Annotated in this window: 59 protein-coding genes (1 of these 59 running past the window's edge); 20 read left to right on the forward strand and 39 right to left on the reverse strand. The window is 71.2% G+C overall.

The features are described 5' to 3' along the window. Nucleotides 1-548: 548 nt before the first annotated feature. Together BM333_RS10155 and BM333_RS10160 are read right to left on the reverse strand one after the other, a co-directional pair. Nucleotides 549-977: a CBS domain-containing protein gene (locus BM333_RS10155; protein WP_092310781.1), complete on the reverse strand. Its 429-nt coding sequence runs from the start codon at nt 975-977 to the stop codon at nt 549-551. 51 nt (nt 978-1,028) lie between these two features. Beyond that, on the reverse strand, nt 1,029-1,679 hold the full coding sequence (locus BM333_RS10160) for a rhomboid family intramembrane serine protease (protein ID WP_092310785.1): 651 nt from the start codon (nt 1,677-1,679) through the stop codon (nt 1,029-1,031). Nucleotides 1,680-1,843: 164 nt separating this feature from the next. Between BM333_RS10160 and hfaA the strand changes: the two genes are divergently transcribed. The 4 genes from hfaA to BM333_RS10180 all read left to right on the forward strand — a co-directional run bounded on the left by hfaA (nt 1,844) and on the right by BM333_RS10180 (nt 7,443). After that, complete coding sequence (gene hfaA / locus BM333_RS10165; RefSeq protein ID WP_092310788.1) at nt 1,844-2,272, forward strand: holdfast anchoring protein HfaA; 429 nt, start codon at nt 1,844-1,846, stop codon at nt 2,270-2,272. Then, nucleotides 2,269-3,285 carry a holdfast anchoring protein HfaB gene (gene hfaB / locus BM333_RS10170; RefSeq protein WP_092310791.1) on the forward strand — a complete coding sequence of 339 codons (1,017 nt, stop codon included), beginning with the start codon at nt 2,269-2,271 and terminating at the stop codon, nt 3,283-3,285. The genes hfaA and hfaB overlap by 4 nt, the downstream gene beginning before the upstream one ends. After that, entirely contained in the window at nt 3,212-4,465 is a 1,254-nt protein-coding gene (gene hfaD / locus BM333_RS10175) for a holdfast anchor protein HfaD (protein ID WP_092310794.1), read from the forward strand. Before hfaB ends, hfaD begins: the two co-directional genes overlap by 74 nt. Before the next feature lie 131 nt (nt 4,466-4,596). Further along, entirely contained in the window at nt 4,597-7,443 is a 2,847-nt protein-coding gene (locus tag BM333_RS10180; RefSeq protein WP_092310797.1) for a M16 family metallopeptidase, read from the forward strand. A 125-nt stretch (nt 7,444-7,568) separates the two neighbouring features. Here the strand turns inward: BM333_RS10180 and BM333_RS10185 are convergent, their stop codons facing one another. Further along, nucleotides 7,569-8,450: a hypothetical protein gene (locus BM333_RS10185; protein ID WP_177221865.1), complete on the reverse strand. Its 882-nt coding sequence runs from the start codon at nt 8,448-8,450 to the stop codon at nt 7,569-7,571. Nucleotides 8,451-8,587: 137 nt separating this feature from the next. Here BM333_RS10185 and BM333_RS10190 point away from each other — a divergent pair, with 137 nt between their 5' ends. Beyond that, entirely contained in the window at nt 8,588-9,121 is a 534-nt protein-coding gene (locus BM333_RS10190) for a PAS domain-containing protein (RefSeq protein WP_092310800.1), read from the forward strand. 5 nt (nt 9,122-9,126) lie between these two features. Here BM333_RS10190 and BM333_RS10195 read toward each other — a convergent pair whose 3' ends face one another. Then, nucleotides 9,127-9,660, reverse strand: coding sequence for a gamma carbonic anhydrase family protein (locus tag BM333_RS10195; protein WP_092310803.1), 534 nt, complete (start codon nt 9,658-9,660; stop codon nt 9,127-9,129). A 287-nt stretch (nt 9,661-9,947) separates the two neighbouring features. Here BM333_RS10195 and BM333_RS10200 point away from each other — a divergent pair, with 287 nt between their 5' ends. Then, nucleotides 9,948-10,739, forward strand: coding sequence for a PhoH family protein (locus BM333_RS10200; RefSeq protein WP_092311528.1), 792 nt, complete (start codon nt 9,948-9,950; stop codon nt 10,737-10,739). A 3-nt stretch (nt 10,740-10,742) separates the two neighbouring features. Here BM333_RS10200 and BM333_RS10205 read toward each other — a convergent pair whose 3' ends face one another. Further along, nucleotides 10,743-11,972, reverse strand: a complete 1,230-nt coding sequence (locus BM333_RS10205) for a cation:proton antiporter domain-containing protein (protein WP_092310807.1) — start codon at nt 11,970-11,972, stop codon at nt 10,743-10,745. A 163-nt stretch (nt 11,973-12,135) separates the two neighbouring features. On the opposite strand from BM333_RS10205, the gene lspA reads away from it, so the two are divergent. Beyond that, nucleotides 12,136-12,654 carry a signal peptidase II gene (gene lspA / locus BM333_RS10210; RefSeq protein WP_092310810.1) on the forward strand — a complete coding sequence of 173 codons (519 nt, stop codon included), beginning with the start codon at nt 12,136-12,138 and terminating at the stop codon, nt 12,652-12,654. Between the two features lie 96 nt (nt 12,655-12,750). Beyond that, the gene (locus tag BM333_RS10215) at nt 12,751-13,314 is read left to right on the forward strand and encodes a DUF3035 domain-containing protein (RefSeq protein WP_092311531.1); all 564 of its coding nucleotides are present in this window, start codon (nt 12,751-12,753) and stop codon (nt 13,312-13,314) included. A gap of 56 nt (nt 13,315-13,370) precedes the next feature. Here BM333_RS10215 and BM333_RS10220 read toward each other — a convergent pair whose 3' ends face one another. From BM333_RS10220 to BM333_RS10290, 16 genes are all read right to left on the reverse strand, one after another. After that, entirely contained in the window at nt 13,371-14,276 is a 906-nt protein-coding gene (locus tag BM333_RS10220; protein ID WP_092310814.1) for a DMT family transporter, read from the reverse strand. Between the two features lie 73 nt (nt 14,277-14,349). Next, the gene (locus tag BM333_RS10225; RefSeq protein WP_245777229.1) at nt 14,350-14,823 is read right to left on the reverse strand and encodes a DUF2269 family protein; all 474 of its coding nucleotides are present in this window, start codon (nt 14,821-14,823) and stop codon (nt 14,350-14,352) included. Continuing rightward, nucleotides 14,820-16,127, reverse strand: coding sequence for an SDR family oxidoreductase (locus tag BM333_RS10230; protein WP_092310817.1), 1,308 nt, complete (start codon nt 16,125-16,127; stop codon nt 14,820-14,822). Before BM333_RS10230 ends, BM333_RS10225 begins: the two co-directional genes overlap by 4 nt. Nucleotides 16,128-16,143: 16 nt before the next feature. Continuing rightward, nucleotides 16,144-16,623 (reverse strand): single-stranded DNA-binding protein, encoded by a 480-nt coding sequence (gene ssb, locus BM333_RS10235; RefSeq protein ID WP_092310820.1) that lies wholly within the window; start codon nt 16,621-16,623, stop codon nt 16,144-16,146. Nucleotides 16,624-16,771: 148 nt separating this feature from the next. Next, entirely contained in the window at nt 16,772-17,197 is a 426-nt protein-coding gene (locus tag BM333_RS10240; RefSeq protein WP_092310824.1) for a hypothetical protein, read from the reverse strand. After that, nucleotides 17,197-17,871, reverse strand: coding sequence for a hypothetical protein (locus BM333_RS10245; protein ID WP_092310827.1), 675 nt, complete (start codon nt 17,869-17,871; stop codon nt 17,197-17,199). Before BM333_RS10245 ends, BM333_RS10240 begins: the two co-directional genes overlap by 1 nt. Before the next feature lie 64 nt (nt 17,872-17,935). Beyond that, nucleotides 17,936-20,659, reverse strand: coding sequence for an NHL repeat-containing protein (locus tag BM333_RS10250; protein ID WP_092310831.1), 2,724 nt, complete (start codon nt 20,657-20,659; stop codon nt 17,936-17,938). Between the two features lie 267 nt (nt 20,660-20,926). Continuing rightward, nucleotides 20,927-21,766 carry a flagellin gene (locus BM333_RS10255; protein ID WP_092310833.1) on the reverse strand — a complete coding sequence of 280 codons (840 nt, stop codon included), beginning with the start codon at nt 21,764-21,766 and terminating at the stop codon, nt 20,927-20,929. Between the two features lie 129 nt (nt 21,767-21,895). After that, nucleotides 21,896-22,186: a flagellar protein FlaG gene (locus BM333_RS16150; RefSeq protein WP_092310835.1), complete on the reverse strand. Its 291-nt coding sequence runs from the start codon at nt 22,184-22,186 to the stop codon at nt 21,896-21,898. Nucleotides 22,187-22,272: 86 nt separating this feature from the next. Continuing rightward, the gene (locus BM333_RS10265) at nt 22,273-23,097 is read right to left on the reverse strand and encodes a flagellin (RefSeq protein ID WP_092310837.1); all 825 of its coding nucleotides are present in this window, start codon (nt 23,095-23,097) and stop codon (nt 22,273-22,275) included. Between the two features lie 306 nt (nt 23,098-23,403). Further along, the gene (locus BM333_RS16260) at nt 23,404-23,532 is read right to left on the reverse strand and encodes a hypothetical protein (protein ID WP_281246049.1); all 129 of its coding nucleotides are present in this window, start codon (nt 23,530-23,532) and stop codon (nt 23,404-23,406) included. Nucleotides 23,533-23,542: 10 nt separating this feature from the next. Continuing rightward, complete coding sequence (locus BM333_RS15965) at nt 23,543-24,028, reverse strand: hypothetical protein (RefSeq protein WP_177221862.1); 486 nt, start codon at nt 24,026-24,028, stop codon at nt 23,543-23,545. Beyond that, nucleotides 24,025-24,408 (reverse strand): M15 family metallopeptidase, encoded by a 384-nt coding sequence (locus BM333_RS10275; RefSeq protein WP_092310841.1) that lies wholly within the window; start codon nt 24,406-24,408, stop codon nt 24,025-24,027. The genes BM333_RS15965 and BM333_RS10275 overlap by 4 nt, the downstream gene beginning before the upstream one ends. After that, the gene (locus BM333_RS10280) at nt 24,408-24,677 is read right to left on the reverse strand and encodes a hypothetical protein (RefSeq protein ID WP_092310843.1); all 270 of its coding nucleotides are present in this window, start codon (nt 24,675-24,677) and stop codon (nt 24,408-24,410) included. The genes BM333_RS10275 and BM333_RS10280 overlap by 1 nt, the downstream gene beginning before the upstream one ends. Nucleotides 24,678-24,722: 45 nt before the next feature. After that, on the reverse strand, nt 24,723-26,189 hold the full coding sequence (locus BM333_RS10285) for a DUF2793 domain-containing protein (RefSeq protein WP_092310845.1): 1,467 nt from the start codon (nt 26,187-26,189) through the stop codon (nt 24,723-24,725). A 150-nt stretch (nt 26,190-26,339) separates the two neighbouring features. Next, a complete protein-coding gene (locus BM333_RS10290; protein WP_092310847.1) occupies nt 26,340-26,819 on the reverse strand; it encodes a DUF4112 domain-containing protein in 480 nt (159 codons plus the stop codon). 31 nt (nt 26,820-26,850) lie between these two features. Here BM333_RS10290 and BM333_RS10295 point away from each other — a divergent pair, with 31 nt between their 5' ends. Continuing rightward, a complete protein-coding gene (locus BM333_RS10295) occupies nt 26,851-27,834 on the forward strand; it encodes an endonuclease/exonuclease/phosphatase family protein (RefSeq protein WP_092310849.1) in 984 nt (327 codons plus the stop codon). Here the strand turns inward: BM333_RS10295 and BM333_RS10300 are convergent. From BM333_RS10300 to BM333_RS10325, 6 genes are read right to left on the reverse strand one after another with little or no spacing between them, the layout of a single operon-like run. Then, a complete protein-coding gene (locus BM333_RS10300) occupies nt 27,815-29,029 on the reverse strand; it encodes a CCA tRNA nucleotidyltransferase (protein ID WP_425425126.1) in 1,215 nt (404 codons plus the stop codon). The genes BM333_RS10295 and BM333_RS10300 overlap by 20 nt on opposite strands. After that, complete coding sequence (locus BM333_RS10305; RefSeq protein WP_092310852.1) at nt 29,026-29,688, reverse strand: CoA pyrophosphatase; 663 nt, start codon at nt 29,686-29,688, stop codon at nt 29,026-29,028. The genes BM333_RS10300 and BM333_RS10305 overlap by 4 nt, the downstream gene beginning before the upstream one ends. Then, on the reverse strand, nt 29,685-30,251 hold the full coding sequence (locus BM333_RS10310) for a DUF1285 domain-containing protein (protein WP_177221866.1): 567 nt from the start codon (nt 30,249-30,251) through the stop codon (nt 29,685-29,687). Before BM333_RS10310 ends, BM333_RS10305 begins: the two co-directional genes overlap by 4 nt. A gap of 39 nt (nt 30,252-30,290) precedes the next feature. Beyond that, on the reverse strand, nt 30,291-30,776 hold the full coding sequence (locus tag BM333_RS10315; RefSeq protein WP_092310855.1) for a GNAT family N-acetyltransferase: 486 nt from the start codon (nt 30,774-30,776) through the stop codon (nt 30,291-30,293). 35 nt (nt 30,777-30,811) lie between these two features. Beyond that, nucleotides 30,812-31,585, reverse strand: a complete 774-nt coding sequence (locus BM333_RS10320) for an enoyl-CoA hydratase-related protein (protein ID WP_092310858.1) — start codon at nt 31,583-31,585, stop codon at nt 30,812-30,814. Continuing rightward, nucleotides 31,582-32,664, reverse strand: coding sequence for an MBL fold metallo-hydrolase (locus BM333_RS10325; protein WP_177221867.1), 1,083 nt, complete (start codon nt 32,662-32,664; stop codon nt 31,582-31,584). The genes BM333_RS10320 and BM333_RS10325 overlap by 4 nt, the downstream gene beginning before the upstream one ends. Nucleotides 32,665-32,798: 134 nt before the next feature. Here BM333_RS10325 and BM333_RS10330 point away from each other — a divergent pair, with 134 nt between their 5' ends. The 4 genes from BM333_RS10330 (at nt 32,799) to BM333_RS10345 (ending at nt 36,165) form a co-directional block, all read left to right on the forward strand. Continuing rightward, nucleotides 32,799-33,761 carry a hypothetical protein gene (locus tag BM333_RS10330; RefSeq protein ID WP_245777230.1) on the forward strand — a complete coding sequence of 321 codons (963 nt, stop codon included), beginning with the start codon at nt 32,799-32,801 and terminating at the stop codon, nt 33,759-33,761. Between the two features lie 106 nt (nt 33,762-33,867). After that, nucleotides 33,868-34,665, forward strand: a complete 798-nt coding sequence (gene xth, locus BM333_RS10335; RefSeq protein ID WP_092310861.1) for an exodeoxyribonuclease III — start codon at nt 33,868-33,870, stop codon at nt 34,663-34,665. 2 nt (nt 34,666-34,667) lie between these two features. After that, nucleotides 34,668-35,183 carry a hypothetical protein gene (locus BM333_RS10340; RefSeq protein ID WP_092310864.1) on the forward strand — a complete coding sequence of 172 codons (516 nt, stop codon included), beginning with the start codon at nt 34,668-34,670 and terminating at the stop codon, nt 35,181-35,183. Nucleotides 35,184-35,259: 76 nt separating this feature from the next. Further along, entirely contained in the window at nt 35,260-36,165 is a 906-nt protein-coding gene (locus tag BM333_RS10345) for a cobalamin biosynthesis protein CbiG (protein ID WP_092310867.1), read from the forward strand. A 1-nt stretch (nt 36,166) separates the two neighbouring features. Here BM333_RS10345 and BM333_RS10350 read toward each other — a convergent pair whose 3' ends face one another. From BM333_RS10350 to BM333_RS10365, 4 genes are all read right to left on the reverse strand, one after another. Next, nucleotides 36,167-36,628 (reverse strand): DUF3592 domain-containing protein, encoded by a 462-nt coding sequence (locus BM333_RS10350; RefSeq protein WP_092310870.1) that lies wholly within the window; start codon nt 36,626-36,628, stop codon nt 36,167-36,169. A gap of 80 nt (nt 36,629-36,708) precedes the next feature. Further along, nucleotides 36,709-38,889 carry a glycine--tRNA ligase subunit beta gene (glyS, locus tag BM333_RS10355; RefSeq protein WP_092310873.1) on the reverse strand — a complete coding sequence of 727 codons (2,181 nt, stop codon included), beginning with the start codon at nt 38,887-38,889 and terminating at the stop codon, nt 36,709-36,711. Then, a complete protein-coding gene (locus BM333_RS10360) occupies nt 38,889-39,161 on the reverse strand; it encodes a hypothetical protein (protein WP_092310876.1) in 273 nt (90 codons plus the stop codon). The genes glyS and BM333_RS10360 overlap by 1 nt, the downstream gene beginning before the upstream one ends. Next, entirely contained in the window at nt 39,158-40,054 is an 897-nt protein-coding gene (locus tag BM333_RS10365) for a glycine--tRNA ligase subunit alpha (protein WP_092310878.1), read from the reverse strand. The genes BM333_RS10360 and BM333_RS10365 overlap by 4 nt, the downstream gene beginning before the upstream one ends. 223 nt (nt 40,055-40,277) lie before the next feature. Here BM333_RS10365 and BM333_RS10370 point away from each other — a divergent pair, with 223 nt between their 5' ends. Further along, entirely contained in the window at nt 40,278-41,015 is a 738-nt protein-coding gene (locus tag BM333_RS10370; protein ID WP_092310881.1) for a polysaccharide deacetylase family protein, read from the forward strand. Nucleotides 41,016-41,165: 150 nt separating this feature from the next. Here the strand turns inward: BM333_RS10370 and BM333_RS10375 are convergent, their stop codons facing one another. The 5 genes from BM333_RS10375 to BM333_RS10395 form a co-directional block, all read right to left on the reverse strand. After that, complete coding sequence (locus tag BM333_RS10375) at nt 41,166-42,095, reverse strand: hypothetical protein (protein WP_092310884.1); 930 nt, start codon at nt 42,093-42,095, stop codon at nt 41,166-41,168. A 96-nt stretch (nt 42,096-42,191) separates the two neighbouring features. Next, nucleotides 42,192-43,214: a fasciclin domain-containing protein gene (locus BM333_RS10380; RefSeq protein ID WP_092310887.1), complete on the reverse strand. Its 1,023-nt coding sequence runs from the start codon at nt 43,212-43,214 to the stop codon at nt 42,192-42,194. A gap of 139 nt (nt 43,215-43,353) precedes the next feature. Continuing rightward, nucleotides 43,354-44,220 (reverse strand): 4-(cytidine 5'-diphospho)-2-C-methyl-D-erythritol kinase, encoded by an 867-nt coding sequence (locus BM333_RS10385; protein WP_092311550.1) that lies wholly within the window; start codon nt 44,218-44,220, stop codon nt 43,354-43,356. A 4-nt stretch (nt 44,221-44,224) separates the two neighbouring features. Continuing rightward, nucleotides 44,225-46,078 (reverse strand): tetratricopeptide repeat protein, encoded by a 1,854-nt coding sequence (locus BM333_RS10390; protein ID WP_092310890.1) that lies wholly within the window; start codon nt 46,076-46,078, stop codon nt 44,225-44,227. Between the two features lie 56 nt (nt 46,079-46,134). Next, nucleotides 46,135-47,790, reverse strand: a complete 1,656-nt coding sequence (locus tag BM333_RS10395; protein WP_245777250.1) for an electron transfer flavoprotein-ubiquinone oxidoreductase — start codon at nt 47,788-47,790, stop codon at nt 46,135-46,137. A 198-nt stretch (nt 47,791-47,988) separates the two neighbouring features. On the opposite strand from BM333_RS10395, the gene BM333_RS10400 reads away from it, so the two are divergent. After that, on the forward strand, nt 47,989-48,777 hold the full coding sequence (locus tag BM333_RS10400) for a uracil-DNA glycosylase (RefSeq protein WP_092310896.1): 789 nt from the start codon (nt 47,989-47,991) through the stop codon (nt 48,775-48,777). An 18-nt stretch (nt 48,778-48,795) separates the two neighbouring features. On the opposite strand, the gene BM333_RS16155 is transcribed toward BM333_RS10400, so the two are convergent. Next, nucleotides 48,796-49,212, reverse strand: a complete 417-nt coding sequence (locus BM333_RS16155) for a hypothetical protein (protein WP_245777231.1) — start codon at nt 49,210-49,212, stop codon at nt 48,796-48,798. A gap of 162 nt (nt 49,213-49,374) precedes the next feature. On the opposite strand from BM333_RS16155, the gene BM333_RS10405 reads away from it, so the two are divergent. Then, complete coding sequence (locus tag BM333_RS10405) at nt 49,375-50,622, forward strand: lytic transglycosylase domain-containing protein (protein WP_245777232.1); 1,248 nt, start codon at nt 49,375-49,377, stop codon at nt 50,620-50,622. A 185-nt stretch (nt 50,623-50,807) separates the two neighbouring features. Here the strand turns inward: BM333_RS10405 and BM333_RS10410 are convergent, their stop codons facing one another. After that, on the reverse strand, nt 50,808-51,452 hold the full coding sequence (locus tag BM333_RS10410; protein WP_092310899.1) for a glutathione S-transferase: 645 nt from the start codon (nt 51,450-51,452) through the stop codon (nt 50,808-50,810). A gap of 131 nt (nt 51,453-51,583) precedes the next feature. Here BM333_RS10410 and purB point away from each other — a divergent pair, with 131 nt between their 5' ends. The 3 genes from purB to BM333_RS10425 are packed head-to-tail and all read left to right on the forward strand — an operon-like array spanning nt 51,584 to nt 53,745. After that, nucleotides 51,584-52,882: an adenylosuccinate lyase gene (gene purB, locus BM333_RS10415; RefSeq protein ID WP_092310902.1), complete on the forward strand. Its 1,299-nt coding sequence runs from the start codon at nt 51,584-51,586 to the stop codon at nt 52,880-52,882. Nucleotides 52,883-52,886: 4 nt separating this feature from the next. Further along, nucleotides 52,887-53,252 (forward strand): hypothetical protein, encoded by a 366-nt coding sequence (locus BM333_RS10420; protein WP_143105808.1) that lies wholly within the window; start codon nt 52,887-52,889, stop codon nt 53,250-53,252. 4 nt (nt 53,253-53,256) lie between these two features. Next, nucleotides 53,257-53,745, forward strand: a complete 489-nt coding sequence (locus tag BM333_RS10425; RefSeq protein ID WP_342741667.1) for a DNA-deoxyinosine glycosylase — start codon at nt 53,257-53,259, stop codon at nt 53,743-53,745. Between the two features lie 97 nt (nt 53,746-53,842). Here BM333_RS10425 and BM333_RS16300 read toward each other — a convergent pair whose 3' ends face one another. After that, nucleotides 53,843-53,977, reverse strand: a complete 135-nt coding sequence (locus BM333_RS16300; protein ID WP_342741664.1) for a hypothetical protein — start codon at nt 53,975-53,977, stop codon at nt 53,843-53,845. Between the two features lie 10 nt (nt 53,978-53,987). On the opposite strand from BM333_RS16300, the gene BM333_RS10430 reads away from it, so the two are divergent. Beyond that, nucleotides 53,988-54,291, forward strand: the 5' portion of a protein-coding gene (locus BM333_RS10430) for a fasciclin domain-containing protein (protein WP_342741665.1). It continues 128 nt past the right edge of the window; the window shows 304 of its 432 coding nt (coding positions 1-304); its start codon is at nt 53,988-53,990; its stop codon lies beyond the right edge, outside the window.

Here is a 54,291-nt window from a genome sequence, read left to right on the forward strand (position 1 = left end):
GCGGGTGTTTACCGCCTCATTTTCCTGCGTCAAGCGGTTCTTTTTGAAGAAGAACCTTTCTCTGCAGGCCCGGCCCGGAGGACCAGGGAGGCGGGTGTTTACCGCCTCATTTCTCCGCGTCAAGTGGTTCTTTTTGAAGAAGAACCTTTCTCTGCGGATCCGCCCCGGAGGGCGGCGGAGGCGGCTCTCTAGGGAGGGCCGTTCTCCGTGTCAACCGGGCTTTTCAGCCTTTCTGCGGAGCGGAAGATCGAGACCTTCCAGACCGCAGAAAACCGCCGAGTGAAGCCGGAGGGGCTTCCCTCTGTTTCGTTTCCGACGATTCGATTGGAGCGCGGAACCTAACCAAACCGCTTCCGGAAATCAAGAGGCTTTCGCTTCTTTCTTCCGTTGGGATCGGGAGGCTTTCGTCTCCGCGGCCCCGGCGGCCGGCCCGTTTCCGAGCGAGGCGGCGATATACGCAGCGCCCATTTCGTCCGCAACCCGATTCTGATGGTTTTCCGAACTTTCTCGCGGACTCCCGGTCGGCCGGCGCCGGCGCCGGCGTCGCCTCACCCCGCCGCAATATAGGTGCGCAGGGAATCCGCCTCGCGCGTGGCCTCGTCGATCTGGCACTTCACCACGTCGCCGATCGAGATGACTCCGTTCAGCCGGCCGTCCGCGAGCACCGGAAGGTGCCGGATCCGGCGATCGGTCATGCGCTGCATCAGGACGCCGACCGTCTCGCCCGGCGCGGCGAACACCACGTCCGCCGTCATATAGTCGGAAACGGGCCGCGACAGGACGGCCTCGCCGCCTCGAGCGATGGCGCGGACCACGTCCCGCTCCGACAGGACGCCCACGACCCGGTCGCCGTCGCAAACGATCACGGCCCCGACGCTGCGGCGTTCCAGCTCCGCGCAGGCCTCAGCCAGCGGCAGATCCGGAGCGACCGACCAGACCGCATGTCCCTTGCCCTTGAGAATCTCGGTGACCAGCATGGCGGCTCCTCTTCCGTCTGACGGATGCGGCCGCGGACAGGGCCGCTCTCTTCAGACGCGAGGGTCGCGCAGATCGGCGGACGAATCAAATGGCTGCGCCGTTGATCCCCACAGCCGGACCCACGGACCGATCGCCAGCAGTCCGAAGAGGTAGCCGAAGGCGTGAGCCTCCCAGGCGATCGTTGCGCCTTCCATACCGGGCGCGAAACCGATGAGGCCCGCGCCGGCGTTCACCAGCATCAGGGCCGCCGACGTGGTGAGGACGCGCCGGTCGGTCAGGGGCCGGAGGCGGCCGTTGCGCCGTCCCAGAAGCCGGATCGCGGCGCCCATCAGGCCAAACACAGCTCCGGAGGCCCCGCCCAAAGGAGCGTCGCTGCCGAGGTGAACCAGGCCGTAGCCGAGAGCGGCGACGACGCCACACGCAATATACAGGAGGAGAAAGCCGGCGGCCCCGCGCACGCCGGGCATGAGTCGGGCCACAGGCGGGCCGAAGGCGAGGGCGCTGACGGCGTTCATCGCGGCGTGGGCCCAGTTGGCATGGAGGAACATCGCCGTCAGCAGTCCCGGCCACCAGCCTCCCGAGACGAGCGAGGCCGGGCGGAAGGCGAACCCATGCCCTCCCCCGGGCAGCCAGCCCTGCAGCAGATAGAGCAAGGGAATCGACGCCGCGACCAGCACCGAGACCGCCGGCGCGTTGAACATTCTCTCGTCGGCGGCTTGGGTCAGCTGGAGGTCCCGGAAACGACGCAGGTCATTGATCTGGCGAGCGACCCGGCCTCTGGCAAGCGCTTCTTAATAACCATGATCCAGATTGGCACGCAGGGTCCTTAGCGGGCCGTAAACCGTATTGAACGGGGGAGACGCGCATGTCCGTCACGAGACTGGCCGGGACCGCGACGGCGATCGCCGCGCTCGTCATGCCGACCGCCGTCGCCGCCCAGTCGGCCGGCTCGTCAGGGATGGCCGCCTACCAGGCCGGGTACGGCGGCTCCCGCTACGCCACGGCCCGTCCCCAGACCGGCTCGACGCGCGACCAGAACGGCAACCGGCTCATCGTCAACGGTCTCATCCAGTCCGGCGCCAGCGCTTACTCGAGCGCTTCCGGCGGGGTATCCTCCAGCTTCAGCGGAGCCGGCGGCCACGGAACGACGATCGGCGGCTCCACCGCCATCGGCAACAACCTGAACGTGGTCGTCCAGGGCAACCACAACACGGTCATCGTCAATTCCCGCCAGACCAACAATGGCGAGGTCACGGCCGGAACGAACCTCAACGCCAGTCCGAGGCGCCCATGATCTCCGGCCAGTTCCCGCGTCGCCTGAAGAGCGCCGTCGCCGTCTGCGGCGCGGCCGCCCTGCTGGCCGGCTGCATTTCCTCGTCGGCCAGCCCGCGGGGCACCTATGCGACGCCCATCGGCAATGCGCCGGTGATCGCCAACCCGACGCCCTACTCCGCCGCCCTCTATTGCATGGCGGACTACGCCCGACGCTACAACCTGCCCTCCCCGCGCATCGCCGTCGGCCGGATCAGCGACTACACCGGCACGGTGTCGGCCGACGGTGGACGCCAGATCACCGGCGGCGCCTCCTTGATGGCCATGACCGCCCTGGCCAAGTCCGGCGCGCGCATCGTCGAACGCTACGACACCTCGGTCTCCGAGATGGAGCTGCGCTACGCCAACAACCGACTGATCGGCGACGAGGGCGCGGGCGGCGCGGACGACGTCCAGTACCGCCGCATCCTGGCGGGTTCGGTGCCCGGCACGGACTTCTACATCATCGGCGGCATCACCGAGGTGAACTACAACATCCGTTCAGGCGGCTTCGACATGGCCGCCGGGCAGGTCGAGACCGACACGCCGCTGTCGACGGCCTTCTCGGGCAAGGCCTTCGTCATGAACGTGGCCATCGATCTGAGGCTTGTGCAGACCACCACGCTCGAGGTGGTCGACGTCATCTCCTACCAGAAGCAGATCATCGGTCGGGAAATCTCGGCGGGGGTGTTCGACTTCCTGAACGGCAATGTCTTCGACATCTCCGCCGGCGAAGGCGGACTGGAGCCGGTGCAACTGGCGGTGCGGGCCCTGATCGAGCGGGCCACCGTCGAGTTCATGGCCAACCTCTACGGCGCGCCGGGGCCCGAGATTTGCCTCTCGGCCGGTCCTGACCCGCTGGGCGGCACGGTCGGCGCGACCGGCGGCTACTACCCGGCCTACCCCAACACGGACACGAACAATGGCGACACCCGCGCGGATCCGTCTCGCTGGCACGATGGCCGCGACGGCGCTGTGCGCCGCAGCCGCTACTGAGGCCGCCGCCCAGACGCCCCCCCAGGACTCCCTGGTCCTGAACCAGCAGCTCCAGCTGGGCGACGTCTTCTCGCACCAGACGATCAATGTCGTCGACGCCCAGGACCAGGTGACCGCGGAAACCTCGGCCCAGGGCAACGCCGCCTCGGGCGCCGTCGAGAACGGCTCGATCACCGTGCAGTCCGGGCAGGACATGCGCGGCGACGCCACGGCCCGAACCGATGTCGCGCTCGGGGGCGACACATGGGGCGAGGTCAACGTCACCACCCAGGCCGGCGGCAACTATCTCGCCGTCAGCGCCTATGACGCCGACCTGACCACCGACGCGGTCCAGTCGAACACCGGCGGCCTCGTCGGCGCGGTGACCGAGATCGGGGACTCGTCGGCGCGACTGCACGCCGGCGGAAGCGTGGCCGCTTCAGCCATCTCGAACACAGTTGCGCTCTACGGCGAGGGCTCCCTGCTCCAGGGCGACATCGATCAGACCAACGCGGCCACCGTCCGCTCCTTCAGCCGGATCCAGAGCCAGTACATCCCGGCCGCCGCGACGGTCACGGCGGATGCCGTCGGCAATGCCGTCGCCGCGACCGGCGTGCAGACCTCCGGCCAGGACCTGTCGATCATCCAGTCCTCCACGGGCGATTTTCTCGAGGCCGACGCCAGCGCCAACGCCGGCAACGCCTGGGACCTGGCCGCCCGTGCCCGCGCGACCGCCAACCAGGCGGTACTGAACAACCAGGGCGGCTCGGTCGTGGTCGCTTCCGCCCAGGACAACAGTTCGTTCGTCCGCGCCGCCGCCCTGACCACCGCCTATGACTACGGCCGCGCCGAGGCCTACGCCCGGGGCGCCGCCAACGAACTGTCGGTCGGCAACAACGACGTCTACGTCGAGATCGACAACAACCAGTTCAATGCGGGCGGCGTCGACGTCAGCGCGACCTTCTCGGGGACCAACGGCTACGACGTCTATGTCGGCGCGGAGGCCGTCGGGAACGCGGTGACGGGCTATGCCTGTTCCGAGTGCCCGGGCTATCTGGAAGCCAACAACGTCCAGACCAACAATGGCAGCGTCTCGGCCCAGACCTCGACCACCGTCGCCGGCTCGAACCGCGCCGTGATCACGGGGGCCAATGCGGTCGGCAACTCGGCCACCTTCTACGTCTCCCGGCCCACACATTAATCTTCTGTAACTTGAGCCCGCTCGCCGCTCGCAGAAGGGTTGTGCGGGGCGTCGGCGGATCTGGTTGAATTCGCGGTCCTTCCTTTTCTTCGCGTTCGCGTCCCTGCGCGCGCCCATCGGAGTGACCGCTGATGCGATCCGCCCGCCTTCTGCTTCTCGCCGCCGCCTCGTTCTCCGTGCTCGTAGCGGCCGCGCCGGCCCTCGCCCAGGCGCAGCCCTCCGACCCGTGGGCCCAGGCGAGCAGCGACATTCCAGCGGATTCGAACGTGCGTTTCGGCGTGCTGCCGAACGGCATGCAGTATGCGGTCCTGCGCAACGCCACGCCGCCGGGCCAGGCCTCGTTCCGCCTGCGCATCGACGCCGGTTCGCTGATGGAGAACGAGAACCAGCTCGGCCTGGCTCACTTCATGGAGCACATGGCCTTCAACGGGACGACCAACGTCCCCGAGAATGACCTGCTGCGCATCCTGGAGCGTCTGGGCCTGGCGTTCGGCGCCGACACCAACGCCTTCACCAGCTTCGACCAGACGGTCTACATGCTGGAGCTGCCGCGCACGAACGACGAGACCGTCGACACCAGCCTGCACATCATGCGCGAGCAGGTGTCCGAAGCCCTGATGGCCGCAGAGGCCGTCGACGCCGAGCGCGGCGTAATCGAAGGCGAGGAGCGGCTGCGCAATACGCCGGGCCTGCGCTCGATCAAGGCCCAGCTGGCCCTTCTGGCGCCGGGCCAACGCATCTCCCAGCGTCTCCCGATCGGCGACCTGACCATCATCCGCACCGCCCCGCGCGAGCGTTTTGTCGAATTCTACGACGCCTATTACCGGCCGTCCCGCGCGACCTTCGTCGCTGTCGGCGATTTCGATGTGGACGTCATGGAGGCCAAGATCCGTCGCGCCTTCGAGAGCTGGGAGCCTCGCGCCGCCGACGGCCCGGAACCGGACCTCGGCGCCGTCACGCCGCGCGAGCCGGAAACCCGCATCCTGGTCGAGCCCGGAATCCAGTCGTCGATCGCGCTCAACTGGACGCGCAATCCCGAACGGGATCCCGACACCGTGGCCGAGCGCCGCGAGGACCTGATCCGCAACCTCGGCGTTGCGGTCCTGAACCGCCGTCTCGGCGAGATCGCCCGGACCGACAATCCGCCGTTTTCTTCCGCCAGCGGCGGCGAGGCCGGACTCGCCGAAAGCCTCGACATCGCCACCGTCTCGGCGGAGTTCGCGCCCGGAGAGTGGAAGCGCGCGCTGGAGGCGATCGAGCAGGAACAGCGCCGGCTGGTCCAGTACGGCGTGTCGGAAGCCGAACTGCAACGCGAGGTCACAGCTATCCGGACCGCGCTGGAGAACGCCGTCGCGGGAGCCGCAACCCGGCGAACGCCGCAGCTCGCCAGCCAGCTCATCAACGCCGTCAACGAGAAGGACGTCTTCAGCGCGCCCCAAACCAACCTTGAGCTGTTCAACGCCGCGGTGGCCGGCGTGACGGCCGCGGAGGTCAGCGAGGCTGTGAAGGGCGTGTTCCGGGGCGAAGGCCCGCTCGCGCTGGTGGTCACCCCCGTCGAGATCGAAGGCGGCGAAGCGGCCGTGACCGCCGCGCTGGAAGCCTCGCGACAGGTTCCCGTCGCGGCGCCGGCGGCCCAGGCGGAACTGGAATGGCCGTACGCCGCCTTCGGCGAGCCGGGAACGGTCGTCGACCGGAGCGAGATCGCGGAGTTGGGCGCCACGGTCGTCACGTTCGCCAATGGCGTGCGCCTGACGGTGAAGCCGACTGAATTCCGGGAGGAGCAGATCCTCGTGAGCGTGCGCACCGGGATCGGCGAACGAGGAATCGATCCGAACCGGGCCGACCCGCAACTGCTGGCGTCGCAGATCGTGCCGCCCGGCGGCCTTGGCCGCCTCACCTTCGACGAGCTGAGCCGGGTTCTGAATGGTCGAATCTACTCGGCCCAGTTCGGCGTCGAGGGCGACAGCTATCGGCTGTCCGGTGCGACCCGGCCCGAGGATCTGGCGCTTCAGACACAGGTTCTGGCGGCCTACCTCACGGATCCCGGCCTGCGCCCGGCGCCTCTCCAGCTCATCAAGTCGGTCTTCCCGCAACAGATCGACCAGCTGATGGCCACGCCCGGCGGCGCCTTCCTGATCCAGGGATCGGGCCTCCTGGCGAGCGGTGACAAGCGGCAGAGCCTGCCTTCGCCCGAGGAGATCGCCGGCTGGACCATTGAGGATCTTCGCGCGGGCGTGACCCGGGGCCTGGCGACGGGACCGATCGACGTCATCATGGTCGGCGACCTGACCGTCGAGGATGCGATCGCGGCGGTTGCCCCCACTTTCGGCGCCCTGCCCGCTCGCGGGCCGGACGCCCAGCCGGCGCCGGGTGCGACGGAGCTGCGCTTCCCGGCGCCGACCGCCGAGCCGGTCCGCCTGACCCACAACGGGCCCGCCGGGCAGGCGCTGGCCTATATCGCCTGGCCGACCACCGACGCCGTCGGCGACCGGACCGAGGCCCGTCGCGCCACGATCCTGGCCGAGGTGCTCAAGCTGAGGGTGTTCGAGGAAATCCGGGAGCGCCAGGCCCTGGCCTACTCCCCGGGCGTTGGAGCCAGCGCCTCCGACGTCTACGAGGACTACGGCTCGATCTCGATCCAGGCGGAGACGGCGGCGGACAAGCTCGACGCCTTCTACGCCGCCGTCGAATCGATCACCGCGTCGCTTCGTGAGGCCCCGCCGAGCGAGGACGAGCTGAACCGCGCCCGGCTGCCGGTGATCGAATCGTTGCGTCGTAGCCAGGCCGGCAACGAGTACTGGCTGGCTCAGCTGGCGGACGTGGCGGAGCGGCCGTCGGAAGTCGAACAGACGGTCACGCACATCTCCGACCTCGAAGCCATCACGCCGGCTGACATCCAGACGCTGGCGCGACAGTACCTGCGTCCGGGCACGGCCTGGCGCGCGGTCGTGGTGTCGTCGCAAGCCGCGGCCGAGTAAGCAAAAAAGGCCCCGGTCCCACTCGGGCCGGGGCCAGTCGCTTCTCAGGAATGTCGACGAAGCGCCGACATCTCATCCTGCGAGCTTGCGCCTGACGTCAAGCTGAACGCCGCGTTCGCTGCGGTTCAGAACACCCGGCCGCCGACGCCGCCATCAAGGGTGATGGCGCCGCCCTGCACCGCCACGCCGACCTCTTCCACCACCTCCTCACGAAACGCGGTGTAGATCTCCTCGCGCACCATCGTCAGGATCTTCACGCCGGCTCCGTAGCGGCGCAGCAGAGACCGCTCGTTGCACTCCCGCTCGGCCCGCTGGGCGCGGCACTCGACGTTGCCGCCGCGGCCATGCCACAGCGCTTCGCCCTTGCGGCAGCTGATCGTCTCCGCCTCGTCGAAGCGGACGTCGCCATGGTACTCGGCCCAGGTCGCCTGCAGCCAGGTCCCGGCCAGGCAGCGGTACAGCTCACCCTCGTAGTCACCGTGCACCTCGCGGTCCGGTCGGACCTGGGAGGCCGGGTGCGGCACGCTGCGGTCGTCGATGCAGACGGCCTGGATGACCACCCGCTTTTCCCAGCGGCGACGCTCCTCATACGGCACGCGAATCGTCCGGCGCATCCGCGCGCCCTCGACGTTGAGGCCGCTGATCGTCGTCGGATAGGGCTGATCGACCGTCACATAGGCCGATCCTCCGCCGCTGACCCAAACGCTGCCGCCTGCGCGGGCGTTGAGTCCCGCCCGTGCGCGTGCGCCCGCCTCTGCGTTGGAGTTGGCGTTGGCGTTCACATTGACGTTGACGTTCAGATTGCCCCCGCCGCTGCAGCAGGGAGGCGGCGGCGGCAGCTCGCAGCAGGGCGGAGGCGGCGGCGGCGGCGGGGGCGGCGGCTCGCAGCAAGGCGGCGGCGGCGGCTCGCAGACAGGGCCGCACTGGGCCGAAGCCTCACCAGCCACCGCCGATAGCGCGAGGAAGCCCGCAGCGGCCGGCAACCAGGTCATGATCCGCACCCGCATGGGCCGACCTCCAGAAGAATCTTGTGCTCATCTGCCGATCGCAGACGGCTCCACTGGAGATCAAAACCTCAAAAGCCTTGCGTTTCCGTTGCGCTGGCGGTCCGCGGCTTGCGCCGCCGCCTCCGGAGGCGGACGCGATGTTCCATCCTGACACGCAATTCCTGATCGACTTCTGGATCGATCTCGCACGCCGGCCCGAAGTGCGCGGCGGCGTGCCGGCACGGTCCGGTCTCGAGCCGGAGGTCCTGGGGGCCCGGCTTCAGCGCGCCTTCATCCTCGACGCGGCGGGGTCCGACGCGACGTTCAGGCTTGCCGGAAGCTGGCTTGAGGCCTTGCGAGAGCGCCCGCTCGGCGGCGCCGGTTTCGGCGAGTTGTGGTGCGACGCGTCGGCGACGCTGGTGATTCCCGCCCTCGCCCAATCGCTGCGCGAGGCCCGACCGGTCGTGATCGTCGCCCAGCACGGCGCCGAGGCGCGGTCGGTCGAGGTCTGTGTGGTCCCCCTCCGTCGCACCGATGGGCGCGCGGGATTGTTCCTCGGCCTGGTCGCGCCCGCGCCGAGGCTGGACGTGGCGAGCGCGCCCCCCCGACGGCTGACGGCCCGCCTGACGATCGCCGTCGGCGACCGGGGTCGCCCGGCCCTTTCCCTCGTCGAGGGTCGCCGTTCCGCCTGACCCCTCTAGCTGCCCTGGAGCTTCAGCCCCGCTGCGTAGCGCTTCCAGTTTTGCACGTAGTGGACGGCCGACGCCTTCAGCGCCTCGATCTGCCCCGGCTCGAGCTGCCGCACCACCCGGCCCGGCTGGCCGACCACCAGCGAATCGTCCGGAATCACCTTGCCCTCGGTGATCAGCGCATTGGCTCCGATGATGCAGTTCCGGCCGATCTTCGCGCGGCCCAGAACCACGGCTCCGATGCCGATCAGGCTGTTGTCCCCGATCTCGCAGCTGTGCAGCATGACCATGTGGCCCACGGTCACCCCGTCGCCGATGACCAGGGGCTCGCCCGGATCGGAATGCAGGACGCTGCCGTCCTGGATGTTCGTGTCTCGCCCGATCGTGATCGGATCGTTGTCGCCCCGCACCACAGCGCCAAACCAGATGCTGGCGCCGGGCTTGAGAATCACGTCTCCTGCCACCGTTGCATTCGGCGCCACCCAGTATTCGCCCTCCGGCGGAAGCTGCGGTTTCTTGTCCGCCAACGCATAGATCGTCATCGAAACATCACCTTATCTTACGGTCAATCCGCGCTTTAAGCGTTTGGAAACCACGATAGCATCAAAGTGTTCTTGCGATTCGCGGCCGCCATTTCGGCCCCGGATCGGAAGCCGGATCAAGCCCGGTCCGGCCAGACCCTGGAGACGCGCGTGGCGTGCTCGGTTCGGCGGGTTTCCCCGCTGGAGGATGGTCCTTCCACCGATCCGGGCGGCTGCATCGCGTCCCCTGCCCTCCTCACCACTTCCGTTCGAGGCGATGTCTTTGCGACGTCGCCTTTTTTCATGCCCTGGAGGCGTCCATGACCAAGCGTGCGGCCCTGAAGCGTCAAACCCGTGAGATGTCGCGCGAGCACGGCATCCTCGATTCGCGCCAGTTCACCGAGGACGCCAAGGTCAGGCGGCTCCCGACCCACGCCGGCTGGTCGCCCTATCCCTCGAACGACGAGCGTGAGCAGGGCTACCTGAAGACGCTGAAGCCCAAGTCGGACGGCCAGGCTGAACTGCTGACGGCGATCGATCACTCCAACCTGGTCATGGCGCTCGGCCCTGCGGGAACAGGCAAGACGTATCTCGCCGTCGCCAAGGCGGTCGAGGCGCTGGAGGCCGGCAAGGTCGGACGGATCGTCCTGTCCCGCCCCGCCGTGGAGGCCGGGGAGTCGATCGGTTTCCTGCCCGGCGACATGGAGGACAAGCTGGCCCCCTACCTGCGGCCGCTCTACGACGCCCTGTCTGACCGCCTGTCGATGAAGCGGGTGAAGGCGTTGATGGCCGAAGGTCTGATCGAGATCGCTCCGATCGGCTACATGCGCGGCCGGACCCTGAACAACGCCTTCATCGTCGTCGACGAGGCCCAGAACTGCACCTACGTGCAGCTCAAGATGCTGCTCACCCGGCTCGGCTGGCACTCGACGATGGTGGTCACCGGCGATCCTCACCAGTCGGACCTGCTGCCCGGAGTCTCCGGGCTGGCCGACATCGCCACACGCCTTGAGGCGGTGCCGGAGATCGCCGTAGTTCGCCTGGCCGAGCGAGACATCGTCCGGCACCCGCTGGTCGCGTCGATGATCGGCGTGCTCTGATCGTCAGACGAGATCCGTCACCCGGGCCGGTTCCGGCGCAGGCGCCGGCTCGGGTGGACGCGCGCCGAGGCGGTCGACAAGGGCGAAGACGAACGGGTTCAGCGAGATCGACAGCAGGGCCGCCGCCAGGATGAGATCGTGGGTTTCGCGGCTCATGGCGCCCAGCGAAACCGATAGCGCCGCGAGGATGAAGCTGAACTCGCCGATCTGGGCCAGACTGGCCGCCACGGTGAGACTGGTCGCCCGATCGAGTCTGAACATGGTGGTGATGGCGAGCGCAGCCAGCGACTTGCCGACGATCACGATCGCCAGCACCCCCAGCACCGCCAAGGGCTCGCGCACGAGAATGGTCGGGTCGAACAGCATGCCGACCGAGACGAAGAACAGCACCGCAAAGGCGTCCCTGAGCGGAAGGGAGCGTTCGGCGGCGTTATGGCCGAGCGGCGAGCTGTTCAGCACCAGGCCGGCGAGGAAGGCGCCAAGCGCGAAGGAATGAAACAGCCTGTAGGCCACCCAGGCGATCCCCAGCGCCATCGCCAGCACGCCGAGGGTGAAGAGCTCCCGGGAGCGGGTGTGGGCGATGCGCACCAGCACCCACGGCAGGACCCGCGGCCCGACAACCAGCATCGCCCCGACGAAGAGGGCGACCTTTCCGAGCGTCCACGCCATCGACTGGGCCAGCTGCGCGCTGTTCAGGGTCTCCCCCGGGGGCACGATCAGCAATGGCATCACCACCAGGGCGATGACGATCACCAGATCCTCCACGATCAGCCACCCGACCGCGATGCGCCCGACCTCGGCCTTCAACTGCTTGCGCTCCTCGACCGCGCGCAGCAGCACCACCGTGGAGGCGACCGACAGGGCGAAGCCAAGAAGGAAGGCCTCGATGTCCGGCAGGCCGAGGGCGAAGCGGCCCAGCAGCCAGCCCAGCACGCACGCCGCCGCGATCTGCACCAGCGCCCCAGGCAGGGCGACCTTGCGCACCCGCATCAGGTCGGCTGGCGAGAAGTGCAGCCCGACCCCGAACATCAGCAGAATAACGCCGATCTCGGCCAGCTGCGGGGCGAGTTCGGTATCCGCGACGAAGCCTGCAGTGAACGGCCCGACGGCTACGCCGGCCAGCAGATAGCCCACCAGCGGAGAGAGCTTCAGCCGGTTCGCCACCATCCCGAACACGAACGCCAGCACGAACCCGCCGACGAGAGTGAGAATCAAGCTGTCGGCGTGCGGCATCGGAGCTCCGTGCGAGGCGAGTCGAGGTTCCCGGGACAAGAGCCTTTCACCTGGGGACTTCGCCGCCCGGGAGCAAGCGCAAACGACGCCGCCGCGGCGCGATTGCCCCTTCGCGAGCGGGGCCCGGGCTGCTAACCGGGACCGCCACTATCCAGCGAACCCAATGAAAATCCCCCGCATCGCCTACGCCGCCTACGGCTTCGCCATCGTCGTCATCGTTCTCGACCAGCTGAGCAAGGCCTGGGTGGTGGGAGGGCTCGACCTCCCCGAAGTCCGCCAGATCGTCGTCTGGGAGTCGATCTTCAACCTGACCTGGGTCCGCAACTTCGGCGTCAGCTTCGGCCTGTTCGGCGACGGATCGGCACGCTGGCTGTTGACGGTGTTCTCGATCGGCGTCTCCGTCGTGCTGGCGGTCTGGGCGACCCGGACCAACCGCCGGCTGCTGATCAGCGCCATCGGTCTGGTGATGGGCGGCGCGCTGGGCAATGTCATCGATCGCATCCGCTTCGGCTATGTCGTCGACTTCCTCGACTTCTCGGGCCTCGGCTTTCCGTGGGTGTTCAACATCGCGGACGCGGCCATCAACATCGGCGTCGCGCTCCTGATCCTCGACGCCGTGATCTCAGAGCGCGCCGGCAAACGCCAGGCTGGCGACACGGTCGGAGAGAACCGGGCGCTCTGATCGCCGCAGCGGTTGGCCTCGCCGTGGAAAAGTCGTAATCAGCCGCTTCCTCTAGGGTATATGCGCGCCTCCTTCGGCGCCGCACCGGGATCAATCATGCGCCTTCGCACCGCCGCCGTTCTGACCATCGCCGCCTCGACGCTTGCGCTGGGCGCATGCTCCAGCCTCCGGCAGGGCATCGGCCTGACCAAGGTGACGCCGGACGAGTTCCTGACCGTCTCGACCGCCCCGCTGACCGTGCCGCCCGAGTACGGGCTGCGCCCGCCCGCCCCCGGCCAGCCGCGTCCGCAGGAGCTGGCGCCAGAGTCAGCCGCCCGCCAGATCCTTCTCGGCCAGCGTCAGGCCGTGACCCGGTCGCCCGGCGAACAGGTTCTGGTCGCCCAGGCCGGCGGCGACCGGGCCGATCCGCTGGCCCGCTACGTCATCGACGACGAGTTCGGAGACCTGGCGCACAAGGAAGAGGGCTGGGCCAACCGGATCCTGTTCTGGCGGCGCGACGACCCGTCGACCCGCACCGCCTCGACCACCCAGTCGCCGGAAGGCCAGGTCACCATCGACGCGGCCAGCGAATACGCCCGGGTGCAGGCCCTCACCGGCGGCGCCGCCGGCATCCTGATCACGCCGCGCCGCGACGACGGGTTCAAGCTGCCCGGCCTGTAAGCCTGAGACTTGCCGATTGAACGGCCCGGACGCCTGTCGTCCGGGCCGTTTTCTTTTCAGGCCTTGGCGGCCCCTGCGCGCAGGCCGCGTTCGGCCAATGCGACCAGGGCCACCCCGCCCATGGTCAGGGCCGCCCCGGTCAGGATCTGCGGCGACAGCACGTCGCCCATGAAGGCCCATCCGATCAGGATCGACACCACCGGCGTGGCCAGCAGATAGGGCGTCACCCGCCCCGCCTCCCGTTGCTGGACCAGCCAGAACACCAGGGTGGTCGCCAGCACCGAGGACACCAGCCCCGCCCAGGCCAGACTGGCCCAGACCAGGGCGTCCGCCTGCTGCAGCGCCGTCGCCTGGCCGTCCTCGAACAGGGCGGAGCCGAAGGCGAGGGTCGGGAGGGCGACAACGGCCAGCAGCCCCTGCATCTTAAGCGGCGGAATCGACGTCGTCCGCCGGGCGATCACCGTGGTCATGGCCCATGCCGCCGAGGCGGCGATGCCGACGAGGATGCCCTTCCAGTCCGCGATGGCGTGGGCGTCCAGCGTCATCCACGCAACGCCGACAAAGGCCACGCCCATGCCGGCCAGCGCGAAGCGGGACAGCCGTTCGCCGAGGACGAGGAAAGCGAACAGCGCCGTGAACGGCACCCACAGCTGGGCGGCGACGGAGACAGGACTGACGTCGTGCGCCAACCAGAAGGCGAGATAGATCAGGCCGTAGTGCAGCGGCCCCCCAAGCCCGACAATGAGCAGCAGGCTCTTCCAGTTGGGGAACGGCGGCCGCACGAACGGGATCAGGCAGACCGCCGCGATGGCGAACCGCAACGACCCCGTCAGCAGCGGCGGCAGGGTCTCGGTCGCCAGCTTGGCGGCGGCGTTGTTGACGCCCCAGATCACCACCACGGCGGCGATGGCGGCGATCTCGGCGACCGTCAGCGCGGCGGGAGGGGGAGCGGTGGACTTCACGCGCCTCGCCTACTCCCCCCGGTCGTCCGGAGCGAGGGGCCGCCGCGACACTTCGCATTTCAGAATGTGGCGATCAGACCGACGGCCGGGACAGCATCAGCACATATATGCCGATCACCCCGGCGAAAGCGGGCCAGCCCAGCACGAACCAGATCCGGTACAGGCGGTCGTAGGCCGGCGGCAGGGGCGCCCCCGCGTCCGCCGCCGCCGCCGCCAGGCGGGCGAGCCTCTGCTGGATCCAGACCACGGGCAGCCAGCAGGCGCCGACGAGGAGGAACAGGGCGTAGCTGGCCAGCAGCCACGGCTCGTCCAGGCGGTAGCCCTGCAGACGGATCAACGCCAGCCCGCTGAGCGGCTGGACCACCACGGCCGTGGCCGTGAAGAGGAAATCGGCCAGCACCACCATCCGCCCCACCGCCGCGGCCACAGACGGGTCGCGCGTGCGCCGGGCGCGAACCATGAAAAAGGCGATTCCCGCCCCCGTCCCGAACAGCACGGCCGCCGAGAGGATGTGGACCAGCTTCAGGAGGACGTAGGCGTCGATCATCGCCGGGCGTCCGTCGCCGCCACGAACAGACACAGGGCCATCATCGGGACCACCTTCAGCCAGGGGCCGAGCGGATCCACCCAGTACTGAGGCAGGCTGAGGGTCGCGGCGACGAGATAGCCGACCGTGGCGGCCGCCATGACGATCGCCACCCGCGCCGTCCACGGACGGGCGAACAGGGCCAGGCCGAGGGCCACGTCCAGCGCCGCGCCCCACCCGGCGATGGCGCCGGCCCAGCGGCCATAGCCGCCCTCGTGCAGCACGGTGATCGCCCGCTCCCAGCCAGGGCCGAAGGTGATCAGTCCGGTCAGCAGCCAGAACAGGCCCAGCGCCGCGATCGCCACCGGCCGCACGAACCAGAGGCGGGCGTGCCAGACGTCCTGGACCGAGGCAGGGGTCGCGGACAGGGCGGCGGCCGGGTCGCGGGCCCTGACGCCCAGGGCCTCCTGCCAATCGTCGTCCCGGCCGGCGACGTCATGGTCGAGCTGACGCATGGAGGTCGAGGTCAGGGGCGAGAACCAGCCCATCCGGGCCAGCAGGTCTCCGAGACGAAGCGCCGGAGCCGCGATGGCGCGCGGCACGCGAATCACCGGCGCCGCGGGCAGGCCGAGCCAGCCCCGATAGAGTTTGAGAAGCTGGTCCAGGCTGAGACGTCGGGGACCGGCGACGTCGAAGCGCCGGCGAACCGCTTGCGGCCGGTCGAGCGCAGCGACGACGGCGGCGGTGAGATCGTCCATGGCGACCGGCCGCACCGCCTGCGCGCCGCCCACGACGGGGATGACGCCCGGAAACGCGGCCAGCGCCCGGATCAGCCCGGTGCCGCCGAATGCGCCGCGCCCGAGAACCAGCGAGGGGCGCAGGATCGTCCACTCCAGCCGGCTGGACTGGACCATACGCTCGGTCTCGGCCTTGGTGCGGGCGTAGGCCGTGCCCGCGGCATCCTCCGCGCCCACGGCGGACAGGTGGACCAGGCGGTTCACGCCCGCCGCCTCGCAGGCGGCGATCAGGGCGCGGGGCCCGAGCACGTGCGCGGCCCGGATATCGTCGCCGCCGCCGTCCTGAAGGACGCCGACGCAGTTCACCACCGCTTCGACCCCCTCCAGCAGCGCCTCCCAGGCCGCGGGGGCGCCGAGGGTGCGGAAGTCGGCCACGGCCCACTCATACTGCGGCGCGCGTCGCGCCGCCTCGGCCGGTCGGCGGGCGCCGGCGCGGACGGTCCACCCCGCCGCCGCAAGGGCTGCGGCCACATGGCTGCCGATGAAGCCGTTCGCCCCCAGCACCAGAACGCGCCCCCGCGACGTCATGGCGTGCGTCCTGACGTCAGAACGGGATGTCGTCGTTCAGGTCATAGCTCTCGCGTGGGCCGGAAGGCTTGTTGGCGCCGCCGGTGGAGAAGCCGGACGAGTAATCGTCGTCGCCGCCGCCGCGGGACATGCCGCCGCCATCGCCGCGACCGCCCAGCATGGTCAGTTCGCCCTTGAACTTCTGGATCACCACCTCGGTCGAGTATTTCTCGACGCCCTGCTGGTCGGTCCACTTGCGGGTCTGGAGCTGGCCCTCGACGTAAACGGTCGAGCCCTTCTTCAGGTAGTTCTCACAGACCTTGACGATGTTGTCGTTGAAGATGACGACGCGGTGCCACTCGGTCTTCTCCTTGCGTTCGCCGCTGGCCTTGTCGCGCCACGTCTCCGACGTCGCCAGCGACAGGTTCGCGACCCGCTCGCCGCTGTTCAGGGTGCGGATCTCCGGATCCCGCCCCAGGTTGCCGACCAGAATGACCTTGTTGACGCTGCCCGCCATCTCGAGCTCCTTTTTTCCGTTCGCTGGCCTAGCGCGCTTTCTCGGGCGCCGGGCCGTGTTTTTCATCGGACGGCCGGGTTTCCCACAGGCGCGGTCCGGTCGCGTCCCGACCCTAGCCGAGCTCAGGGGTTTGTTCCAGCTTTGTTCCTCAGGAGCCCGCGGGCGGAGCCCCGCCCGCACGCGCCGCGTCCACCTCGCGCTGGATGGCGCCCGGGATTGCAAGGCGCCCATCGCCGGTCCGGGCCAGGGCCATGAAGCGGGCGCCCTCGAGGGTCTGGCTGAACGACACGCCCGCCCGATCGATGAAGATGAAACGGCCCTGGTAAGCCCCGACGATCTCGCGCCGGCTCCCACCCATGCGCAGGAAACGGAGGCGCATCTCTTCCAGACGGGCGGCGCAGAATTCGATCTGCGGCTGATCTTCGGCCACCACGTTGAAGCGCGGCGCCTCGCCCTCGGCGCCCGGCTCGACGGCGTAGCAGACGCCCTGGTCGAACGGCGCCCGGGTGGACTGCCCGCAAGCGACCAGGGCGCCGGCCGCCAGGCCAAGGGTCAGGATCGAGGGAAGGCGCATCAACGAAGCCCCGGGAACTGGCAGCTGCGGTCCTGCTCCGCCAGGGTGGTGAAGCGGTTGTTGTCTGGCGATTGTTCGACCCGGCGCGGCACCAGACGCAGGGTGGTCTCGCCCCAGCGCCCGTACTGGGCGTCGCCCGGCCGTACGCAGGTGCCGGAATAGAGAGCCTGGACGCAGGCGTTGAGCGTCATGCTGGACGACAGCATGCGCCATTCGGAGCCTGTATGACGCAGGCACTGTCCCACGGCGACGGCAGGCTGCGGCGACGGCTGCGCGGGCTCGGTGCTGTCAACCGCGGCGGGGACAGGAGCGGACTCCGTGAGTTCCACCGGGGGCTCCGACGGCGGAGGCGCGAACGACGCCGTCGGCGCGGCGACGAGCGCGCCCGTCTCGTCAATGCCCACGTCCAGGGCGTCGGTGGCGAGACCGTTGCGTCGGGCGCAGTCGGCCAGCGTGGCCATGCCCACGAACTGTCCCGCAACATAGCATCTCAGCTCGCGGGTGGCGTCGAGCGTCGGCGCCTCGGCCACGTCGACCGTCAGCCCGCCCTGCGCGGCCGGCGGCGGCTCCGCATTGCGTTCGCGACCGCCGGAGAAAACCAGGGCGAGGATCACGGCCAGGATGACGGCTGCGCCGGCTCCGATCGCGATGAGGATACGGTTGTCCCTGGGCATTCACGGCTCGCGTCGATGGAGAGTCCAATAACCCCGCGCGAGACGCCGTCGTCAACGCGATTCGTCAGCCGCCCAGGCGCGCCAGTGCAGCCTGGTAGTTGGCCAGCTGCGCCGTCAGGTAGGCGGGGGCGGGTCCCGTCGCCGTGGGCAAGGTCGACGCCGGCGCGAGCGCGCGATAGGCGTCGCGGACACCTTTCATCGCGGCCTGCAGGGCCTCCCCGGCGGCCTTGACCGATTCCGGAGCGCCCAGATGAAGGTTTGCGGGCAGCGCCAGACCAAAGGTCCGGACCACGTCGTCGCCGCTCGTCTGGCCGATATAGCCGGGCGACAGGCCGAGACCCGCAAGCGCGTCGCGACCGGTCTCGCCGGCGCTCAGCACCGCCCCGGCCCCCCCGTCGCGGGCGACGATCGACAGGCGCTGGACGCCGGCGTGCAGCGCCTGCGCCGCCTCTCCGGCGCGGGGCGCTTCGGCCGATTCCGACGCGACCGTGACCTTCAGCTTCATTCTGGAGGCCTGTTCGATCTTGCGGGCCAATGACTGCAGGGTGTCCCGGGCCTCGATCGTCACCGACGCGGCCCGCCCGCCGTCGGCAGGCGAAATGTAGAAGCGGTCGCCCACGCGCAGCGCAGTGGCGGTGGTCAGGGAACGCGAGGGCTTCTGGTCAATCTCGCCCTGGGGCAGACCCAGACGGTCGAGCACGCTGGCTCCGCCCGCCGATGTGGCCAGGGTCAGCGGGGCCGCCTGGTTGCCGTCTCCCTGCCAGTCGCGACGCCACTCGAGGCCGCCCGTCGTCGGGTCGATCCGCGCCAGATAGGCCGCGGTCGGATCGGTCTCCTTCGCGCCCTCCGGGCGATCGGCGACCCCGGTCACCCAGACCTTGCCGTTCTGCACCTTTATGTCCGCGACGGTGTCGTCGCCCGCGCCGCCGACGTAGGTGAGGCGATCCGCGGCCGAAGCCGCAAGGCCGCTGTCGATCATGGCCACGAAGGCGTCGCGACCCCCGTGGTGCGCGCTGGTCACGGCGCCGACGTCGAGGGCGGCGTTGCGGGTCGTTCCGGTGACGATCAGCTGGCCGCCCGATACGGCGAGGCCGGCGACCTCGCCGCTCGCCTCCCCGAGATCCCTCGACGCCTCGAGGGTCGGTCGGCCGGACGGATCCAGCGAGAAGCGACGCACCACGATCCGGCCGCTCTCGACACCGGCGGCGTAGAGCGTGGTCCCGTCCACGGCGACCGCGTCGACCCCGTCGGCGCCGGCGGTTCCGAACTGCGCGACGCCGGTCAGAGAGGCCGTTATCGGCGCGAACTGGTGCGCCTGGCTCTCGCTCCAGCCCTGGACATACCCGTCCCAGCCGCCCGCGCTCGCCGCGCCCGGCATGGCCGATCTGGCGCGACCGGCCACGTAGACCGTGCCGTTGGGCCCGAAGGCCACGGAGGTCGCCTCGTCCTCGGCGCGCGCTCCGCGCCGGCGGGTCCAGAGCTCCTCTCCCTCGGCGTCGAAGACGGTGACGAAGCTGTCGACGCCCGAGGCGACGTCGCCGGACTGCCCCGGCTCCAGGGCGCCGGTCACCGAGCCGGCGACCGCCACCCGGCCGTCGGCGTCGACGGCGATGGCGTAGCCGCTCGCGCTCGACGCCGCGCCCAGGGCCCGGGTCGTGACCACCCTTCCGGCGGAGTCCAGCTTGATCAGGGCCACGTCGCGTTCGCCCTTGATCGGCTGATCGTCCGGTCCGGCCTCCAGGTCGGCCACCAGCCAGACCGAGCCGTCGGCCGCCGCGGCGCTGGCCCGCACCGTTTCGACGCCCTCCGGGAGACCCGTCTGGGAGGCGCGGCCGTCGACCCAGTGCGTCTCGCCCACGCGGGCGGCAGGCGGGGGTGCAGCCGCGCCGGTGTCGCTCTGGAACTTCAGCATCTGGAGACCGCCGGCGGTCCCGGCCGCCTGCACCACATAGACGGCGTCGGCGGTTTCGGCCGGCGCGAAGCTGACGGCTTCCGTAGAGACGCCCCGCACCGCCAGGGCGTAGCGGTCAGGCCCGGCGGGCAAGGCCACGGCCTTGCCGCTGACGGTGACCGTGCGCGCCTCGGCCTTGATCAGCTCGCGGCCCATCCGCGTCTGCAGCCCGGCCGCCTCCAGCTTGCCGTTGATGTGCTCCAGGACCTTGGTCAGGGTCCGCGGCTCGGCGCCCATGGCGGCCAGATCGATCGCCACCGTCTGCGTGCTGTTGTCGCTGCGGCGCACGACGATGTCGAAGCGCACGTCGCCGGCGAAGGCCGCGACCGGCGAGTCGGGCGAGCCTTCGTGGATCGGGCCGGTGATCGATATGGCGCTGTCGCGCGGCACCGCGGCGGTGGACTTGCTCCGCGACGCCGTCGTCCCCTGGACCATACGCACGCCGTCGAACTCCGCCGTCTGCAGCCAGCTGCCGATCTCGGCCAGCCCCGCGGAGAACCGTTTCTGCAGCTGGCCCGCCTCGAGCGCCCCGACGCCCTTGGCCGCCGCCCGATTGACGAGCACATTCAGCGTATCCAGACCCCGGTACAGGGCGAACAGCTTGCGATAGTCGGCGGAGGCGCCCTTGACGTCGAGACGCGCCGCGTCCTCGTCGATGAAGCTGCGGCCGGCCATGGCGGCGCGGAGCACGGCGCTGCGTTCCGGCGCTTGGGCGGAGCTGGACCAGGGCGGCGTCGGCTGGGCCTTCCTCGACGCGGCCGCCGGCAGTCCGGCGGTCGTCGCCGACGACAGCGGCGTCCCTCCGAAAAGCCCGAGCAGATAGCTGTTGTCGATCACGGCGCGCTCCCGCGGTCCAGTCTGCGGGCTTGACGGTAAGGGAGCGTTAACGCGCGGCGGCCGGGAGACAGGCCGCGCGACTCAGGGAACAATGATCCGTGGTCGTCGTTTACGGCAGGCCGCATGCGGAGGGACCGCCCATGACCGCTTTCCTCGACGCCTTGAGATCCCTGCTTTCCCTGTATGGTTTCGGCGCCCGCGCGGCGAGCCGCCGACGTCCGGCCCCCGTCTACATCGGACACCGTCGCCCCGGCTGATGGCCGCAGATCAGCCGCCGCGGAACAGCGACAGGATGATCTGCGGGGCCTGGTTGGCGATCGACAGGGACTGCGCGCCCAGCTGCTGCTGCACCTGCAACGCCTGAAGTCGGGCGCTCTCCTTGGCCAGGTCGGCGTCGACGAGATTGCCGATCCCGGACTCGAGCGTGTCCACCAGCTTGGTGACGAAGTTGCCGTGGGCCTCGATCTGCTTGGCCTGCGCCCCCAGCTCGCCCAGCGCCGCGTTCAGCTGGCCGATGGAATTGTCGAGACGGGTCAGGGCCTGGTCGGCGCCGGTGAGCGTCAGGAGAGAGTCCGTGGCGGTCGTCAGTTCGATGATCCCGCCGCCGAGGGTAAGGTCCTTGGCGGAAAGCGTCACGGTTCCCGAAGCGTCGGCGTTGGCGAGGAAGGCGATGCCGGTGGTCAGGGTGCCGTTCAGGATGTTGGCGCCATCGAAGGTGGCGTTGTCGACGGCGGAGGCGATGGCGCGGAGCAGCGCCTGGAAATCGGCGTTGAGCAGCTCGCGCGACTGGGTCTTCAGCGATGAGTCCTTCGCCGCGACGACCTTCTCCTTGAGCTGGTTGAGCAGGTCCGAGATCGATTCGCCCGCCGACAGGGCCACATCGGCGATCGAGGTGGCGCGGTCCAGGCTCTGCTTGACCGCGCTCAGGGCGCCGACGTCGGCGCGCTGCTGCTGGGCGATGGCCCAGATCGCGGCGTTGTCCTTCGCCCCCTGGACCTTCAGCCCGGTCGAGATTCGGCTCTGCACGTCGCCGAGCCGGCTGTTCGTGCTGGACAGGTTCTGCAGCGCGATGGCGGCGGAAGCATTGGTATGGACGCTATTCGTCATCCGACTCAGCCCTTTCAGGTTTGAGTCAGGCTAGACGTCGAAGCGTGGACACATGGTTAACGGCCGCTAACCACGCAGCTTAACCGCGCGGATCGCTCCTGCGCGGCGGATAGTCGACGGGGATGCGGCTCAGGCCCGGGTGTCGATCACCGCGCCGGCGTTGTAGGCGGCGGCGCGCATCATCTCGACGACCTGTTCGCGGGGCAGCTGCTTCACCACCTCGCCGGTCACCCGGTCCAGGGTCTTGTAGATGAAGGAGCCGGCCAGCGGGCCCTCCTCGATCACCAGGCGGTAGCGGGCGGCCTGGTCGGCTTCCTGCTGCGCGCGGGAATCGCGGAAATCGCCGCTGGCGCTGGAACCTGCGGCGGCGGTAACGGTCGTGGCGACGACGACGGGGTCTATTTTCGCATTGTTCTGCATCACTCCTTCCGGCGGCCTTCGCCGGCGGCTCCCTTAGGGGCCCGGACCGGTCGGGCGGGGCCGAAGCCCCGCCCTTCCGTCGATCCTTAGCGGAACAGTCCGAGCAGGATGGAGGTCGAGGAGTTGGCGATCGACAGCGCCTGCACACCCAGCTGTTGCTTGGTTTGCAGCGACTGCAGCCGGGCGCTTTCCTTGGCCAGATCGGCGTCCACGAGGTTGCCGATGCCGGATTCCAGGCTGTCCTGGAGCTTGCCGACAAAGGTCGCGTGAGTGCCGAGCGACTTCGAGCCGGTGCCGAGCTTGGCCAGCTTGGACGAGACGCTCTTGATGGCGCCGTCGACAGCGGTCAGGGCGGTGCCGGCCGTGGTCGCGTCGGTGAGGACGCTGGCGTTGATGCCCAGGGCCGTGAGGGTCATCGTCTGGCTCGCCACGTCGATCGTGGAGGTGCCGCCGACGTTGGCCAGGGCCTTGAAGCCGTTCGTCGCGGTGCCGTCCAGCAGGTTGACCCCGTTGAACTTGGCGTTGGCCACCACCGTGCCGATCTGGTCGCGGATCGAAACGAAATCCGCAGCCAGGGCCGCACGCGCATCCGAGGTCAGCGAGGTGTCCTTGGCGGCGAGGGCCTTCTCTTTCAGCTGAATCAGCAGGTCGGAGACGCTCTCACCCGCGGCCAGGCTGACGTCCACGGCCGACTGGCCACGGTTCAGGCTGTCCTTGACGGCGTTCAGGGCGGCCATCTCGGCACGCTGGCCTTGGGCGATCGCCCAGACAGCGCCGTTGTCCTTGGCGGACGCGACCTTCTTGCCGGTGTTGATGCGGGATTGAACCGTGCTCAGTTCACTGTTCGTGACCTGCAGGTTCTGGAGGGCGATCATCGCGCCCACGTTCGTGTTAACGCTGTTCAGCGCCATGGCACGTAGTCCTTCTTTCAAGGTGTCCGACGCCATTTTGGCTGCCGGGAGCATTTTGCTCGCACCGGCCGCAGCAAGGATGGGACCAGTCGGACGCCGGGGCGTGCCACCCGACCGATCGTTGATTTCGCTGCGGTAGTTCCTGTTAAGCACGCCGGCAGCCCGGCAAGTTGTGCCGCCGCCCGGCAGAAGCTGCAGGGCGCCCGGAAAATGTTGCCGGGCTACCGGCGGAGATGGCGCGAATTCGGGGCGCCAAACCTGCCAAACCTGCCAAACCTGCCACGAGCGCCATCGCCGTCGGCCGGATCACCGGTTCCGCCCTCTCCCGGCCGTCCCGGCCCGCCAGCGATCCTGCAGGGCCCGCTCGGCCTCCAGCGTCTCCACCGCCATCCGCCGGGCGGCGTCGCAGGCGACGATCCCGGCGCCGCGCGCCACATAGCCCGCCTCAAGATCCGCCAGCGTCGGCTGGTCCGGCAGGCGATCCAGCCGACAGGGTGTCGTCGCCTCCGTCGGCAGAGCTATTCGCGGCGGGGTCGCAGAGGTGGGCGGCGATGCGGCACAGCTCGCGATCATGATCAGCAAGGCGACGGACCCGGTCGGGATCCAGGGGTTGATCGGCGTCATGGGCGCTCCTCGCTCCGGCCTCGGCGCGCGCGGTCGCGCGTTCGAGCGCCAGAGCCTGTTGATGGTGGATGTCGAGGCGTCGGCGCTGGGCCGCCGCGCCTTCCCGCTCGAGCCGTCGGGCCGCCGCGTCGGCCTCGGCCGCCGCCGCGCGGGCCTCGGCGGCGGCGATCTGTCGCCCGGTTCGGTCGAACGGGTCCCAGCGAAAGCCCAGGCCGTGGGCGAGAAGGACGAGGGCCGCGACGGCGGCTGCGACCAGCACCGCCGTCGCGGCGGGTCCGGCCAGCCGGAGGATGTGCCGGGGGCTCACGGGAACGCCTTCCGGTCGAGCTCGAAATGCGGCCCGTCGCGCAGCCGCGGCCAGTCCCCGCCCCAGACGATCGGCGTGCCCTGCCGCGCCGCGGCCGCCTTGAACGCCGCGGCGATGCGTGGATAGAGCGGCCAGTCCCATCGCACCTGGCCGTCGACGAGGGCGGCCACGTCCACCGCATGGCCGGTCAGGTGACGGGAGTTGCGGGTGCGGCTGGCCCCGGCGCGCACCAGCGCCGCCTGGCGATCGGCCGTCCGCAGGCCTTCGGTGACCATGAAGTCGACCGGCGTCAGGGCCGCCGCTTCCTTGACCAGGGCGACGAGGCGCGGATGGACGCCCGCCAGCCGCCTTATCGAGCGCTCGGAGAGACGGAAGGCCATCAGCCGTCCTCCCTGTCGCCGGGCCGCAGCAGCGACAGGCTGGCGATCAGTTGCTGGGCGCTGGGCGCCACGAGGTAGAGGACCAGGGTCAGGGCCAGCAGGGCCATCAGGGCGTGGGCCAGCCTGGGCGCGGCCGCCGGCGGCACGATGGCGATCAGCCGGTCGAGCAGCAGCCAGGCGGCGCCGCTGGTGGCGAAGACATAGAAGCGGCGCCACAGCCAGCGGCCCTCGGCGAGGGGGGACGGCGCGTCGTGAGAGGAGGGGTTCATGATCATATCCGGTGTGTGGAAGTTGAGGCTGGTCAGGCGAGGAGCTCATCCGGCGGCGATCAGCCAGACGACGCCGCCCGCGCCCGCCCCGCCGGAGCCGCCGCCGTTCACGCCTGCGCCGCCGCCTCCGCCACCTCCCCCGGCCGCGCCCCCCTGGGCGCCGTCGAAGCCGACGTCGGCGGCCGAGGCGCCGCCCCCGCCGCCGCCCCCTCCGGCCCAGTGAATATCCGGCAGGGGCGCAGTGTCTCCGGGCGAGCCGGCCGACGCCCCGCCGCTCCCGCCGGCGGCCGGCGTCGCGAGTAGGCCGCCGTCGCCGCCGATCCCCCCGGCCCGCGCCACGCCGGACGAGTCGAGGCCGCCGCCGCCGCCACCGCCGCCGGGGCCGTCGGGCCGCGCCAGGGCCTCGCCCGCCCCGCCGTCCGCCGAGATTCCGGACGCTCCGCCGGCGTTCCCACGCGGAAGACCGGTCCCGCCTGCCCCGCCGGCACCGCCCGCGACGCCGCCCAGGGCGCCGCCCGCCCCGCCGCCCGCGGCCGCCAGCTGGGTGACGCCGAGGAGGATGCGTGTGTCGCCTCCGGATTGCCCGGCGGCCGCGATGCCGCCCGCGCCGCCGGCTCCGACGACGACCGTCAGCCCCGCCGCGACGTCCTCGGCGCGCCAGTGGAAATGTGCGACGCCGCCGCCGCCTCCGCCGCCGCCGCCGAACCGGTCGCCGGATGGCCCGGCCGCGCCCGCGCCGCCGCCGCCGCCCGCGCCGACCAGCACAGCCTCGACCGTGCGCGCCCACGCGGGCGGCTGCCACGCGCCGCTGTTCGCCAGAACGGTCGCCTCGCGCCGCAGGACGCCGACCGGAAAGGCCGCCCGGCCGGTGGACCGGTCGACGCGAAAGGCTTCGCGCCACTGGCCGCCGTCGTCGCCGACCTTGAGCACGAGGTCGTCGTCGCCGACGAGGCCGAGTTCCGCCCGGCCGTTCCAGCCCGACTGCAGCAACAGCGACAGGACGTCGCCCGGCGTCTCCTTGTTCAGGACGAGGCGCAGGTCGCCGTCGCCGCCGGCCCAGGTTTCCCGCGCGGTCCAGAGGGCGTTGTTCAGGCGCACAAGGAAAGGGTTGGCCGCGTCGGGCGTGGCCGCGAGACCGAAGCGGTCCAGATCACGGATTTCCCCCAGACGCTCGCCGAGCGGGGTCCACCCGTCGCCTTCGCGGACCACGCACCGGCCGACGTCGCCGACCCAGGCCAGCGCGCCCGGCGGCGCCTCGATCCGGCTCCAGGCGCCGCCCTCGACCCGCACAAGATCGCCGGCCGCGAAGCCCGGCCAGTCGCCCGCGTCCGGGACGATGAACAGCCAGCCGTCCTCGGGGGCGGGCGGCGGCGCGACCATCGAGCGGCTTTCGACCCGCAACTGGACGAGCGCGTCGAGCCGCGTCAGGGCTTCGTTCAGGGTGACGTGCTTCTGCATCTGGCCGGCCGCGAGGTACGGCAGGCCGAGGCGAGCGGACTGGTCTTCGCTCATGATGTGATCTCCGGCTGGTGTGTGGAGATCAGTCTGCGGGAGCCGCTTCCTCAGGCGGGCTTATGACGCTGCCTCCCCTGCTTTTCCTTTGGGAATCAAACAGCGGTGGCGCGGAATTGCGGGATTTAAACATTAACTCCCGGCGCCCGATCAGTCGTGCAGATAGACGATCCGGCGCAGCTTCGGCTCATTGCGAAGGGTGGCGAGGTGGCGCTCGTGCTCGCCGGAAGCGCGGGCGTCGCGTTCGCTCGCCTCGACCCAGTGGGTGCTCTCGATGTCCCGCTGGAGGGCCTTGGCCGCCATCAGGTGGCCGCGGACCAGGATGTCGGCGACACTGGGCACAAAGTCGAGGAAGGGGACCTCCCCGACCGCCGTGATCGCGCTGTCGAGGCCGAGGTAGCCGAGCATGCGGACCACCGTGCCGGGACTGGCCCGCACCCGCGCGGCCTGCAGCAGCAGCCAGCCGGCCGTCCCGACGCTGTAGGCGGTGCCGACCACCGGGATCCAGGTCAGGAGACCGTCGAGGCCGATGCCGAAGGGGCCGAGGCCGACGACCCGGTCGGACAGCTTCTTCACGCCCTCGACATTGGACCAGATTTTCTCGATATCGCCGATGGTCCGTCTGGCCATGCAATCCTCCGAAGCGGAACCGTAACGCGCCATGACGACCCGCGTTCAGCACCAAGGCAAGGGCGCATCGCCGGCCGGGAGGCGACTGGTCCGGCTGGGGGCCCTGGCGCTGATGGCGGCGCCGCTGGCGATCGCCGTCTCCGCCCTGAGCGGGTTCGGACACCGGGGGCCGGATCTGCTGGCCCAGTTCGTCGCGCCCGCCCTGCCGCCGACCCTGGGGCTGGCGGCCGCCTTCCTGCTGGTGCGGCGCCTGCGGTGGGCGGCCGGGGCGGCGGCGGTCGTCGGCCTCCTGCTGCTGGCCGCATGGCCGCAGTGGTTCCCGCCGACCGGCGAGGCGGCTCCGGACGGGCCCCGATTGCGCCTCTACTCGGCCAACCTGTGGGCCCGGAACGAGGACACGGCGGCCATCGCCGCCTCGATCCGCGAGGCGGACGCAGACATCGTGGTGCTGATCGAACTGGGGGACGCGCCCGCCGCCCGGCTGGACGCCCTGCTCGCGGATTACCCGCACCGGGTCGTGACCCCCCGTATCGACCGCGCCAGCGGAGCGGCCCGGTCGGTGATCGCCTCGCGGCGACCGTTGACCGCCATCCCGGACCGGCCCGATGGTCTCCACGCCGTCGGGGCCGTGGCCCGGACGCCTCTCGGACCGGTGAACGTGGTCGGGGTTCACCTGACCCGGCCGTGGCCCTTCCAGGAACAGTGGGGCCAGATTTCCCAGACCATGGCCCTGACCGACATCCGTCGCTCGCTGGACGGGCCGGTCGTCGTCGCGGGCGATTTCAACAGCGTGTCGTCGGCCCGGATCGGTCGTCAGATGAAGAGCGACGTCGGCCTGCTCCCCGCCCCCGGCTTCCCGGGCACCTGGCCTGCGGGCCTGCCTTCACCGCTGGGCGTGACGATCGACCATGTCTGGCGTTCGCCGGACCTCGCCCTGACCGGTCGGCGGCTGGGACGACCGACCGGCTCGGATCACCGGCCCGTGGTGGTCGAACTCACCCGCGCCCGTCCCTGACCAGCGCCTCCAGCCGGGCCGCGTGCCCCTCCTCCGGGAAATCGTCGGCGATCCAGCCGGCCTCGAAAGCCTTGAGCAGCCGCCCCGTCTCCGGCCCGGGCGGCACGCCCAGCCGGGCCAGGTCGCGGCCGCCGACCGGCAGTCTCGGCGGCTCCCAGCGCTCGGCCGTCTCACGCAGGCGGTGCGCCGCCGAGGCCTCGTCGGGCCGTTCTGCGCAGCGACGCAGGAGCGCGTCGGCGACGGCCCGGCCGCCATGGCGATAGACGGCGGCGCGCACCTGCGGCCCGGTCATCGACAGATCGACCTCGTCGCCCGCGACCGCTGCGGCCGCGAGCCGGTCGCGGGTGTGGTTGGGCAGGCGCAGGCGCCGGCTGACCTCGGCCGTGACGGTCGCGTCCGCGGGCGTCAGGATCATGAGACGCAGAACGGGATCGTCGCTCAGCCTGACTATCCCGGCGAAGGCCGGCGACAGGGCGCCTTCCGGGAGGATCCGCCCCAGCACGCCGGCGGCGTCCATGGCCGCCATCGCCGGGCCGGGATCGGGAGCGGCCAGAAGCTTGATCAACTCCTTCGAGACGCGCTCGGCCGAGAGACGGCCCATCCCCGGCGCAAGGGCGGCGCAGGCGGCGAGACCGGCGGCGTCGGGCTCGCCCCGCCCGTACCAGGCGAAGAAGCGGAAGAAGCGCAGGATGCGCAGGTAGTCCTCCCGGATGCGGGTTCCGGGATCGCCGACGAATACGATGCGGCCCGCCAGGGCGTCGGCGACGCCTTCTCCGGTCGGATCGAGGATGCGCCCTTTCGCATCGGCGTAGAGCGCGTTGAGGCGAAAGTCGCGGCGGCCCGCGTCCTCGGCCCAGTCGTCGGTGAAGGCGACGGTGGCGTTGCGGCCGTCGGTGGAGACGTCGCGGCGCAGGGTGGTGATTTCGAAGGGGCGATGATCGGCGATGGCCGTCACCGTGCCGTGGGCGAGGCCGGTCGGCACCGCCTTCAGGCCGGCGGCGCGAATGGCCTGGTCGGTCTGCCCGGGCGTCAGGGTCGTGGCGATATCGACGTCGTCGACGGGCTGGCCGATCAGGGCGTTGCGCACGCAGCCGCCGACGAAGCGGGCGCAGTCCGGGCCGCCGGCGGCCTCCAGCGCCGCCATGACCCGGCGGGTGGCGGCGGCGTCGAGCCACTCCTGCCCCTGCAGGATCACGCCGCGTCCTCCCCGACGGCCAGCGCCGGGACCTCCTCGTCGCCGTACAGGCGGCCGCGGAGGGCGCGGACGATGCCGGCGGTGACGCCCCAGATGTAGCGATGCTCCCACGGCATGGCCCAGAACCAGCGCCGCGGCTCGCCGTCGCGCTGATAGGAATCGCGGCGATGGTTGGCCGGGTCCATCAGGAAGTCCCACGGCACCTCGAACACCTCGGCCACCTCGTCCGGCGACGGTCGGGTCGTCGGGCTTTCCGCGAGCCAGCCGACCACCGGGGTGACGAGAAAGCCGGTGCCGGTCTCGTAGGCGTCGGCGAGCCCGATCACCTCGACCACGCCGGGATCGAGGGCGACCTCCTCCCACGCCTCGCGCAGGGCCGCCCGGGCCGCCGTTTCGCCCGGGTCGAGGCGGCCGCCGGGGAAGGCGATCTGGCCGGTGTGATTGGCGAGGCTGTCGGACCGGCGGGTCATCAGCACCGCCGCCCCTTCTGGCCGGGCGATGACGGGGATGAGCACCGCGGCGGGACGCAGGGATCGACCGGGCGGCCGGGCCTCAGGGTTCAGGTCGAAATCCGAGCGCACGGCGGCGTCTTCGGGCGACCACGCGGAGACGGGGACGAGTCGCTCGACCAGCCTCTGCCGGAGCGTCGCGAGGCTCATGGCAGCCCCGCGCCGGCGGGGCCGAGCGGAAAGGCCGCGCCCCTGGAACGCACCGTCAGACGATCCTCCTCCACGGTCGCCATCTCCACCAGCTGGTAGAAGACCGGTCGGGCGATGCGGGCCCACAGGTCGGCGCGCACACGAACGCGCGGCGACGGCTCCTCGCTGACGGGGTCGGTGTCGACCACGATCGGCAGGTCCGGCCCCGCCTCGACCTCGTCGCCGACGTCTGTGGTGAAGACCAGCGCGTCGCCGCGGCTCTCGAGCGTGACGGCGCGGAACGGCAGATCCTCGACCTGGATGGTCAGCTTCTCGACCGGGGTGACGAGGCAGTAACCGTCCGGATCCTTGCGCAGGACGGTGGAGAACAGCCGGACGAGCTCCGGGCGGCCGATGGGCGAGCCTTCGTGCATCCACACGCCGTCGCGGCGGATGACGATGTCGATGTCGCCGCAATGGGCCGGGTTCCACAGGTGCACCGGCGGCAGGCCGCGGCCGGGGGCCTGTCGCGCCGCGGCGCTCACGCCCGCGAGTCCGGTCCCGTTTTCCCCACGCTCGGCCATGACCCAGACTTAGGGCGCGCCGCGCCGGGCGCAAAGCATTCAGCTGACGCGAACGTCGCCCTCGGGCTCGCCGGTCCCCAGCCACATCACCCGCCGCGGGTCCACCGGCCCGGGCAGTAGCGTCCCCGGAGCCGGCCGGAAGCCGAAACGCCCGAAGTACGGAGGGTCCCCGACCAGCAGCACGCCCCGGCCGTCGGCGGCGTCGAGACAGGCGCGGACCAGGGCCGCGCCCATGCCCTCGCGGCGACTCTCCGCCTCGACGGCGATGGGGCCGAGGAACAGGGCCGGCGTCTGGCCGACCCGGATGGGCCACAGGCGCACCGAGCCGATGACGCGGCCCTCGCTGCGGATGACGAAGCCATGCGCCGGCCGCGCCCCCTCGCGCAGGCGCTCGGCGGTCTTGGCGAACCGGCCCGGCCCGAAGGCGGCGAGCACCAGGGCGTCGACGGCGGCGGCGTCGGCGGCCGCTTCCGGCTCGACCCGCCAGGACAGGGCATCAGGGGCGGGAAGAGGCGCGTGGGTCATGGGGCGCGCGCACCTAAGGCCGACGCGGGCGCGAATCAACCGGCTTTCGAGAAGTCCGGTGGCCGCTTCTGGGTGAAGGCCATGAAGGCCTCCATGGCCTCGGGGCTCTTCATCTGGCTGCCGAAGGCCTCGCCCTCGACCTGCATGCGGCTCCAAAGCGCGGCGGCGTCCCGCATCAGCCGCTTGGTCTTGCGCAGCGAATTGGGCGCCCGGGCAGCCAGCTTCGCCGCGAGCGCGGCCGCCGCGGCCTCGACCTCGGCGGCGGGGACGGCCCGGTTCGCCAGGCCCCAGGCCAGGGCGGTGCGGCCGTCGATCGGCTCTCCGAGAGCGAAGATCTCGAACGCCCGCTGGTGACCCAGCGCCTGCGGCAGCAGCAGGGAAGAGGCCGCCTCCGGGGCGAGGGCCAGGTTGACGAAAGGCGCCGACAGCAGCGCGTCCTCGGCCACCACGACCATGTCGCAGTGAAGCAGCAGGGTCAGGCCGATGCCGACCGCGCGGCCTCGCACCGCGGCCACCGCGGGCTTGTCGAGGTCCGCGAGCGCCTTCAGGAAGCGGAACACCGACATGTCGAACGGCTGCTCGGTCTGCGAACCGATGGCGATGAAGTCGCCGATGTCGTTGCCGGCCGAGAAGCTGTCGCCCTCGGCCCGGAACAGCAGAACGCGCACCGCGTCGTCGGCGCGGGCCCGCTCTGTCGCCTCGGACAGGGCCGCATACATCGCCTGGGTGATGGCGTTCTTCTTCTCCGGCCGGTTCAGCGCGACGGTCAGCACGCCTCCCGCCAGTTCCGTGGTGATGTGATCGGTCATGCCGCCTCCCCTTTCGATGCAGCGCTCCACCAGTCGACGCCCTCGGCGTCGCGGGTCCGCCCGGCGCGGCCCTGGCGGAGCAGATAGTTGAGATGAGCCACCGCCTCGCCGGTCGCCATGCCCCGCACGCCGTCGCCGACAGCGCGGGCGAACAGGGCCGGAAACACGTCCACGGCCCGCTTCGGCGACGCCAGCGTCCGCTCGAGACGGCGCAGGGCGGTGCGGTGGCCCCGCAGCAGGCCGTCGAGGCGCGCCTGCACGCCGCGGAACGGTTCGCCGTGCGACGGCAGCACCAGCACCTCATCCGGAAAAACGGTCTTCATGCGCTCCAGCGAGGCGAGCCAGTCGCCCAGCGGATCGGCGTCCGGCTCGGTGGGCCACACCGAGACGTTCGAGGAGATCTTCGGCAGGATCTGGTCCCCGCCCAGCACCACGCTGTCGGCTTCGCGCCACAGGCAGGCATGCTCGGGACTGTGTCCCTCGCCGACCACCACCCGCCAGTCCGCGCCGCCGATGGTCACCCGGTCGCCCTCGCGCATGCGGACATAGCCCGCCGGCATCGGCGCCACGGCGCGCCCGAAATGACCGAAGTCCCGCCGGTAGCTTTCCAGCTGCGCCTCGTTCCAGCCCGCCGCGCGGTAGAAGACAGCGCCGCTCTCCGGCGCAGGTCGGCCCGTGTCGGCCAGCAGCATGCGGGCGGTGACGTATTCCAGTCGGGTCATCGCCAGCGGCGCATGGAACCGCTCGCACAGCCAACCGGCCAGGCCGATGTGGTCAGGATGCATGTGGGTGCAGATCACCCGGGACACCGGCCGCCCCTCCAGGGGTCCGGCCAGCAGCGCCTCCCACTCGGCCTGCGTGGACGCCAGGTTCAGGCCGGTGTCGACGAGCGTCCACCCGTCCCCGTCGCGGACGGCGTAAACATTGATGTGATCGAGGGCCATCGGCATGGCCAGCCGCATCCACAGGACGCCGGACGCGACCTCGACCGCCTCGCCCGACGCCGGCGGGACGGCGAACGGATAGAGGAGGCCCCGCCCGCCCGGGTCCGCCGTCGTTGCAGGACCACCGTCCGCCAAGTCCGTCTCCAATCAAAACGCATTCGATCGATAGCCCGGCGGGGCGGCGCCGTCCAGCCGGCCACTCTATCGCCTTGACCCGGCCACACCCGCTCGCCATGGGTGTCGCGACCTTTTCTCGACCGGAGGCCGGCGTGCTGAACAAGACGATGATCGGACTGGCGGGCGCTGTCGCCCTTGTATTCGGAGCCGCCCAGCCCGCTTTCGCCCAGGTCCCCGACCCGGGCGCCCGTCCGGACCGGTCCGGCGACCTCTCGCGCAACGATCGCATCCTTCCGCGCCGCGACAACCAGGCCAACAACCGCCGCAACCGGGAGCAGGAGCAGCCGGCCGCGCCGGCCGCCCAGACCCCCGAGCAGATCGTCGCCGCCGCCCAGGCCCAGGCCCAGGCGGCCGGCGTGGACTGCCAGGTGACCGCGGCCGCCAACCCGGGCCTGATCGGTGAAAGCCAGGTCTATGAGGCGGCCTGCGCCAGCGGCCCGGGCTACATCCTGATCGCGTCGACCCCGCCGCAGACCTTCAATTGCCTCGAACTGGCGGGAACGGCCTATACCGCCCGTCTGCGCGACCCCGCCGCCGATGTCGGCCAGCAGTGCATTCTCCCCGCCAACCAGAATGGTCTCGCCCTGATCGGCGGCTGGGCGCGCGAGGCGGGCGTGACCTGCACGGTCGACGAGGCCATCGCGGTCGGCAAGAGCGAGGCCAACAATGTCGTCTACGAAGTCGGCTGCGCCGGCGTCGACGGCTACTGGCTGGAGAAGGTCGGCGAGCAGTGGACGCTGCAGGACTGCCTGCAGGTGGCATCGGTGGGCGGCACGTGCCGCTTCACGACCGCCGAGGAGCAGAACGCCACGCTGCAGGCCAAGCTGGCCGGCACCGAGGCGGCGAATTGCAGCGTCCAGCAGGTGCGGCTGATGGGCTCCAACGCCAACGGCCGCTTCTTCGAGGTGAAGTGCGCCGCCGAAGGCGAAGGCTACATCGCCCGCATCAAGGACGACGCGGCCCAGCAGATCTACCCCTGCGCCACCGCCCAGCGCATCGGCGGGGGCTGCACCCTGACGCCGGCGCCGGCCGTCGCCCCGGCGCCCGAGCAGTAACGAACCGCCAGCGAGCGGATGGACGCCCCGGAGGACACTCCGGGGCGTTTTTCGTTCGGCCGATCGACGCTTCACAGACCCGGCCGATACGGCGTAGGCATGGCGCATGCGCATCGCCACCTGGAACGTGAACTCGGTCAACGCCCGCCTGCCGACGGTGCTGGCGTGGCTCGAGGCGGCGCAGCCGGACGTGGTCGGGCTCCAGGAGATCAAATGCCTGGACGAGAAGTTCCCGCGCGAGGCCATCGAGGACCTGGGCTACAACATCGAGACGCACGGCCAGAAGAGCTACAACGGCGTCGCCCTGCTCTCGAAGCACCCTATGAGCGACGTCCGCCGCGGGCTGCCGGGGGTCGATGCGTCGGGCCACGAGGCCGAGGTCGAGCAGGCGCGCTACATCGAGGCGGTGATCGAGACCTCGCGGCCGGTGCGGGTCGGCTGCCTGTACCTGCCCAACGGCAATCCGATCGGCACGGCGAAGTTCGCCTACAAGCTGGCCTGGTTCGACCGGCTGCAGGCGCACGCCCGCACCCTCCTCGCCGATGAGGAGGCCTTCACCCTGTGCGGCGACTATAACGTCATCCCGACGCCGGAGGACGCCCGCAATCCCTCGGCCTGGGTCGGCGACGCCCTGTACCAGCCCGAGAGCCAGGCGGCCTTCCGCGCCCTGCGTCACCTCGGGCTCTACGACGCCGGCGAACTCGGCAAGCAGCCGCCGGGGACCTTCACCTTCTGGGACTACCAGGCCGGGGCCTGGCAGCGCGACCACGGCATCCGCATCGACTTCCACCTGCTGTCGCCGCAGGCCGCCGACCGCTTCCGCGGCGTCGAGACCCACCGCGAGGCCCGGGACATGGACAAGCCGTCGGACCACGTGCCGGTGGTGGTCGATCTGGAGGACTGACGGTGGCCGAGTCTCTCCGGCTCGTGCTGCTGGCGGCCCTGGCGGCGGCGGCGTTGACGACCGGCGCCCTGCTGCTGGCGTGGTGGATGGAGCCGGTGCGGCGCATGAAACGCGCGCTGCTGAAGTCTCTCGGCGTCGTCCCCGAGGCCGAGGCCCTGTCGCCGGCGGAGGGGCGCGCCGCCGGGCTCGACTTCGACGGCGCGCAGATCGCCGTGTTGTGGAACCGCGGCGCCATGGGGCTGGTCTACGCCTTCGACGAGATCGAGGGCGGCGAGGTCATCGTCGACGGCCACGTGGTGGCCCGCGTGCGGCGCGGCGAGGCGCGCAAGTCGCTGGACGTCATGGCGCCCGACGCCGGCCAGGTGGTGCTGCGGCTGATGTTCGCGGACGCAAGGCACCCGGAGTTCGAGCTGGCGCTGTGGGACGCGACCCTGCCGGTGCAGACAGGTTCGCCCGGCGAGGCGCTGCGGCTGGGGCGCCGCTGGTTGTCGCATCTCGAAGCGCTGCTGAAGGGCTGAGCGCCCTTCCGCCGCGCACGCCGGAACGCTAGAAGCCCCCGTCCCTTCATTGTCCGAGTATTCAAGGAGCGCCTCCGTGGCCCGCCTGTTCGACGCCGTCATCATCGCCGACTGGACCGCCGCCGAGGGCAAGAAACTCGGCGACCAGTCGGTGTGGATCGGAGTGGCCAAGCGCGACGTGCGCTTCCGCCTCTACACCGAGACCCACAACACGGCGACGCGGGCCGAGGGCGAGGCGCTGCTCAACCGGCTGATCTCGGAGCACCGCAAGCGCGGCGACCGGGTGCTGGTCGGGTTCGACTTCAACCTGGGCTTCCCCGCCGGGACGGCGGAGCGGCTGAAGCTGTCCGGGACGCCGTGGCAGGCGATGTGGAAATTCCTCGCCTCGAACGTGGTCGACAAGGCCGACAACACCAACAACCGCTACCAGGTGGCGGCCAAGATGAACCGGCTGATGACCGACGAGGCCTGGCCGTTCTGGGGCGCGCCGGCCAAGCAGGCGCAGCGCTGGCTGACGACCACCAAGCCGCCGGCCGGCGCGGGCGCCGACATCCCGGAGCTCCGGGCGACAGAGGCGGCGGCCCGCAAGGGCAAGCTGCAGCCCAAGTCGGTGTGGCAGATGCACGGGGCCGGCGCGGTCGGCGGCCAGACGCTGGTCGGGGCGCCCATGGTGCGCCGCCTGCTGGAGAGCCTCGGCCCGTCGGGCGCGGTGTGGCCCTTCGGGACCGGCTGGCGGGCGCTGGACACGGCGGACGTGGAGCCGCTGTCGGCGCTGGTGGTCGAGGTCTGGCCGTCGATGTTCGACGGCAAGCCGCAGCCGGGCGAGTTCAGGGATCAGGCCCAGGTGCGGGCGACCGCCGAGGCGCTGGCGAAGATGGACGAGGCCGGCGAGCTGGCGAAGGCCTTCGCCCCGCCCAAGGGCGCCGACGAGGCCCTGATCGCCCGGGTCGAACAGGAAGAGGGCTGGATCCTCGGGGCCTGAATCAGGCCGCGCCGAACACCGAGCCGATGATCACGGTGAGGACCAGCACCACCACGGTGAAGAGCACGGCCTTGAACGGCGACGGCTTCTTCGTCTCCAGCACCGCCTCGGCCGGGTTGGCCGGGTCGTAGCGCACCGGTACGGAGGCGCCGGCGCGGTAGCGGTCGCAGACGGCCCGGGCGGCCGCCTCGCGGGTGAAGCGCGGGGTTTCGCCGAACTGGATGCGCCGGCCGGTGTAGTTCTGGCCGTTGACGGTCCAGGCGTAGGCGACCTCCGGATACCAGGCGGTCTCGCTGTCGCCCTCGGAATCGGTCTCGACCTTGTCGCTTACCGCCGAGGACTGGACCGTGCCGGTGACGCTCGGCCAGGCGGCGGCGGCCTCGGCCTTCCTCGCGGTGCGGAGGTGCAGGAACCAGATCAGGGCGACAATCGCCAGGCCGACCAGATAGACGAGCATCGTCATGGGCTTCGCCCCTCCCCGGGCGACTCACGAGAACTCAGCCACTCCAGCAACCCTGACGGGCTTCGTCGAGTCCCTTCGCGTCAGCCGGCGATGCGGCCGAAGTCGGCGACCCGGCCCATGACGTCGCGGACCTGACCGAGCAGCTTCAGCCGGTTCTCCCGCTCGGCCGGGACCTCGGAGTTGACCATCACCTGGTCGAAGAAGGCGTCGACCGGCGCGCGCAGGCCGGCGAGAGCGGTCATGGCGGCGGCGAAGTCCTCGCGCTCCAGAGCCGCGTCCACCGCCGTGCGGGCCGCGCCGACGGCGAAGGCCAGGGCGGTCTCGGCTTCCGGCTGGCCGGGCAGGCCGGTCTGGACCATGCCGGTCGGCAGCTCGCCCTTCTTCGCCTCGGCCTTGAGGATGTTGGAGGCGCGGCGGTGGCCGGCCAGCAGGTTGGCCCCGTCGTCGGTGGCGAGGAAGGCGTCCAGCGCCTCGACCCGCCGCACAATGCGGACGAGGTCGTCGTCGCCGAGGGCGAAGACGGCGTCGACGAGGTCGTGACGCTTGCCCTGGTCGCGCAGGAGGACCTTCAGGCGGTCGGCGAAGAAGGCGAGAATATCCTTTGGCGTCGAATGGGCCACCAGCGCCTGCACAACCCCGCGGCTATCGTACTCCGCTCCGACCCACCGCGCGTCCGCGACTTCGGGACGAGCGCGCAGCTTTGCGAAGTCGGCGGCGTCCGCAGCGGCGAAACCCGGCAACGCGCGTCGTTCTGCGAAATACTCGCCGATCCAGTCCTGAATGCTCGTTTCGAAATCGTCGAACCGGACATCATTCTCCAGCACCAGCCGGATTACCCCCAGCGCCGCGCGGCGCAGGGCGAACGGGTCCTTGGAGCCGGTCGGCTTCTCGTCGATGGCGAAGAAGCCGACGAGTGTGTCGAGCTTGTCGGCCAGCGCCACGGCCACCGTCAGCGGCGCGGTCGGGACGGCGTCAGAAGGGCCTTGCGGCTTATAATGGTCGCGGACGGCGTCGGCGACGGCGTCGCCGTGGTCGGCCCGGGCGTAGTAGCCGCCCATGATCCCCTGCAGTTCCGGGAATTCCCCGACCATGCCCGAGGCCAGATCGGCCTTGGCGAGGCGGGCGGCCTGCTCGGCCTGGTCCGGGTCGGTCCCGACCAAGGGGGCGATTTCGCGGGCCAGGGCCGCGATGCGCTCGACGCGCTCGGCCATGGTCCCCAGCTTCGCGTGGAAGGTGACCCCCTCCAGCTTCTTCAGCCAGGCGTCGAAATTGCCCGGCTTGCGGTCCTCGTCCCAGAAGAAGCGGGCGTCGTTCAGGCGGGCGGACAGGACGCGGCTGTTGCCGGCGGCCAGGGCCCTGCCGCCGTCGGTCGCCTCGACGTTGGCCACCACCACGAAGTGCGGGGCCAGCCGGTGCGTGGCCGGGTCGCGGACGGCGAAATACTTCTGGTGCACCTTCATCGACAGCTGCACCACCTCGGGCGGCAGGTCGAGGAACTGCGGGTCCATGTCGCCGAGGATGGGGGTCGGCCATTCGGCCAGGCCGGCCACCTCGTCGAGCAGGCCGTCGTCGTCGACGAGGGCGAGGCCGCGGTTGCTGCACACCTTCTGCGCCGCCTCGAGGATGCGCAGCCGGCGGTCGGCGGCGTCGAGCAGGACGTGCTCGGCCTCCAGCTTCCGGCGGTAGTCGGCGAAGTCCTTCACCGCGAACGGCCGGCCGGAGCCGAGGAAGCGGTGGCCTTCGGTGACGTCGCCGCTCGCGATTCCGTCGATGTCGAACGGAACCACGGCGCCGTCGAACAGAGCCACGATGCGCTTCAGCGGCCGCACCCAGCGCAGCGTCCCGGTCCCCCAGCGCATCGACTTGGGCCACGGGAAGCCACGCACGATTTGGTCGACCATGGCCGGGACCAGGTCGGCGGTGCGCTGGCCCTTCGAGCTGAGCATGGCGAAGAAGACGCCGTCGCGCTCGACCAGCTGCTCGCGGGTCAGGCCGGTCTTGCGCAGGAAGCCCTCCAGCGCCTGCTCCGGAGCCGAGGTCTTGGGCCCCTTCAGCTCTTCTTCGCGATCGGGCGTGGCGGCCGGCAGGCCCTCGACCACGAGGGTCAGGCGCCGCGGCCCGGCGAAGGTGGTCAGCGCCTCGTAGGTCAGACCGGCGGCCTTGAGGCGGTCGGCGGCCATGCGCTCCAGATCGCGCGCGGCGCCCCCCTGCATGCGGGCGGGGATCTCTTCGGAGAACAGTTCGAGAAGGAGCTGGGGCATCAGTTTTCGTCGTCTCGCACCCAACGGTGGCGGGCGCGCCAGAGAGCCGTTCCCGAGGACGTGTTCGGCACAGGGTGATTGGCGAAGCCCTCCCCCTCGACGGGGGAGGGTTGGGAGGGGGTGGCGGCAGGCCGGTCGGCGGCGAGGCTGGAAGACGCCGGCGTCTCTCGCGCCAAGTCCTGGCGCGCCGCGCGCAGCCGTCGGGCGCGCACGATCTGCCCGGGCGCGGCGCGGGTGGCGCGATCGAAGCGATCCAGCTCCTCCCCCGTCACGCCCGCGCCCTTTCCTGTTCCACCCACTCTGTCGCGCACGCCTTGCACAGGTCGCGGATGCGGCCGATGTAGCTCTGCCGTTCGGCGACGGCGATGGCGCCGCGGGCGTCCATCAGGTTGAACAGGTGCGAGGCCTTGAGGACCTGGTCGTAGGCGGGCAGGACCAGGGCCTGGCCCTGCGGGCCCTTCATGGCGAGGAAGCGCTCGACCTCGGCCACCATGTCCTCGAAGCGGCGCTTGAGGCCGTCGACGTCGTAGCCGTGGAAGTTGGCCTCGGACTGCTGGCGCTCGTTCTCGAGGAAGACCTCGCCGTAGGTGACGCCTTCCTTCGTGAACTTCAGGTCGTAGACGTTGTCGACGCCCTGCACGTACATGGCCAGCCGCTCGAGGCCGTAGGTCAGCTCGCCCGAGACGACGTCCACCTCGATGCCGCCGACGCCCTGGAAGTAGGTGAACTGGGTCACCTCCATGCCGTCGCACCACACCTCCCAGCCGAGTCCCCAGGCGCCGACCGTGGGGTTCTCCCAGTCGTCCTCGACGAAGCGGATGTCGTGCAGCTTGGGATCGATCCCGATCGCCTTCAGCGACCCGAGATAGAGCTCCTGCAGGTTGTCCGGGTTCGGCTTCAGAATGACCTGATACTGATAATAGTGCTGTAATCTATTGGGATTTTCGCCGTAGCGTCCGTCGCCGGGGCGGCGGCTGGGCTGGACGTAGGCGGCCTTCCACGGGCGCGGCCCGAGGGCGCGCAGCACGGTGGCCGGGTGCAGGGTGCCGGCCCCGACCTCGATGTCGTAGGGCTGCAGGATGGCGCAGCCCTGGTCGCCCCAGTACCTGTGGAGCGTCAGGATGAGGTCCTGGAAGGCGAGCGGCTCGGTCGTCACGGCAGGCATTTCGTCCCGGGGAAGAAGGCGGCGGACCCTAGACGGGCGGCCCTGGACGGGCAAGGCAGCGCCGCCCTTCTCCCCTTGCGGGAGAAGGTGGCCGAGCGGAGCGAGGTCGGATGGGGGCGATGACTCTCATCGCAGGTGCGACCCCTCATCCGTCGGCCTTCGGCCGCCACCTTCTCCCGCAAGGGGAGAAGGAATTTTAAAGCTGCCCCGCTATGCCGGGGCCATGCAGCTGATCGACCAGATGCGCCGCCGGGCCGCGCGCCACCTCGACGTCGAGGCGGTGGAGATCGCCCCCGCGCGCGGGATCTTCTCGCTCAGCTTCGACGACTTCCCCGCCACCGCCTGGACCGAGGCCGGGCCGATCCTTGCCGAGCACGGGACCAAGGCGACCTACTACGTCTGCGGCGGCCTGTGCGGCGGCCGGAACATGGACCGCGACCAGTACCGGCTGGAGCACCTGCAGGCGCTGCACGCCGCCGGTCACGAGGTCGGCTGCCACACCTATGGGCACACCAGCGCTCTCAGGATGAGCCGCGAGGCGCTGCGGCTCAGCCTCGACGCCAACGCCGGCTGGGTGGCGGAGCGGCTGGACGGGCACCGCATGACCACCTTCGCCTGGCCGTTCGGCGACTGCTCGGTCGAGGCCAAGCGCTATGTGCGCGGGCGGTTCGAGCTGGCGCGGGGGGTGCGCGACGGGGTCAACGCCGGGCGAGAGGATCGCGGGCTGATCAGGTCGATCGGTCTGGAGAGCCGGCGCCTGCCCGCCTACGACCTCGAGGCGCTGATGGCCGAAGCGGCGGAGCGGCGCGGCTGGCTGACGGCCTATGGGCACGACGTATCGGACGATCCCACGGACTACGGCTGCACGCCGGCAGATCTGGACCGGGTGCTGCGGCTGGCGAAGGCCGCCGGGCTGGAGGTCCTGCCGGTGGCGGCGGCGTGGGAAAAGATGCGGACCTGACTTCCTTCTCCCCTCGGGGGAGAAGGTGGGCGGCGGAGCCGCTCGGATGAGGGGGATGAGAGAGGCCGGCCCACAGTCAGCCACGGGCCGGCTTACCCCTCATCCGTCTCGCTCCGCGAGACACCTTCTCCCCAAAGGCGAGAAGGAAGTTCAGGCGGCGACGGCCTGATCCTGCTGCTGCGCGCTCCGCCCGTCCGCCCACCTGATCAGCGCCGCGCGCGGCCATGCCACGATCCATGAGCGGGCCGTGTACTTGCCCTCCTCGATCAGCGCCTTGCGGGTCGGCGACGAGGTCGAGGCGCGTATCGTGTGGATCTCGCCGGGCCCCTGGTGGACCATGAAGGCCCCGTGCCTGAGCGGATTGACGCGCAGGTAGGCGAGGCGCGGGCTGATCTGCTCCAGCGGCGGATCGTAGAACCAGCTGGAGCCGAGCATGCCGGCCATGTACGGGCGGCGCCTGAGGATCTCGGCGGCGGTGGCCCAGGCGCGGTCCCAGCCGGCCTCGTTGAAGTCGGACAGCTCGCGGCTCTCGGTGTGCACCTCCAGCCACGGCTTCCAGGCCTGGGCGGCGGCGTAGGCCGGGATCACCGACCAGCCCCAGCCCTCGCGGGCGTGACGCAGCACCTGGCCCGGGCCCATGGGAGAGGACAGGTCGATCATCTGGGTGCGGGCGCCGGGCACGCTGAGCACCAGCGCGATACGCACGTCCTTGGCCCAGAAGTCCCGGTCGTACGGGTCGGCGGCGGCGGTCAGGAAGTCGGACAGCCGGCCAATCCACTCGGGATAGAGCTCCAGCACCGCTGGCGGCAGGTCGGCGGCGGGGACGCGGGCCGGCATCTCCAGCGCCCACAGGGCGACGAGGGCGCGGCGATGGTCGTCGGTCAGAGCGGGGCCGAAGGCGGCCTGCAGCGCCTCCTCGGCCCGGTGGGCCGGCTGGTCGAAGTCCCAGTGCGGCGCAGCGGCTTCGGCGGCGGCGGCGGCGGCGTCCTTGAGCGCATGGAGCTTGGCGCGGTCGTCGGCGGTCACCCGGCCGAGGACGGCCTCGAAGGCGGCGATCTGGGCGTGGGTCAGCAGGTCCATGCCGCCAGCTTACGCAACGGCGGTTCGCCAACCGTTAAGCGCCAGCCGAAGGGCGGCGGGCCAGGCCCCGCCGCCTCGCCAGGACCCCGCCCGCGTTCACTCGTCCGGCGTCGGGGCCGGGTTGAGCGGGTCCTCCTCGTCATCGACCTGACCGTCGGTGGGGTTCCGCACCGGCGGCGACTGCACCGTGACCACGCGCGCGGCCGGCCGGGCCGTCGGCGCGGTCTGTGCGGCGGAGCGGGTCGTCGCGGCCACGCCTGCAGGCGGGGCGGCGCCGGCCGGAGTCGAGGCGGCGGCGGGGGCCGCGCCCGGCGTCGGGGCGGTGTCCGGCGCGGTCGGCGCGGCAGGGGCCGGATTGGCCGTGGCCGGCGAGGGCGCGGCGGTCGGGGCCGCGTCCGGAGCGGTGCGCTCGGCCGGGAGAGTGGGCGGCGTGGTCCGCGGCGCCTCCTCGGCGACGGCCTCGTCCGCGGGAGCCTCGGCGGGGGTTTCAACGACCGCGGCGCTTCCGGCCGCGGCCTCGGAATCGCCCATGGCGGCGAGTGAACGGCCGGGGTCGAGCACTTGGTCGATGGCGAAGATCGCGCCGTTGGCGGCGCCGATGTCGGCCTGCACCACCGTGGCCCGGTCGACCTTGATGGAGTCGCCGGTGCCATCCAGCTGGACCTCGGTCTGCGCCGCGGTCTGGACGCCGCCGCGCGTGCCCTCAATCTGTCCCGAGGCCACATCGGCGACGATCACATGGTAGAGCAGCCGCTCGCGCAGCTCGGCGGCGTTGGCCGGGTCGAGCAGCCGGGTCCGCTCTTCCTCGGGCAGGGCGGCGAAGGCGGCGTCGGTCGGGGCGAAGATCGAGATCGCGGGACGGCTGGCCAGGGTTTCGGTCAGGCCCGCCCGGTCGAGCGCCGCCAGCAGGGTGGTGAACCCGCCGCGAGCACGGAGCACGTCGATCACCGAGGCGCTCTCCGCTGACGAAGCCTGGGCGGTTTCGGTGGATTGCGTCGCAGCGGCGGGAGCGGGCTCCGCCTGTGCCGGGGGGTCTTGCGGCGGCGTCTGGGCGAGGACGGCCGGCGCCGCCAGCAGGGCAGAGGCGGCGGTCGCGGCGAGGAGCATCGAACGAGGCATGAGGTATCCCTTCTTCAGGCGCGGGCCGCGAAGGGGAGATCGGACGCGGTCGCGCAGGGTGTGCGATGCGGTTGAAAGGCGGAACGGCGAACCCGGTTCCCCGGGCGGCGGCCGGGAGGCCGCCGGATGCGGGCCAGGCTCAGCCCAGAAGCGTCGGCGCGATCCACCAATCCGGGCGAAGGGCCCGCAGCATCGCCGCGGCGGCCGTAGCGTCGGACGGGGCGTCGAACAGGGCGAAGACGGTTGCGCCTGAGCCGGACATGCGGACCAGTCGCGCGCTGGGCAGGCCGGCGAACTCGGCGAGCACCTCGCCGATCAGGGGCTGAAGGGCGACGGCCGGGGCCTGGAGGTCGTTGCGCTGCTCACCCAGCCAGTCGATCACGGTTCCGGGCGTCCAGTCGCGCGGCGGCGCGGGACGATCGGCGGCGGCGGCCGGACCGGCGTCGAAGGCGCGGTAGACGACGGCCGTCGGCGACGGCACGCCGGGGTTCACGAGCAGCGCCGGAAGCGGGGGCAGCGCCGGTTCGAAGGCGAGGCGGTCTCCCCGCCCCTCGGCCCAGGCGGCGCGCGCGTGCAGGCACATGGGGCCATCGGCGCCGACCAGGCCGGCGATGTCGGCGAGAGCCGCGTCGTCGAGGACGAGGCCGAGCGCGTCGCGGGCCAGTTTCAGGGCCGCGCCGGCGTCCGCCGAGCCGCCGCCCAGTCCCGCCGCGACGGGCAGGCGTTTGTCGAGGGTGATCGCCAGCGGCGGCTCGCCGATCCCCGCCGCCTCTCCGAGCCGCCGCAGGACCCGCAGGATCAGGTTGTCGGCTTCGCCGGCCAGCGCCGCGGCGAAGGGCCCCTCGACCGTCAGCGACAGACCATCGGCGGGCGCGACGGAGACGCGGTCGCCGACGTCGGCGAAGGCGACCAGGCTGGCGAGCGGGTGGTAGCCGTCCGAATCGACCGGCCCGACATGCAGGAAAAGGTTGACCTTGGCGGGCGCGAGCGCCGTCCGCATGGACATGCGGTCAGGCGCCGGCCGCGGCCGCGGGCGCGGGGTCGCCCAGCCCCTCGGCCAGCTTGCGCTCGACGGCGGCGCGCCGGTCCGCATCGGGGTCGAGCGTCAGGACCCGGCTCCACTGCCATTCGGCCTCGCGCCGGCGGCCGACGCGCCAGTAGGCGTCGCCGAGGTGGTCGTTGATCTCGGCGTTGGCCGGCTCCTTCTCCACGGCGCCTTCCAGCGTCTCGACCGCCGCTTCATAGAGCCCCTGACGGTACTGGGCCCAGCCGAGCGAGTCCTGGATGTTGCCGTTGTCCGGCTCGGCGGCATGGGCGCGCGCGATCATCTCCGCCCCCTGGTCCACCCGTCGGCCGGTGTCGACCCACAGATAACCAAGGTAGTTCAGCAACGCGGGATCGTCGGGCTGCGCCTGCAACGCGGCCCAGAGCTCCGCTTCGGCCTCCTCGATCCGGCCGAGCAGATGCAGGGCATTGCCTCTGAGGAACCGCGTCGCGGCGGGCTGGTCGGCGGTGTTCAGCATCGGGCGGTCGAGGATGGTCAGCGCCTCGGCGGGCTCGCCGTTCGCCAGCAACTGGCCCGCCAGCTCCAGCGCGATCAGAACCTGCCCGGGCGCAGCCGCGTCGGCGCGGCGGAGGGCGGCGAGCGCCTCGGCCGGCCGATCCTGTCGGCGCAGGCTGAGGCCGAGATTGTACTGGGCCCCGGCATGGACGATGGGATCGGCCTCGCTAACGCTGAGAAAGGCCGCCTGCGCCGGAGCCTCCTGTTCGGCGCCGGCGAAGGCGTGCCCGAGACGAAGCGCCGTCGAATCCTCCGGATCCAGAGCCAGGGCCAGCCGGAGGTAGATCGCAGCAAGCTCGTGAAGGTCGTACTCGGTGACCTCCATGGCGGCGAAGACAAGGGCGTCTGCGGCGTTGGCGGTCACCGAGGGCGCCGCCGGCGGCCGTGCACGCCGCTGGAGGCGCTCCAGCCCGCGCAGGGCGGCCGGCTCGGGCCCCGGTCCGGCCAGCGAGGCGCGATAGCGGGCTTCGGCCTCGGCGCGACGTCCCCGGCGCTCGAGGAATTCGCCATAGGCGACACCGAACAGCCGCACGCCCTCGGGAAGCGCCATCAGCGCCTGATACTCGGCGTCCGCCTCCTCGTGACGGCGCCGCAGCTCGAGCAAGCGGGCCCGCTGCAGCCTGAGCACCAGACCGGCGGGATCACCCGGCGCGGCCTGGACCGGCTGGAGGGCGGCGTCCCAGTCGCCGGCGGCGGCGTTGACGGCCGGCAGGAGGTAGCGCGCCACCGATCCATAGGGGGCCCCGAACGGGCGGTCCTGCAACGCCGCCCGCGCCCCGGCGCCGTCGCCCTGATCGAGCAGGCGGATCACCGCGAACAGTCGGCCGGCGTCGGCGAACAGGGGCGTGCTCTCGACCATCGGGGTCAGGCGCACGACGGTCTCGAGGTCGCCGGTGAACAGGGCGGCGCGGAACGCTTCCTCGCCGATGACCGGCTGCTCCGGGGTCAGGGCGTGGCTGCGGGCCAGAAACTCGGCGGCGTCGGCGCGCGCGCCGCGGATGCCGGCGACGCGCCCGGAGAGATAGAGGCCATAGGCGGAGCGGCCGGCCGGGTCGAGCGGCACCGGGGCCCATTCGGCCGGGATCGGCGGGGCGGGCGGCGCTTCCTCGACTTCCTCGTCGATCGGGACCACTGCGGGCGGGAGCGCCTCGGAGGGATCGACCGCTTCCGCAGGCGGGATGACGACCGCCGGCGGCGACAGGGGCGGGTCGACGATCACCGGGGCGTCCTGCGCAACGGCGACAGGCGCCAGCGCCAGGGCGGCGCAACCGGTCAGGAGCAGGCGAAGGGCGGAGAGGCGCATGGCCGGGAGCCTTCCCGGATTATGCGGCGGCGGCAAGGCCCCTCGCCCGCCCCGCGTCACATATTCGGATAGTTCGGGCCGCCGCCGCCCTCGGGCGTGGTCCAGACGATGTTCTGCGACGGATCCTTGATGTCGCAGGTTTTGCAGTGGACGCAGTTCTGGGCGTTGATGACGAAGCGCGGATCGGTCTTCGCCGCCTCGTCGCCGTAGACGACCTCGTAGACCCCCGCCGGGCAGTAGAGGCGCGCCGGCTCTCCGTACTTCGGCAGGTTGACCCGGATCGGCACCGAGGGGTCGAGCAGCTTGAGGTGGGCCGGCTGGTCCTCGGCGTGGTTGGTGTTGGAAACGAACACCGAGGACAGCTTGTCGAAGCTGAGCTTCCCGTCGGGCTTGGGATAGGCGATCGGGCTATGCTTCGACGCCGGTTCGGTCGAGGCGGCGTCGGTCTTTCCGTGCTTCATGGTGCCGAACAGGGAGAAGCCGCCGAACAGGGTCTGGAACCACATGTCGAACAGGCCGAGCGCGCCGCCGAGGGTGGTGCCGAACTTCGACAGCAGCGGCTTGGCGTTGCGGACACGCTTGAGCTCACGATGGACCCAGCTGTCCTCGTAGGCGGCCTGGTACTCGACCAGTTCGTCGCCGCCGCGGCCGGCGGCCAGCGCGTCGAAGGCGGCGTCGGCGGCCAGCATGCCGGTCTTCATGGCGTTGTGGCTGCCCTTGATGCGCGGCACGTTCACGAACCCGGCCGAGCAGCCGATCAGGGCGCCGCCGGGGAAGCTGAGCTTCGGCACCGACTGGAAGCCGCCCTCGGTGATGGCGCGTGCGCCGTAGGAGATGCGCGTGCCGCCCTCCAGATGCTCGCTGATCGCCGGGTGATGCTTGAAGCGCTGGAACTCGTCGAACGGCGACAGGAAGGGGTTGCGGTAGTTCAGGTGCACCACATAGCCCACGGCCACGTAGCGGTCGCCGAAGTGGTACATGAAGCTGCCGCCGCCGGTGTTTTCGTCGAGCGGCCAGCCGGTGGTGTGCTGGGCCAGTCCGGGCTGGTGCTTCTCCGCCGGGACCTGCCACAGCTCCTTGATGCCGATGCCGAACTTCTGCGGCTCTGCTTTGTCACAGAGGTTGTGGCGGGCCATGATGGTCTTGGCCAGCGAGCCGCGGACGCCCTCGGCGATGAAGACGTATTTGCCGTGCAGCTCGAGGCCCGGCTGGAATTCGCCGGTCGGCTCGCCCTCGCGGTCGATGCCGAAGACGCCGGCGACCACGCCCTTCACCCGGCCGGTCGGCTCGTCCCAGACCACGTGGCTGGCGGCCATGCCCGGATAGACCTCGACGCCGAGCGCCTCGGCCTGCTCGCCCAGCCAGCGGCACAGGTTGCCGAGGGAGGCGATGTAGCAGCCGTCGTTGTGCATCAGCGGCGGCAAGGCGAACATCGGCAGGTCGGCCTGGCCGTGGGGGCCGAGCACGAGGAAGCGGTCCCGGGTGACCGGCGTCTCCAGCGGCGCGCCGCGGTCCTTCCAGTCGGGGAACAGCTCGGTCAGCGCCTTCGGGTCGATCACCGCCCCCGACAGGATGTGGCCGCCGATCTCGGCCGACTTCTCAAGCACGGCGACGGACACCTCGCGGCCGTCCTTCTCCGCGCGCTGCTTGAGGCGGATGGCGGCGGCGAGGCCGGCGGGACCGCCGCCGACGATGACCACGTCGTACTCCATGACCTCGCGCTCGACGCCCGCCAACGCCTCCAGCGGCGGCAGCTTGTCGATGACGGCTTCCTGCCACGCGTTCGCCGCGCCGCCCTCGATCGCTTGCTCGGCCATGCCCCTGAATTCCCTCGCGGTCGGTGTGTCGGTTGTATGCGCCTTATCAAGAGGTGACGCGAGGGTGGTCAAGGACTATCCAGAAGCAACGCCATGAGCCCCGCCGCCCTCGACAACGCCGCCACTGAGAGCCTGCTCGCCTTCTGGCGCGACGCGGGGGTCGAGGCCTGCTTCGAGGACGCCCCCGTCGATCGCACCCATGTGGCGCCGCCCCCGGCGGTGAAGGCGGTGGCGAAGGCGACGGCCTCGGTCGTCGCGCAAGCTCCCGCCGGCGACGCCATTGCCGAGGCCCGTCGGCTGGCGGCCGGCGCGGACTCGCTGGAGGCGCTCGGCGAGGCCATCGCCGCGTTCGAAGGCTGTCCGCTGCGCGGTCTGGGGGCGCGGCAGGCGGTGTTCTGCCGGGGCGACCCGCGGGCCCCGGTGATGGTCGTCGGCGAGGGCCCCGGCGCGGAGGAGGATGCGCGGGGCCAGCCCTTCGTCGGCAAGGCCGGCCAGCTGCTGGACCGGATGCTGCGCGAGGCGGGGCTGGAGGGCCGGGTGTTCATCACCAACACCGTCTTCTGGCGGCCGCCCGGGAATCGCACGCCGACCCCGGCCGAACAGGCGGTGTGCGCCCCCTTCCTCGAGCGGGCCTTCGCCCTGCTGAAGCCGCGGGCGGTCCTGCTGCTCGGCGGGGCGGCGTCCAAGTCGGTGCTGGGGACCGACGAGGGCATCATGAAGCTGCGCGGGCAGTGGAAGGAGTGGCGGCTGGCGGAAGGGGCAGTGGCGGCGCCGGCGCTGCCGACGCTGCACCCGGCCTTCCTGCTGCGCACGCCGATGGCCAAGAAGGCGGTCTGGGGCGACCTGCTGTCGCTGGCTGCGCGGCTGGACGAGCCCGCCTGACGCGTTCATCCGGCGGACTCAAATGCGCCCCAAAAAGGCGTCAGAACTTGACACCGGCCGGCGCGGTGGCGCCATTTCGGCCTGACGACCGAACGTAAGGCGCGCGGCCGGATCGAATCGAGACGATTCCGCCGCCGCTCCAAGGGGGGCCGCCAAGTGCGTGTTCAATTCCGCCGCGCCATGCTCGCGCCGACGCTGGCGATCGCGTTCGCCCTCGCGGGCGGCGTACACACGGCCGCAGCCGAAGAAGCCGTCTCGTATGCGGAAGGTTCCTAGAACCGGCCGATTTCCGCCCTGAGTCCCGCCGATCGCCTCAGCTACACCACCGCCTTCGACGCCCTGCGTCGCGGCGACCTTGAGGCCGCCCGCGCCTCGGCGCGCCAGGCCCAGGACCGCATCCTGCTGGGCCAGGTCGAGTTCGAGCGCCTGTTCCACCCCAACTACACCGCCACCTACGAGGAACTGGCGGCGTGGCTGGAGGAGTACGCCGATCTGCCCCCCGCCGACCGGGCCTACAGCCTGGCTCTGCGGCGGCGGCCGGACGGGGCTCCCGAGCCGCGTCGTCCGGCCCGCTTCTTCGGCCGCAGCTGGGCGGGCGTGGCCGCAGCCGGCGGCAACGTCGAGGGCGACCCGACCCGCGCCGCTCGCGTGGCCCTGAACCGGGACGATCTGGCCGGGGCTGTGACCTTGGGCGAGCAGATCGGCGACTGGTGGACGGTCGGCCTCGCGCAATACCGGCAGGGCGAGTTCGCGCGGGCCGCCGCCGCGTTCGAGCGAGTGCTGGAAGATCCGACCGAGGACGGCTGGGTGCGGGCCGGGGCCGCCTTCTGGGCCGCCCGCTCGGCCGGTCGTTCGAGCCAGCAGGATCGTGTGCGGCCGCTGCTGCGCCGGGCCGCGGCCTGGCCGGCCAGCTTCTACGGGCAGATCGCGCTGGCGCAGCTCGGCGAAGAGCCGGAGATAGAGAACCTCGGCCCGCGCCCCTACGCCGCCACGCTGCAGCGCGCCGCCTACACGCCGACCGAGCCCGTCGGCGTCGAGGCCGCGGACCTGCATGCCTTCGTGCAGAGCAATCCGGAGGCGCGGCGGACGGTCGCCTACTACGAGGTCGGCCGGCGCGAGGATGCCCGCGACGCGCTGCGCACCGGCTTCCGTTCGGCGCTCGACAACCGCGCCCGGGAGCTGTGGGCGGCGTTGGGTCGGGCGTTGGGCCCCCGGGTCACCGGCTCGGACCAGGAAGCGCGACGCATCGACGCCGACCGTTACCCCCAGCCGGTGATCGAACCGGAGGGCGGTTTCACCGTCGAGCGGTCGCTGGTCTACGCCATCGCCCGCAAGGAAACCGACTTCAACGCACGGGCGCGATCCTCTGTCGGCGCGTACGGCCTGATGCAGGTGATGCCGACCACGGCGGCGGAGCTGTCCGGAGACCGGGGCTTCGTCAGTGACCCGGAACGGCTCTACGATCCGAACGTCAACGCCCGGCTGGGACAGGCCTACATCCAGCGGGTGCTGTCCATGCCTGCGATCGACGGCGATCTGCTGCGGGCTGCGGCCTCCTACAATGCCGGCCCCGGTCCCATGGTCGCGGCGGTGCGCAAGCTGGGCCAGGACGCCGATCCGCTGCTGCTGATCGAGACCATCGACGTGCCGCAGGCGCGGGACTACGTCGAGAAGGTGGTCGCCGCCTACTGGGTCTACCAGCGCATGAACGGACGGCCGCTGAACACGCTCGCGGCCCTGGCGGCGGGAGCTACGCGGGTTCCGTTGAGCCTCGACTATGTGGTCCCGCCACCCGCGCCGGCGCAGCCGGTCGAGGTCGCGGCGCTTCCCGCCACCGGCGGCTAGAGACCCGCCAGCAGGAGCGCCGGCAGGCAGCAGGCGACCACGATCATCAGGCCATAGACCAGCAGGCTGGGGCGGCGGGCTTGCGGCTGTGGGGCGGGCATCGACATGGCTGACCCTGAACGCTCCGGCGCGGGCGAGGCTCCAGAGATAGCGGCGTTGTCTTAAAGCGACGTTCGGCGGCGCGGTTAACGCAAGGCTTCCTTGCTCCACTCCAGAAAGTCGGGCTGGGCAAGCAGGGCGTCGCGATAGGCGGCGGCCGTGCCGTCGTCTCCGTAATCGGCCAGGTCGATCTGGAAATGGCGGAAGCGGGTCGCCACCGGGGTGAAGAAGGCATCGGCGATCGACCATTCGCCGAACAGGTACGGTCCGTCGGCGCCGAAGCGCACGCGCATCTCCGTCCACAGCGAGACCATGCGGCGGAGGTCGCGATCAAGCCCCTCGCCGGTGGGCGGCGGACAGCGGTCGGGGCCGACCATCGTATGGTCCGGGCCCATGCCGCAGTGCGTGCGCAGGGCGGTGAAGCCGCCGTGCATCTCGCAGGTCGCCGACCGCGCCAGCCAGCGGGCGTGGGGATCGGTCGGCCACAACCGGGCCTGCGGATACCGCTCGGCGCACCAGACGGAGATCGCCAGGGAGTCCCAGATGGTCTCGCCGTCGACGCGGAGCAGCGGGACGAGGCCGGAGGGGGACAGGCCCGCCATCTCGGCGCGGCCGTCGGGCGAATAGATGTCGATCTCGCGCACGGTGAAGTCGGCGCCGCAGCGCTTCAGCACCAGCCAGGGGCGCAACGACCAGGTGGAGTACAGCCGCGGCCCGATGATCAGTTCCATGAGTCCCTCCGTTCGCCCGTCCTGAATACGCCCGCGCCCGGCGCGGGACCATGCCGCCGAGCCCGAGTTCGGCGCCCGTCGCCACAAGCGGCGCTTGACTCGCGGGGGCCCGGGACCGACACCCCGCGCCCATGATCACGCGCTATTCCCGCCCCGACGCCGTCGCCATCTGGTCGCAGGAGACCAAGTACCGGATCTGGTTCGAGATCGAGGCCCACGCCGCCACCAGGATGGCCGAGCTGGGGGTGATCCCGGCCGAGGCGGCCGAGGCGATCTGGGCCAAGGGCAAGGATGCGGTCTTCGACGCCGACCGCATCGACGAGATCGAGCGCACCACCAAGCACGACGTCATCGCCTTCCTGACCCACGTCGCCGAGATTGTCGGCGACGAGGCCCGCTTCCTGCACCAGGGCATGACCAGTTCGGACGTGCTCGACACCTGTTTCGCGGTGCAGCTGGCCCGATCGACGGACCTGCTGCTGGCCGGGGTCGACCGCGTGCTGGCGGCGCTGGAGACGCGGGCCAGGGAGCACAAGGACACCGTCTGCGTCGGCCGCTCGCACGGCATTCACGCCGAGCCGGTGACCTTCGGCCTGAAGCTGGCCGGCTATCACGCCGAGTTCCAGCGGGCGCGCCGCCGACTGGTCGCGGCGCGCGAGGAGATCGCCACCTGCGCCATTTCCGGCGCAGTCGGAACCTTCGCCAACGTCGATCCGGCGGTCGAGGCCTACGTGGCCGAGAAGATGGGCCTGCAGGTCGAGCCGGTGTCGACCCAGGTGATCCCGCGCGACCGGCATGCGGCCTGGTTCGCGGCGCTGGGCGTGGTCGCCTCGTCGATCGAGCGCCTGGCGACGGAGATCCGCCACCTGCAGCGCACCGAGGTGCTGGAGGCCGAGGAGTTCTTCGACAAGGGCCAGAAGGGCTCGTCGGCCATGCCGCACAAGCGCAACCCGATCCTGACCGAGAACCTGACCGGCCTCGCCCGGCTGGTGCGCTCGGCGGTGGTCCCGGCCATGGAGAACGTGGCGCTCTGGCACGAACGGGACATCAGCCACTCGTCCGTCGAGCGCGGCATCGGCCCGGACGCCTCGATCCACCTCGACTTCGCCCTGCACCGGCTGGCGGGGGTGATCGAGCGGCTGAACGTCTATCCGGAGAACATGCAGAAGAACCTCGACCGCCTCGGCGGCCTGGTGTTCTCGCAGCGGGTCATGCTGGCGCTGACGCAGGCCGGGATGTCGCGCGAGGACGCCTATGCGGCGGTGCAGGAGAACGCCATGAAGGTGTGGCGCGGCGAGGGGCGGTTCCTCGATTTCCTGAAGGCGGACGCGCGGGTGACCCTGCCGGATGCGGAGCTCGAGGCCCTGTTCGACCTCGGCTATCACACCAAGCATGTGGACACGGTGTTCGCGCGCGTGTTCGGGAGCTGAGACGATGACGCCTTTGGCCTTCACCCTGCTCGCGCTCGTCATGGGGTTTCAGGAGCCCGCCGCGACGGCGCCCGCGGAAGCGCCCGCGCCGGAACTCACGCGCATCGTCGACGCCCCGGCCGCTGTGCGGTGCATGGGCGGCCTGGTCGGCTTCTCCAACGTGCCGGTGCGCTGCACGGTGGCGAGCGACGGGTCGTTGCGTCAGTGCGAGCTGCTGACCGAGAACCGGGCGATCCTGCGCTATCGCCGCCGCTTCGAATGCATGGCGGCGGCGACCCGCGTCTATCGTCCCGACGGAACGCCTGCGGTCGGCGAGGTCGTGCGCGTAAACCTGAACGGGGCTTCGGTCTTCCATCGCCCGGATCAGTAACTGCCTGTCGCCGGTCGTCGGCCCCAACACCCGGCTTCTGATCCTGGGCAGCCTTCCGGGCGAGGTGTCGCTGAAGGCGCGGCAGTATTACGCCCATCCCCGCAACGCATTCTGGCCCCTCGTCAGCGGCCTGATCCGCCGCGACCTGGTCCCCCTGCCCTATCCCGAGCGGCTGGAGGCGTTGAAGGAGTCGGGCGTGGGCCTGTGGGACGTCGTCGCCAGCGCATGGCGGCCGGGCAGCCTCGACGGGGCGATCCGGGATGCGGAGGCGGCGGACCTGCACCGCCTCATCGACGGCCTGCCCCGCCTGCAGGCGGTGGCGTTCAACGGCGGGACGGCGGCTCGCATTGGCCGCCGATCTCTCGAGCGACCGGCCGGTCCCGTCCTGATCGACCTCCCCTCCTCGAGCCCCGCCTACACCCTCTCGTTCGCCGAGAAGGCGCGGCGCTGGGCGGTCCTGCGCCCGTGGCTCGAAGGCGGCGCGGCGTCCTGACGCAGGGCGCCATCCGGCGACAGCGGGCCGCCGTAAGCCTTCCCGACGCCGCCTCCGGGCGTCATCCCAGGAAGGAAATCGCCATGAAGACCTCTCGCTACGCCGCGGTCGCCGTCGCCTCGCTGGCCTCGACCCTGCTCATCGCCGCCTGAAGCAACGCCGAGGAAGCGGCGCCGCCGGTCGAGGCCACGGCCACCGAGACCGCCGCGGCGCCCGTCGCCGGGGCCGACACCATCGTCGCCGTGGCCCAGGGCGCGGACGGCTTCTCCACGCTGGTCGCCGCGGTGCAGGCCGCGGGCCTGGTCGAGACCCTCAACGGGGCCGGCCCGTTCACCGTCTTCGCTCCGACCGACGCCGCCTTCGGCAAGGTGCCCGCCGCCACCCGCGAAGCGCTGCTGGCCCCGGCCGGCAAGGCCGACCTGACCAAGATCCTGACCTATCACGTGGTCGCCGGCCGCGTGGACGCGGCGACGCTGACGCAGCAGATCCAGGCCGGTGGGGGCAGCGCCGCCCTGACGACCGTCGAGGGGGGCACGCTGACCGCGC

It is taken from the genome of Brevundimonas viscosa (assembly GCF_900116065.1).
In the GTDB taxonomy this organism is placed as follows: Bacteria; Pseudomonadota; Alphaproteobacteria; order Caulobacterales; family Caulobacteraceae; genus Brevundimonas; species Brevundimonas viscosa.

Bases quoted from the DNA above. Each gene is read 5' to 3' on its own strand.
- BM333_RS10190 (WP_092310800.1), top strand. From the start codon at position 8,588: ATGTTCCATCCTGACACGCAATTCCTGATCGACTTCTGGATCGATCTC.
- BM333_RS10280 (WP_092310843.1), bottom strand. From the start codon at position 24,677: ATGAACCCCTCCTCTCACGACGCGCCGTCCCCCCTCGCCGAGGGCCGC.
- glyS (WP_092310873.1), bottom strand. From the start codon at position 38,889: ATGCCCCAGCTCCTTCTCGAACTGTTCTCCGAAGAGATCCCCGCCCGC.
- BM333_RS10305 (WP_092310852.1), bottom strand. From the start codon at position 29,688: ATGAGCCTCGCGACGCTCCGGCAGAGGCTGGTCGAGCGACTCGTCCCC.
- BM333_RS10155 (WP_092310781.1), bottom strand. From the start codon at position 977: ATGCTGGTCACCGAGATTCTCAAGGGCAAGGGACATGCGGTCTGGTCG.
- BM333_RS10225 (WP_245777229.1), bottom strand. From the start codon at position 14,823: ATGATCGACGCCTACGTCCTCCTGAAGCTGGTCCACATCCTCTCGGCG.
- BM333_RS10275 (WP_092310841.1), bottom strand. From the start codon at position 24,408: ATGGCCTTCCGTCTCTCCGAGCGCTCGATAAGGCGGCTGGCGGGCGTC.
- BM333_RS10385 (WP_092311550.1), bottom strand. From the start codon at position 44,220: ATGTCCATGCGGACGGCGCTCGCGCCCGCCAAGGTCAACCTTTTCCTG.
- xth (WP_092310861.1), top strand. From the start codon at position 33,868: ATGCGCATCGCCACCTGGAACGTGAACTCGGTCAACGCCCGCCTGCCG.
- hfaB (WP_092310791.1), top strand. From the start codon at position 2,269: ATGATCTCCGGCCAGTTCCCGCGTCGCCTGAAGAGCGCCGTCGCCGTC.
- BM333_RS10380 (WP_092310887.1), bottom strand. From the start codon at position 43,214: ATGCCTCGTTCGATGCTCCTCGCCGCGACCGCCGCCTCTGCCCTGCTG.
- BM333_RS10255 (WP_092310833.1), bottom strand. From the start codon at position 21,766: ATGACGAATAGCGTCCATACCAATGCTTCCGCCGCCATCGCGCTGCAG.
- lspA (WP_092310810.1), top strand. From the start codon at position 12,136: ATGAAAATCCCCCGCATCGCCTACGCCGCCTACGGCTTCGCCATCGTC.
- BM333_RS10285 (WP_092310845.1), bottom strand. From the start codon at position 26,189: ATGAGCGAAGACCAGTCCGCTCGCCTCGGCCTGCCGTACCTCGCGGCC.
- BM333_RS10180 (WP_092310797.1), top strand. From the start codon at position 4,597: ATGCGATCCGCCCGCCTTCTGCTTCTCGCCGCCGCCTCGTTCTCCGTG.
- hfaD (WP_092310794.1), top strand. From the start codon at position 3,212: ATGGCGACACCCGCGCGGATCCGTCTCGCTGGCACGATGGCCGCGACG.
- BM333_RS10310 (WP_177221866.1), bottom strand. From the start codon at position 30,251: ATGGCCGAGCGTGGGGAAAACGGGACCGGACTCGCGGGCGTGAGCGCC.
- BM333_RS10205 (WP_092310807.1), bottom strand. From the start codon at position 11,972: ATGCCGCACGCCGACAGCTTGATTCTCACTCTCGTCGGCGGGTTCGTG.
- BM333_RS10240 (WP_092310824.1), bottom strand. From the start codon at position 17,197: ATGCGCCTTCCCTCGATCCTGACCCTTGGCCTGGCGGCCGGCGCCCTG.
- BM333_RS10370 (WP_092310881.1), top strand. From the start codon at position 40,278: ATGCAGCTGATCGACCAGATGCGCCGCCGGGCCGCGCGCCACCTCGAC.
- BM333_RS10295 (WP_092310849.1), top strand. From the start codon at position 26,851: ATGACGACCCGCGTTCAGCACCAAGGCAAGGGCGCATCGCCGGCCGGG.
- BM333_RS10185 (WP_177221865.1), bottom strand. From the start codon at position 8,450: ATGCGGGTGCGGATCATGACCTGGTTGCCGGCCGCTGCGGGCTTCCTC.
- BM333_RS10320 (WP_092310858.1), bottom strand. From the start codon at position 31,585: ATGACCGATCACATCACCACGGAACTGGCGGGAGGCGTGCTGACCGTC.
- BM333_RS10420 (WP_143105808.1), top strand. From the start codon at position 52,887: ATGACGCCTTTGGCCTTCACCCTGCTCGCGCTCGTCATGGGGTTTCAG.
- BM333_RS10265 (WP_092310837.1), bottom strand. From the start codon at position 23,097: ATGGCGCTGAACAGCGTTAACACGAACGTGGGCGCGATGATCGCCCTC.
- BM333_RS10230 (WP_092310817.1), bottom strand. From the start codon at position 16,127: ATGACGTCGCGGGGGCGCGTTCTGGTGCTGGGGGCGAACGGCTTCATC.
- ssb (WP_092310820.1), bottom strand. From the start codon at position 16,623: ATGGCGGGCAGCGTCAACAAGGTCATTCTGGTCGGCAACCTGGGGCGG.
- purB (WP_092310902.1), top strand. From the start codon at position 51,584: ATGATCACGCGCTATTCCCGCCCCGACGCCGTCGCCATCTGGTCGCAG.
- BM333_RS10410 (WP_092310899.1), bottom strand. From the start codon at position 51,452: ATGGAACTGATCATCGGGCCGCGGCTGTACTCCACCTGGTCGTTGCGC.
- hfaA (WP_092310788.1), top strand. From the start codon at position 1,844: ATGTCCGTCACGAGACTGGCCGGGACCGCGACGGCGATCGCCGCGCTC.
- BM333_RS16150 (WP_092310835.1), bottom strand. From the start codon at position 22,186: ATGCAGAACAATGCGAAAATAGACCCCGTCGTCGTCGCCACGACCGTT.
- BM333_RS10315 (WP_092310855.1), bottom strand. From the start codon at position 30,776: ATGACCCACGCGCCTCTTCCCGCCCCTGATGCCCTGTCCTGGCGGGTC.
- BM333_RS10365 (WP_092310878.1), bottom strand. From the start codon at position 40,054: ATGCCTGCCGTGACGACCGAGCCGCTCGCCTTCCAGGACCTCATCCTG.
- BM333_RS10215 (WP_092311531.1), top strand. From the start codon at position 12,751: ATGCGCCTTCGCACCGCCGCCGTTCTGACCATCGCCGCCTCGACGCTT.
- BM333_RS10375 (WP_092310884.1), bottom strand. From the start codon at position 42,095: ATGGACCTGCTGACCCACGCCCAGATCGCCGCCTTCGAGGCCGTCCTC.
- BM333_RS10390 (WP_092310890.1), bottom strand. From the start codon at position 46,078: ATGCGCCTCTCCGCCCTTCGCCTGCTCCTGACCGGTTGCGCCGCCCTG.
- BM333_RS10160 (WP_092310785.1), bottom strand. From the start codon at position 1,679: ATGTTCAACGCGCCGGCGGTCTCGGTGCTGGTCGCGGCGTCGATTCCC.
- BM333_RS10290 (WP_092310847.1), bottom strand. From the start codon at position 26,819: ATGGCCAGACGGACCATCGGCGATATCGAGAAAATCTGGTCCAATGTC.
- BM333_RS10395 (WP_245777250.1), bottom strand. From the start codon at position 47,790: ATGGAGTACGACGTGGTCATCGTCGGCGGCGGTCCCGCCGGCCTCGCC.
- BM333_RS10195 (WP_092310803.1), bottom strand. From the start codon at position 9,660: ATGACGATCTATGCGTTGGCGGACAAGAAACCGCAGCTTCCGCCGGAG.
- BM333_RS10400 (WP_092310896.1), top strand. From the start codon at position 47,989: ATGAGCCCCGCCGCCCTCGACAACGCCGCCACTGAGAGCCTGCTCGCC.
- BM333_RS10350 (WP_092310870.1), bottom strand. From the start codon at position 36,628: ATGACGATGCTCGTCTATCTGGTCGGCCTGGCGATTGTCGCCCTGATC.
- BM333_RS10245 (WP_092310827.1), bottom strand. From the start codon at position 17,871: ATGCCCAGGGACAACCGTATCCTCATCGCGATCGGAGCCGGCGCAGCC.